This is a genomic window from Variovorax sp. E3, assembly GCF_016082275.1.
In the GTDB taxonomy this organism is placed as follows: domain Bacteria; phylum Pseudomonadota; class Gammaproteobacteria; order Burkholderiales; family Burkholderiaceae_C; genus Variovorax.
The window spans coordinates 1-55039 of the sequence record NZ_MOWM01000007.1 but is presented as its reverse complement, the minus strand read 5'-3'; the positions used below and the strand labels follow the sequence as shown (position 1 = coordinate 55039).

The 55039-nt window shown below is 67.9% G+C and carries 56 protein-coding genes and 3 pseudogenes (1 of these 59 cut by a window edge); 15 read left to right on the top strand and 44 right to left on the bottom strand.

Annotated elements, in window-relative coordinates:
- The 3 genes in view from BMG07_RS04410 to BMG07_RS04400 are tightly spaced (each overlapping or abutting the next) and all read left to right on the top strand, a layout consistent with a single transcriptional unit that may run on beyond the window.
- Nucleotides 1–751: the 3' portion of a branched-chain amino acid ABC transporter permease gene (locus BMG07_RS04410; protein WP_198083532.1), read on the top strand. It extends 239 nt beyond the left edge of the window; only the last 751 of its 990 coding nucleotides appear in the window; its start codon lies off the left edge, out of view; it ends in the stop codon at nucleotides 749–751.
- Nucleotides 748–1503, top strand: coding sequence for an ABC transporter ATP-binding protein (locus BMG07_RS04405; protein WP_198083531.1), 756 nt, complete (start codon nucleotides 748–750; stop codon nucleotides 1501–1503). Before BMG07_RS04410 ends, BMG07_RS04405 begins: the two co-directional genes overlap by 4 nt.
- On the top strand, nucleotides 1500–2222 hold the full coding sequence (locus tag BMG07_RS04400; protein ID WP_198083530.1) for an ABC transporter ATP-binding protein: 723 nt from the start codon (nucleotides 1500–1502) through the stop codon (nucleotides 2220–2222). The genes BMG07_RS04405 and BMG07_RS04400 overlap by 4 nt, the downstream gene beginning before the upstream one ends.
- A gap of 7 nt (nucleotides 2223–2229) precedes the next feature.
- Here the strand turns inward: BMG07_RS04400 and BMG07_RS04395 are convergent, their stop codons facing one another.
- Nucleotides 2230–3438: a multidrug effflux MFS transporter gene (locus tag BMG07_RS04395; protein ID WP_198083529.1), complete on the bottom strand. Its 1209-nt coding sequence runs from the start codon at nucleotides 3436–3438 to the stop codon at nucleotides 2230–2232.
- Between the two features lie 75 nt (nucleotides 3439–3513).
- On the opposite strand from BMG07_RS04395, the gene BMG07_RS04390 reads away from it, so the two are divergent.
- On the top strand, nucleotides 3514–4461 hold the full coding sequence (locus BMG07_RS04390) for an AraC family transcriptional regulator (protein WP_198083528.1): 948 nt from the start codon (nucleotides 3514–3516) through the stop codon (nucleotides 4459–4461).
- Between the two features lie 14 nt (nucleotides 4462–4475).
- Here BMG07_RS04390 and BMG07_RS04385 read toward each other — a convergent pair whose 3' ends face one another.
- From BMG07_RS04385 to BMG07_RS04290, 20 genes are all read right to left on the bottom strand, one after another.
- Nucleotides 4476–4820 carry a hypothetical protein gene (locus BMG07_RS04385; protein ID WP_198083527.1) on the bottom strand — a complete coding sequence of 115 codons (345 nt, stop codon included), beginning with the start codon at nucleotides 4818–4820 and terminating at the stop codon, nucleotides 4476–4478.
- A gap of 26 nt (nucleotides 4821–4846) precedes the next feature.
- On the bottom strand, nucleotides 4847–5323 hold the full coding sequence (locus BMG07_RS04380; protein ID WP_198083526.1) for a hypothetical protein: 477 nt from the start codon (nucleotides 5321–5323) through the stop codon (nucleotides 4847–4849).
- A gap of 11 nt (nucleotides 5324–5334) precedes the next feature.
- A complete protein-coding gene (locus BMG07_RS04375) occupies nucleotides 5335–5763 on the bottom strand; it encodes a hypothetical protein (RefSeq protein ID WP_198083525.1) in 429 nt (142 codons plus the stop codon).
- A complete protein-coding gene (locus tag BMG07_RS04370) occupies nucleotides 5733–8438 on the bottom strand; it encodes a filamentous hemagglutinin N-terminal domain-containing protein (RefSeq protein ID WP_198083524.1) in 2706 nt (901 codons plus the stop codon). Before BMG07_RS04370 ends, BMG07_RS04375 begins: the two co-directional genes overlap by 31 nt.
- 25 nt (nucleotides 8439–8463) lie before the next feature.
- Nucleotides 8464–10110: a ShlB/FhaC/HecB family hemolysin secretion/activation protein gene (locus tag BMG07_RS04365; RefSeq protein WP_269758638.1), complete on the bottom strand. Its 1647-nt coding sequence runs from the start codon at nucleotides 10108–10110 to the stop codon at nucleotides 8464–8466.
- Nucleotides 10111–10296: 186 nt separating this feature from the next.
- Nucleotides 10297–11754 (bottom strand): SulP family inorganic anion transporter, encoded by a 1458-nt coding sequence (locus tag BMG07_RS04360; protein ID WP_198083522.1) that lies wholly within the window; start codon nucleotides 11752–11754, stop codon nucleotides 10297–10299.
- A 284-nt stretch (nucleotides 11755–12038) separates the two neighbouring features.
- Nucleotides 12039–12752 carry an SDR family oxidoreductase gene (locus BMG07_RS04355; protein ID WP_198083521.1) on the bottom strand — a complete coding sequence of 238 codons (714 nt, stop codon included), beginning with the start codon at nucleotides 12750–12752 and terminating at the stop codon, nucleotides 12039–12041.
- Between the two features lie 98 nt (nucleotides 12753–12850).
- Nucleotides 12851–13336, bottom strand: coding sequence for a GFA family protein (locus BMG07_RS04350; protein ID WP_198083520.1), 486 nt, complete (start codon nucleotides 13334–13336; stop codon nucleotides 12851–12853).
- 45 nt (nucleotides 13337–13381) lie between these two features.
- Entirely contained in the window at nucleotides 13382–13963 is a 582-nt protein-coding gene (locus BMG07_RS04345) for a dihydrofolate reductase family protein (RefSeq protein WP_198083519.1), read from the bottom strand.
- Between the two features lie 86 nt (nucleotides 13964–14049).
- Entirely contained in the window at nucleotides 14050–14454 is a 405-nt protein-coding gene (locus BMG07_RS04340) for a nuclear transport factor 2 family protein (RefSeq protein ID WP_198083518.1), read from the bottom strand.
- A gap of 159 nt (nucleotides 14455–14613) precedes the next feature.
- Complete coding sequence (locus tag BMG07_RS04335; RefSeq protein WP_198083517.1) at nucleotides 14614–15222, bottom strand: glutathione S-transferase; 609 nt, start codon at nucleotides 15220–15222, stop codon at nucleotides 14614–14616.
- A gap of 34 nt (nucleotides 15223–15256) precedes the next feature.
- Nucleotides 15257–16993: an FAD-dependent oxidoreductase gene (locus tag BMG07_RS04330; RefSeq protein ID WP_198083516.1), complete on the bottom strand. Its 1737-nt coding sequence runs from the start codon at nucleotides 16991–16993 to the stop codon at nucleotides 15257–15259.
- Nucleotides 16993–17736, bottom strand: coding sequence for an SDR family NAD(P)-dependent oxidoreductase (locus tag BMG07_RS04325; protein ID WP_198083515.1), 744 nt, complete (start codon nucleotides 17734–17736; stop codon nucleotides 16993–16995). The genes BMG07_RS04330 and BMG07_RS04325 overlap by 1 nt, the downstream gene beginning before the upstream one ends.
- Nucleotides 17737–17760: 24 nt before the next feature.
- Nucleotides 17761–18510, bottom strand: coding sequence for an SDR family NAD(P)-dependent oxidoreductase (locus BMG07_RS04320; protein WP_198083514.1), 750 nt, complete (start codon nucleotides 18508–18510; stop codon nucleotides 17761–17763).
- Nucleotides 18511–18538: 28 nt separating this feature from the next.
- Nucleotides 18539–19261: an ABC transporter ATP-binding protein gene (locus BMG07_RS04315; RefSeq protein ID WP_198083513.1), complete on the bottom strand. Its 723-nt coding sequence runs from the start codon at nucleotides 19259–19261 to the stop codon at nucleotides 18539–18541.
- Entirely contained in the window at nucleotides 19251–20024 is a 774-nt protein-coding gene (locus BMG07_RS04310; RefSeq protein ID WP_198083512.1) for an ABC transporter ATP-binding protein, read from the bottom strand. Before BMG07_RS04310 ends, BMG07_RS04315 begins: the two co-directional genes overlap by 11 nt.
- Entirely contained in the window at nucleotides 20021–21022 is a 1002-nt protein-coding gene (locus BMG07_RS04305) for a branched-chain amino acid ABC transporter permease (protein ID WP_198083511.1), read from the bottom strand. Before BMG07_RS04305 ends, BMG07_RS04310 begins: the two co-directional genes overlap by 4 nt.
- A complete protein-coding gene (locus tag BMG07_RS04300; protein WP_198083510.1) occupies nucleotides 21019–21921 on the bottom strand; it encodes a branched-chain amino acid ABC transporter permease in 903 nt (300 codons plus the stop codon). Before BMG07_RS04300 ends, BMG07_RS04305 begins: the two co-directional genes overlap by 4 nt.
- 16 nt (nucleotides 21922–21937) lie before the next feature.
- A complete protein-coding gene (locus BMG07_RS04295) occupies nucleotides 21938–23155 on the bottom strand; it encodes an ABC transporter substrate-binding protein (RefSeq protein ID WP_198083509.1) in 1218 nt (405 codons plus the stop codon).
- A 47-nt stretch (nucleotides 23156–23202) separates the two neighbouring features.
- Nucleotides 23203–23982: an SDR family NAD(P)-dependent oxidoreductase gene (locus tag BMG07_RS04290; RefSeq protein WP_198083508.1), complete on the bottom strand. Its 780-nt coding sequence runs from the start codon at nucleotides 23980–23982 to the stop codon at nucleotides 23203–23205.
- A gap of 146 nt (nucleotides 23983–24128) precedes the next feature.
- On the opposite strand from BMG07_RS04290, the gene BMG07_RS41470 reads away from it, so the two are divergent.
- Both BMG07_RS41470 and BMG07_RS41465 read left to right on the top strand, forming a co-directional pair.
- Nucleotides 24129–24524 carry a GntR family transcriptional regulator gene (locus tag BMG07_RS41470; protein ID WP_269758636.1) on the top strand — a complete coding sequence of 132 codons (396 nt, stop codon included), beginning with the start codon at nucleotides 24129–24131 and terminating at the stop codon, nucleotides 24522–24524.
- Nucleotides 24521–24844 (top strand): FCD domain-containing protein, encoded by a 324-nt coding sequence (locus tag BMG07_RS41465; RefSeq protein WP_374221232.1) that lies wholly within the window; start codon nucleotides 24521–24523, stop codon nucleotides 24842–24844. Before BMG07_RS41470 ends, BMG07_RS41465 begins: the two co-directional genes overlap by 4 nt.
- A gap of 16 nt (nucleotides 24845–24860) precedes the next feature.
- Here BMG07_RS41465 and BMG07_RS04280 read toward each other — a convergent pair whose 3' ends face one another.
- The 4 genes from BMG07_RS04280 to BMG07_RS04270 form a co-directional block, all read right to left on the bottom strand.
- Complete coding sequence (locus BMG07_RS04280; RefSeq protein ID WP_198083507.1) at nucleotides 24861–25778, bottom strand: acyl-CoA thioesterase II; 918 nt, start codon at nucleotides 25776–25778, stop codon at nucleotides 24861–24863.
- A gap of 88 nt (nucleotides 25779–25866) precedes the next feature.
- Nucleotides 25867–26115 (bottom strand): hypothetical protein, encoded by a 249-nt coding sequence (locus tag BMG07_RS41460; RefSeq protein ID WP_269758635.1) that lies wholly within the window; start codon nucleotides 26113–26115, stop codon nucleotides 25867–25869.
- On the bottom strand, nucleotides 26082–26555 hold the full coding sequence (locus BMG07_RS41455; RefSeq protein WP_269758634.1) for a hypothetical protein: 474 nt from the start codon (nucleotides 26553–26555) through the stop codon (nucleotides 26082–26084). Before BMG07_RS41455 ends, BMG07_RS41460 begins: the two co-directional genes overlap by 34 nt.
- 69 nt (nucleotides 26556–26624) lie before the next feature.
- Nucleotides 26625–27086 carry an Lrp/AsnC family transcriptional regulator gene (locus BMG07_RS04270; RefSeq protein WP_198083574.1) on the bottom strand — a complete coding sequence of 154 codons (462 nt, stop codon included), beginning with the start codon at nucleotides 27084–27086 and terminating at the stop codon, nucleotides 26625–26627.
- A 101-nt stretch (nucleotides 27087–27187) separates the two neighbouring features.
- On the opposite strand from BMG07_RS04270, the gene BMG07_RS43975 reads away from it, so the two are divergent.
- Genes BMG07_RS43975 through BMG07_RS04260 form a run of 3 tightly spaced genes read left to right on the top strand, consistent with a single transcriptional unit; the run spans nucleotide 27188 to nucleotide 29996 of the window.
- On the top strand, nucleotides 27188–27679 hold the full coding sequence (locus tag BMG07_RS43975) for an aminotransferase class V-fold PLP-dependent enzyme (RefSeq protein WP_307866868.1): 492 nt from the start codon (nucleotides 27188–27190) through the stop codon (nucleotides 27677–27679).
- Entirely contained in the window at nucleotides 27649–29436 is a 1788-nt protein-coding gene (locus tag BMG07_RS04265; RefSeq protein WP_307866867.1) for an aminotransferase class V-fold PLP-dependent enzyme, read from the top strand. Before BMG07_RS43975 ends, BMG07_RS04265 begins: the two co-directional genes overlap by 31 nt.
- A gap of 8 nt (nucleotides 29437–29444) precedes the next feature.
- Entirely contained in the window at nucleotides 29445–29996 is a 552-nt protein-coding gene (locus tag BMG07_RS04260) for a DsbC family protein (protein WP_269758632.1), read from the top strand.
- Nucleotides 29997–30017: 21 nt separating this feature from the next.
- On the opposite strand, the gene BMG07_RS04255 is transcribed toward BMG07_RS04260, so the two are convergent.
- The 7 genes and pseudogenes from BMG07_RS04255 to gtdA all read right to left on the bottom strand — a co-directional run bounded on the left by BMG07_RS04255 (nucleotide 30018) and on the right by gtdA (nucleotide 38148).
- Entirely contained in the window at nucleotides 30018–31364 is a 1347-nt protein-coding gene (locus BMG07_RS04255; RefSeq protein ID WP_198083505.1) for an FAD-dependent oxidoreductase, read from the bottom strand.
- A 124-nt stretch (nucleotides 31365–31488) separates the two neighbouring features.
- Nucleotides 31489–32466, bottom strand: coding sequence for a tripartite tricarboxylate transporter substrate binding protein (locus BMG07_RS04250; protein WP_198083504.1), 978 nt, complete (start codon nucleotides 32464–32466; stop codon nucleotides 31489–31491).
- 80 nt (nucleotides 32467–32546) lie between these two features.
- Nucleotides 32547–33523, bottom strand: a pseudogene (locus tag BMG07_RS04245) (Bug family tripartite tricarboxylate transporter substrate binding protein).
- 74 nt (nucleotides 33524–33597) lie between these two features.
- The gene (locus BMG07_RS04240; protein WP_198083502.1) at nucleotides 33598–34863 is read right to left on the bottom strand and encodes a 3-hydroxybenzoate 6-monooxygenase; all 1266 of its coding nucleotides are present in this window, start codon (nucleotides 34861–34863) and stop codon (nucleotides 33598–33600) included.
- Nucleotides 34864–34896: 33 nt separating this feature from the next.
- Nucleotides 34897–36247, bottom strand: a pseudogene (locus tag BMG07_RS44670) (MFS transporter).
- 59 nt (nucleotides 36248–36306) lie between these two features.
- Entirely contained in the window at nucleotides 36307–37011 is a 705-nt protein-coding gene (locus tag BMG07_RS04230; RefSeq protein WP_198083501.1) for a fumarylacetoacetate hydrolase family protein, read from the bottom strand.
- Nucleotides 37012–37087: 76 nt separating this feature from the next.
- A pseudogene (gene gtdA / locus BMG07_RS04225) lies at nucleotides 37088–38148 on the bottom strand (gentisate 1,2-dioxygenase).
- 121 nt (nucleotides 38149–38269) lie between these two features.
- Between gtdA and BMG07_RS04220 the strand changes: the two are divergent.
- The 6 genes from BMG07_RS04220 to BMG07_RS04195 all read left to right on the top strand — a co-directional run bounded on the left by BMG07_RS04220 (nucleotide 38270) and on the right by BMG07_RS04195 (nucleotide 42333).
- A complete protein-coding gene (locus BMG07_RS04220) occupies nucleotides 38270–39166 on the top strand; it encodes a LysR family transcriptional regulator (protein WP_198083500.1) in 897 nt (298 codons plus the stop codon).
- A gap of 109 nt (nucleotides 39167–39275) precedes the next feature.
- Complete coding sequence (locus BMG07_RS04215; RefSeq protein WP_198083499.1) at nucleotides 39276–39725, top strand: acyl-CoA thioesterase; 450 nt, start codon at nucleotides 39276–39278, stop codon at nucleotides 39723–39725.
- 91 nt (nucleotides 39726–39816) lie between these two features.
- Nucleotides 39817–40296 carry a phasin family protein gene (locus BMG07_RS04210; RefSeq protein WP_198083498.1) on the top strand — a complete coding sequence of 160 codons (480 nt, stop codon included), beginning with the start codon at nucleotides 39817–39819 and terminating at the stop codon, nucleotides 40294–40296.
- Nucleotides 40297–40441: 145 nt separating this feature from the next.
- Nucleotides 40442–41152: a TetR/AcrR family transcriptional regulator gene (locus tag BMG07_RS04205; protein WP_198083497.1), complete on the top strand. Its 711-nt coding sequence runs from the start codon at nucleotides 40442–40444 to the stop codon at nucleotides 41150–41152.
- A gap of 6 nt (nucleotides 41153–41158) precedes the next feature.
- Nucleotides 41159–41998: a hypothetical protein gene (locus tag BMG07_RS04200; protein WP_198083496.1), complete on the top strand. Its 840-nt coding sequence runs from the start codon at nucleotides 41159–41161 to the stop codon at nucleotides 41996–41998.
- A 77-nt stretch (nucleotides 41999–42075) separates the two neighbouring features.
- The gene (locus BMG07_RS04195; protein WP_198083495.1) at nucleotides 42076–42333 is read left to right on the top strand and encodes an acyl-CoA-binding protein; all 258 of its coding nucleotides are present in this window, start codon (nucleotides 42076–42078) and stop codon (nucleotides 42331–42333) included.
- A gap of 78 nt (nucleotides 42334–42411) precedes the next feature.
- Here BMG07_RS04195 and icmH read toward each other — a convergent pair whose 3' ends face one another.
- The 12 genes from icmH to BMG07_RS04140 form a co-directional block, all read right to left on the bottom strand.
- Nucleotides 42412–43017 (bottom strand): type IVB secretion system protein IcmH/DotU, encoded by a 606-nt coding sequence (gene icmH / locus BMG07_RS04190; protein ID WP_198083494.1) that lies wholly within the window; start codon nucleotides 43015–43017, stop codon nucleotides 42412–42414.
- A gap of 215 nt (nucleotides 43018–43232) precedes the next feature.
- Complete coding sequence (locus BMG07_RS04185) at nucleotides 43233–43937, bottom strand: hypothetical protein (RefSeq protein ID WP_198083493.1); 705 nt, start codon at nucleotides 43935–43937, stop codon at nucleotides 43233–43235.
- Entirely contained in the window at nucleotides 43825–45480 is a 1656-nt protein-coding gene (locus BMG07_RS04180; protein WP_198083492.1) for a phospholipase effector Tle1 domain-containing protein, read from the bottom strand. Before BMG07_RS04180 ends, BMG07_RS04185 begins: the two co-directional genes overlap by 113 nt.
- Nucleotides 45481–45502: 22 nt before the next feature.
- Nucleotides 45503–46123 (bottom strand): DUF3304 domain-containing protein, encoded by a 621-nt coding sequence (locus tag BMG07_RS04175; protein ID WP_198083491.1) that lies wholly within the window; start codon nucleotides 46121–46123, stop codon nucleotides 45503–45505.
- Nucleotides 46120–47607: a hypothetical protein gene (locus tag BMG07_RS04170; protein WP_198083490.1), complete on the bottom strand. Its 1488-nt coding sequence runs from the start codon at nucleotides 47605–47607 to the stop codon at nucleotides 46120–46122. Before BMG07_RS04170 ends, BMG07_RS04175 begins: the two co-directional genes overlap by 4 nt.
- Complete coding sequence (locus BMG07_RS04165) at nucleotides 47604–48482, bottom strand: DUF4123 domain-containing protein (RefSeq protein WP_198083489.1); 879 nt, start codon at nucleotides 48480–48482, stop codon at nucleotides 47604–47606. Before BMG07_RS04165 ends, BMG07_RS04170 begins: the two co-directional genes overlap by 4 nt.
- 3 nt (nucleotides 48483–48485) lie before the next feature.
- A complete protein-coding gene (locus tag BMG07_RS41440) occupies nucleotides 48486–48992 on the bottom strand; it encodes a DUF2345 domain-containing protein (RefSeq protein ID WP_307866865.1) in 507 nt (168 codons plus the stop codon).
- Nucleotides 48914–51040: a type VI secretion system Vgr family protein gene (locus BMG07_RS04160; protein ID WP_269758630.1), complete on the bottom strand. Its 2127-nt coding sequence runs from the start codon at nucleotides 51038–51040 to the stop codon at nucleotides 48914–48916. The genes BMG07_RS41440 and BMG07_RS04160 overlap by 79 nt, the downstream gene beginning before the upstream one ends.
- A gap of 209 nt (nucleotides 51041–51249) precedes the next feature.
- On the bottom strand, nucleotides 51250–52494 hold the full coding sequence (locus BMG07_RS04155; RefSeq protein ID WP_198083488.1) for a CaiB/BaiF CoA-transferase family protein: 1245 nt from the start codon (nucleotides 52492–52494) through the stop codon (nucleotides 51250–51252).
- Between the two features lie 57 nt (nucleotides 52495–52551).
- Nucleotides 52552–52866, bottom strand: a complete 315-nt coding sequence (locus BMG07_RS04150) for a polyhydroxyalkanoic acid system family protein (RefSeq protein WP_198083487.1) — start codon at nucleotides 52864–52866, stop codon at nucleotides 52552–52554.
- Nucleotides 52859–53983: an aminopeptidase gene (locus BMG07_RS04145; RefSeq protein WP_198083486.1), complete on the bottom strand. Its 1125-nt coding sequence runs from the start codon at nucleotides 53981–53983 to the stop codon at nucleotides 52859–52861. Before BMG07_RS04145 ends, BMG07_RS04150 begins: the two co-directional genes overlap by 8 nt.
- A partial coding sequence (locus BMG07_RS04140; RefSeq protein ID WP_198083485.1) for a molybdopterin-dependent oxidoreductase occupies nucleotides 53980–55039 on the bottom strand: 1060 nt, incomplete at its 5' end. The genes BMG07_RS04140 and BMG07_RS04145, both read right to left, overlap by 4 nt.

The window sequence follows — 55039 nt, the reverse complement described above, 5'->3', positions numbered from 1 at the left end:
CAGCGACGCGGGCGTGGTGTCGGGCTGGCTCATGTGGCCGGCCGCGGCGCTGGTCGCGGGCCTGGTGGCCGCGCTGATCGGCACGGTGGCGCTGCGCACGCGCGGCGTGTACTTCATCATGACCACCCTGGCCTTCGCGCAGATGCTGTACTTCGTGGTGGTGTCGCTGCGCCGCTATGGCGGCGACGACGGCTACACGCTGATGTCGCGCCCCGTGCTGCTGCCGGGGCTGGACCTGGGCAACGAGGCCAACTTCTACTGGGTGGTGCTGGCCATCGTGGCGCTGGCGCTGTGGTGGCTGCAGCGCGCCACGCAATCGCGCTTCGGCCACGCGCTGATGGGCATCCACGACAACGAGACGCGCATGCGCGCGCTGGGCTACCCGGTGTTCCGGCTGCAGCTGGTGGCCTTTGCCATCGCGGGCGCTATCGCCGGGCTGGCGGGCGCACTGCTCGCGGGCGGCAACGGCTTCGTGAGCCCGGCGACGATGCACTGGACGCAGTCGGCCACGTTGCTGGTGATGGTGGTCATCGGCGGGCTCGGGCGCAGCTGGGGCGGGCCGGTGGGCGCCGCCGTGTGGCTGGTGCTCGAGGAAGCGTTGAAGCAACACACCGAGCATTGGCACATGCCGCTCGGGTTGCTGCTGATTGCCGTGGCGTTGTGGGCGCCGAAGGGACTCGCTGCCCTGTACAAGCGCCGCCGGTCCCTCACCCCAGCCCTCTCCCCCGAGGGGCGAGGGAGCAAATCATGAGTCTTTTCAGAATCGAAGGGTTGGTCAAGCGCTTCGGCGGCCTGCTGGCGACCGACCATGTGAACCTCACCGTGGAGCGCGGCGAAGTGCATGCGCTCATCGGGCCGAACGGCGCGGGCAAGACCACGCTGGTGAACCTCATCACCGGGCTGCTGAAGGCCGACGCCGGCCGGCTGCTGCTCGACGAGAAGGACATCACCTCGCTCAAGGACCACCAGCGCGTGGCCGCCGGCATGTCGCGCTGCTTCCAGGTGACGCGCGTGTTCCCCAAGGAAACCGTGCACGACAACCTCATGCTCGCGGCGCAGGCCCATGCGGGCAGCAGCCTGCGCTTCATGGCGCCGCGCTCGAAAGAACGCGACCTCGTCGACCGCGCGGTGGCGCTGGCCGACCGCGTGGGCCTGGGCGGCGAGCGCGAGCGCATCGCCGGCACGCTGCCGCACGGCGCGCAGCGCGCGCTCGACGTGGCGCTGGCGCTGGCGGCCGAACCCAAGCTGCTGCTGCTCGACGAGCCGATGGCCGGCATGGGCCCGGACGAATCGGCGCGCATGGTGGAGCTGATCGAATCGCTGCGCGCGTCGATGGCCATCCTGCTGATCGAGCACGACATGGACGCCGTGTTCCGCCTGGCCGACCGGCTCACCGTGCTGGTGCAGGGCAAGGTGCTGATGAGCGGCACCGCCGACGAAGTGCGGGGCCACCCCGATGTGCAGGCCGTGTACCTCGGCACCGAAGCAGAAGGCCATTCATGAGCGGCGCGACCTCCACATTGCTCGAAGCGAAATCCATCGAGGCCGGCTACGGCGCGAGCCAGGTGCTGTTCGGCATCGACATCGACATCCGCCCCGGCGAAGTGCTTGCGCTGCTCGGGCGCAACGGCATGGGCAAGAGCACGCTGCTGAAGGTGCTGACGGGCACGCTCTCGCCGATGCGCGGCAGCGTGCACTTTGGCGGCGACGCCATCGGCGGCCACAAGCCCGACGCCATTGCGCGGCGCGGCGTGGCCATCGTGCCCGAGGGCCGGCACGTGTTCCCGAACCTCAGCGTGGACGAGCACCTGCGCGCCTTCGCGCGGCCGCGTCCGGGCAGCGCGCCGCGCTGGACGGTCGAGGCGCTGTACGGCCTGTTCCCCCGCCTGTCGGAGCGCAAGGCCAATGCGGGCAACCAGCTCTCGGGCGGCGAGCAGCAGATGCTGGCGATTGCGCGCGCGCTGTCGACGCACCCGCGCCTGTTGATCCTGGACGAGGCCACCGAAGGGCTCGCACCGGTGATCCGCGAGGAGATCTGGAACTGCATCGCCACGCTCAAGGCCGAGGGCGAAGCGATCCTGGTGGTCGACAAGTACGTGCAGCGCTTGCTGCCGCTGGCCAACCGCCACGTGATCCTCGAACGCGGGCGCGTGGTGTGGCAGGGCGACTCGGCCGCGCTGGACGCCGACCGGTCGCTGTGGACGCGCTACCTGGGCGTCTAGCCCGGGCTCAGGCCGCCGCCACCGCCGGGCGCCGCACGCCCGGCGCGCGCATCGCCAGCACGAACACCACCGCCGCGCAGGCCGCGATGCCCGCCACCATCGGCAGCGGCTTGCCGTTGGCGAAGGGCGCGACCAGCGCCACCATCACCGCGCCGCCCGCGAAGTTCATCGTGCCGATCAGCGCCGACGCGGTGCCCGCGAGCGACGCGTGCCCTTCCATCGCCAGCACGAAGGTCGCGGGCACGATCAGGCCGTTGACGCCGTAGCCGACCATCAGCAGCGCCACCAGCACCGAGAGCCGGTCGACGCCCGCCAGCGTCAGCGCCAGCAGCAGGCCGATGCTGCCGACCTGCACCATGACCGCCGTGCGCAGCACGCGCCGCAGGCCGAAGCGCGCCACCAGCCAGCCGTTGGCCTGCGACAGCGCGAGCAGCGACACCGCGTTGAGCGCGAACAGCAGCGCGTACTGCCGGGGCGACACGCCATAGTGCGTGCTCATCACGAACGGCGAATTGGCCACGTAGACGAAGAAGGCCGACACCGTGAAAGACGCCATGAACGCCAGCGCCATGAAGTGGCGGTCGCGCAGCAGCACGCCGTAGCCGGCCATGGCGCTGCGCAAGTTGCTCGACAGGCGCGCCGCCGCGGGCCGCGTTTCGGGCAGCAAGGCCAGCAGCATGGCCAGGCCCGCGAGCCCCAGCGCCGCGACCACGCCGAACACCGCGCGCCAGCCCACCGACCCGGCCACGAAGCTGCCCACCAGCGGCGCAAGGATCGGCGACACGCTGTAGACCATGAGCAGCAGCGACATCATGCGTGCCGCCTCGGGCCCGGTGTACAGGTCGCGCACCACGGCGCGCGGCGTGACCATGCAGGCGCACGCGCCCAGGCCCTGCAGGAAGCGCAACGCGATCAGCACGCCGACGCTCGGCGCCAGCGCGCAGCCGATGCTTGCGAGCATGAACAGCACGAGGCCCGCGACCATCGGCCGCCGGCGCCCGAGCATGTCCGACAGCGGGCCGGCCACCAGCTGGCCCGCGCCGACCGCGATGAAGAAAGCCATCAGGCTGGCCTGCATCGCATGCGGGTCGGCGCCCAGCGCATGGCCGATGGCGGGCAGCGCGGGCAGGTACATGTCGATGGCGAAGGGGCCGATCGTGGTGAGCAGGCCCAGCACGATGGCGTAGCGGGAAACTTGAGCGTTCGGGGAGGACATACGTCGATGGTCGCGCGTTGCGCTGAATGATTGAATAATCAACAGGCCGCTTTTCTTCTTCATCCGTACAAAACCATGGACCCCTTGTCCGATGTGCTGTCGATGCTCACGGTGAGCAGCACGCTCTCGTCGCGCTTCGAGGCGCGCGGGCGCTGGGCCTTCCGCTATTCGCAGTACGCCTCGCACATCAAGCTGGGCTGCGTGCTGTCGGGGCGCTTCCAGTTGCACGTCGACGGTGCGGCACCCGTGGTGCTGGAGGCGGGCGACTTCTTCCTGCTGACCAACGGCCTGCCCTTCTCGGCCGCGAGCGATCCGCCGGGGCCGGTGCAGGACGGCACGCACCTGGCGCGCGACCATCGCGGGCCCGACGGCGTGCTGCGCTACGACGGCCAGGACGCGAGCGACGCCTCGCGGGTGGTGCTGGCCAGCGGCCGCTTCGCGCTCGACGGCGAGGCCGGCGAACTGCTGCTGCGCCACCTGCCGCCGCTGATCCACCTGCGCGCGAGCGACCCCGGCGCGCGGCCGCTGGTGGGCCTGCTCGACCTGCTGGGCTGGGAGACGGCCGAGCTGCGGCCGGGCGCGTCGATCGCGCGCACCAACCTCGCGGCGCTGGTGCTGGTGCAGGCGCTGCGCGTGCACCTGGCGAACGCGCCGCAACCCGAAGGCTGGCTCGGCGCGATGGCGGACGCGCGCATCGGCCAGGCGCTGTCGCGCATGCACGGCGACATCGCGCAGCCGTGGACCGTGGCGCGCCTCGCGCAGTCGGCGGGCATGTCGCGCACGGCCTTCGCGGTGCGCTTCAAGTCATTGACGGGGGCCACGCCGCTCGAGTACCTGGGCGGCTGGCGCATGACGGTGGCGCGCAATGCGCTGCGGCGCGGCGACGAGGCGATTGCGCGCATCGCCGAGCGCATCGGCTACCAGTCGGAGACGGCATTCAGCGCCGCGTTCAAGCGCGAGACCGGCGAGAGCCCCGGGCGCTTTCGCACGGCCAGCCGCGGTGAAGGCGCGTTCGGACTCTAGAGACTCGGGCGCCTTCAGCGAACCTCGCAGTCGACCGTGCCCGCCTTGCTGGCCGCGGTGGCGCCCTGGATCGCGCTCGACGGGCTGAAAGTCGGCGGCGGCGTGAACAGGATGGCCGGGTTCTTGGGCACGACGATCGGCGGCTGGGTCAGCGAGGCGGTGTAGCCGAACTGCCCCGCCGTGAAGTTGGTGGCGCCGCCCTTGTTGCTCACCACGATCTGGCCGTCCGTCACCGACACGTACAGGCCCGGCGGGATGGTGGCAGGACGCGGCGGCGACGGCGGGTTCTGCGCGAGCGCAGGCACGCACGACAGCGCCGCCAGCAGGGCACAGGCAGTGGCGAGGAAGATCTTGTTCATCGGGTTCTTTCTGCTTGCGTGCGTGTTCATGGCTGCGTGCCCGCCTCGGGCAGCGTCAGGGACACGGTCATGCTGGCGTTGCCCTTGAGCATGCCCGCCGGGGTGTTGATCACGGTGGCGTCCTTGCTGCGCTGGCCGACGACGCCGGCCGTGCTGCGAAAGCCCCCCTGCGCCAGGCCCAGCTCGATGCCGTCGCGCTGCGGCTGCGCGGCGTCGTAGCTGTAGCGCGTGACCACCAGCAGCGACTGCGGCTGCAGGATCAGCTCCGCGCCGTCGCTGAACTTCAGCTGCGCGTAGGCACGGCTCTCGGTGGTGAGCGTGTCGCCCTGGTGCACCGGCGAATCCACCGCCAGCAGCCGGGTCACGCCTTGCGCGCTGCGCGCGGCCAGGATGCCCGAGAGATTGGTCACGGTGCCCACCACCTGCGCGTGGGCCATGGGTGCCAGCGCCAGCCAGCCGATGAGGCCCAGCAGGCCCGCGATGCGTCGTGTCGTCGATGTCATGGGCGTGGTCCTCAGTTGCAGTACATCTTCTTGGAGGGCTGCTGGCTCTTGCCGGGGTCGGAGGCCGACGCGACCTTGGTCGCGTCGTCCTTCTTGTCGTCTTTCTTGTCCGCGGTCTTGTCGTTGGTCGAGGGGGGCGAGGCTGGCGCCGTCGAGTTCACGTTGGGCTCCGTCGGGGAGGACGGGCCGCCGCTCGGGGGCACCACGCTGGTCACGGTCTTGATGATTTCATTGGTCGCCGTCTGCACCGGCCTGGTCGGCTCCGACGCCGTGGGCGGGCTCAGCACCTGGCACAGCGCCGAGTTGGGCGCGATGGTGCAGATGTCGGCCGAAGGCGGCAAGGCGGGTGTGGGCGTGGGCGCGGGCGTCGCGGTCTGCACCGGCGCGGGGCAGCCCAGCAGCGTGGGGCTCACGGCGCACACGGCGGCGGTCGGCAGCACGGCCGCGCATCCGGCGAGCGCGCCGTTCGCCACGCATTGCGCCAGCGTCGCAGCACCGCCTCGCAACCGGGCAGCGCGGGGTTGGTGGTGCAGGCGCCCAGCGAAGGCGCAAGGGCCGCCGTGCTGCGCGCCACCGAGATGCCGCCGGCCGCGTAGCTCACGGTCAGCGTGGCCGTGGTGTCGGGCGAGCTCTGCACCGGCGCGTTGACGCGGTCGAAGGTGCCGGTGCTGTTCGGGCCCCGCGCCACGATGAAGTCGGCCGTCGCGCCCTTCGCGGGCAGCACGCCGCCGAGCCCGCCCAGGTTGAGCGTGCCGGCCAGTTGCGCCGAACCGTCGATGTCGAGCAGGTCGAAGCCGCCGCCGCCGACCTTGATGTTCAGGGTGCCGCCGGCGGTCTGCATGTAGTTGCCGCCCAGCGTGAGCGTGCCCGCCGTGCTGGCGGTGCCGGGCGACACGATGCCGTTGTTCACCAGCAGCCCGCCGCCCAGCGCGACCGTGCCGCTGCCGCTGATGCTGCCGTTGTTGTGGATGTCGGCGCCGCCGCTGCCCAGCGTGGCGCCGGCCTGCAGCACGATGGCGCCGCTGTTGGGGTTGTCGATGTCCATGCGCGCATCGAGCGTGCCCTGCTCGATGCGCACCGTGCCGCCCGCGCTGTTGGTCAGCGGCACGGCGACGAAGCCGGTGCCGGTCTTCACCACGAGCCCGCCGTTCACGAGGCGGCCGTCGCCGGGCACGAACGTGGCGTTGTTGCCCAGGTTGAGCGTGCCGAGGTTGTTCCACGTCGTGCCGCCCCCGAGCTGCAGTTCGGTGCTGGCCACGTTCACGACGTTGCGCGTGGTGAGCATGCTGCCCGGCCCCGACGCCAGCAACAGGGTCGAGCCGCCCATCGACAGCGCCGGGGCCGTCGCCTTGAGGTCCACCGCTCCGAGCAGGTTGATGCCGCTTTGCCAGGTCATGGCGCCGGCACCGGAGAAGTCGACGCCGCCGTCCAGGTTCGCGCCGTTCAGCGTGAGCCGTGCGCCGCCCGCCACCCGCACCTGCCCGCCGAGCCGGGCGCCCGTCAGCGTGAGCGCGCCGCCGTCGACGTTCACCGTGCCCGCGCTGTTGAGCGTGCCCGAGATCGGCGCGCCGTCGCGGTTGACCGACAGCGTGCCGCCCGCGCCCAGGTTGACGGTGCGCGCGACGATGGCCGAGCTGGCGTCGGTCAGCGAGGTGGTGCCGCCCGTGATGTCGAGTGTGCCCATGCCGGGCGTCTGGCTCTCGGTCACGGTCAGCACGCCGCCGCGCAGGTTCAGGTCGGCGTTGAGCGTGGCCGCGTGGCTGGCGCCCGAGTCGTCGTTCTGCCGGTTGCTGTTCAGGTTGAGATCGAGCTTGCTGTTGGCGCTGGTGATCGCCGCGTTGATGACGATGCGGTTGCTGGCGTTCAGCGTGAGCGCCGAGTCGATGGCGCCTGTCTTGGCGATGGCCGACGACACGGTGATGTCGCCGGGCTCGTTGCCGTCGGGGCCGGTCGTGATGGTCACGTCGGTGCCGTTGTCCAGCTGCGTCTTGATGACGTTCGCGCCGATCTTCGCGCCCGCCGAGGTGGACACGATCACGCCCACGCTGCCTTCGGTGCCGGTGCTGCCGTCGCCGGCCACGATCTCGATGTTGCCCGGGTCGATGTGCCACTCGCCGTCGCGTCCCACCACCGGCGCCTTGACCACGTCGAGCGAACGGCGGCCCGAGGTGTCGACATAGCCGCCGCGCCCCGCGCTGCCGGTGGCCGACACGCGGCCGTCGATGACGGCGGCGTTGTCGGCATACAGCACCACGTTGCCGCCGCTCGTGCCGTTGGCGCTGATGTCCGACGTGGCCGTGGTCTTCAGGTCGCTTGACGCGCGCAGGAACACGCGGCCGCCTTCGCGCACCACGCTGTCGGCGTTGATGCTGCCGCTGTTGGTGACCAGGCCCGCCGCGATGCCGATGCGCCCGGCCTCGGCCGCGATGCGCCCGAGGTTCTTCACCTCGCCCGGCGTGCTCGTGACGGCCACCGACACGCCCGGCGTGCCGGTGTCGACCAGCTGAACCGTCTGCCCGGCGGCCAGCAGCACTTCGCCGTGGGGCGCATTGAGCGTGCCGCTGTTGACCACGCTCGGGCCCACCAGGTAGATGCTGCCGCCGCTGGCGGCATTGATGGTGCCGGCATTGTGCACTTCGCCCGCCGTGGCCGCGCCGCGGAAGGTGAGCCGGCCCGCGAGGAAGTCGCTGTCGCTCACGTTCAGCGTGCTCGCGATGAAGCTGCCCACGTCGATGCGCGCGCCCGGCCCGACCATGATGCCGGCCGGATTGATGAGCCACAGCCCGCCGTTGGCCTTGATCTGCCCGTAGATCAGCGACGGGTCGCCGCCGGTGGTGCGCGCCAGCAGGGCCGACGTGCTGCCCGGCTGGCGAATGTCGACCAGCGCGTTCGCGCCCACGTTGAAAGTCGCGAAGTTGACCAGCGCCTGCGGCGTGCCCTGCAGGATGTTGAGCGTGCTGCCGTTCTGCTGGAACGACACGTTGCCGGAGGTCACGCTCCAGCCCGTGGGCAGCGCGCCCGGCAGCGGCTGGGCCCACGACGAGGCACCGCCGCCGGCCAGGCACAAGGCGGCCGCGGCCAGCGAGAGAAGACGGCGTCTGAAATTCGGGCGCATGGTGTGTTTGCCTTGTGTGGGTTTTTCAGAACGCCAGCATCGCGCTCAGGTGGGCGCGCCAGTCGCCGCGCTTCTCGGTGAACGAAGGGCCGGCGTCGTTGACGCGTGCCACGTCCAGCCGCAGGCTGAAGTCGCGGCCCCAGCCGTAGCGCGCGCCCACGCCCATGCTCGACACATGGACCCGGCGCGGCAGCGTGGTGCCGGCCGTGCGGTTGTTGCTGCCCTGCCCCGCGTCGAAGAAGACCAGCGCGCGCAGCTGGCCCGGCACACCGGCCATGGCGCCGAGCTCGGGCGTGTAGAGCTCGGCGTTGACGACCACGCCGCTGTCGGCCGTGACCGCGCGCTCCTCGAAGCCGCGCACCAGCGACTGGCCCGTGAGGCCGAACTGCTCGCTCGCGACCAGCGCCGTGTTGGCGTACTGCGCATTGCCCGCCACGCGCGCCTGCCAGCCGCCCGTGAAGCTCTTCGCATACGAGGCGCTGCCGCGCAGCACCACGAAGCCGTCTTGCGTGCGGCGGTTGCCGGGCGTGAGGTACGAGTAGCGGTCGATGCGGCCGTCGAGGTTGGTGTAGCGCGTGCCGCTCGCAATGTTGCGCGACACGCCCGCGCTGTAGGCCAGCGCTTCGTCGATGCTGTCGCGCTGGCCGATGTAGGTCAGGCTCAGCGGCATGGTGACGTAGGGCACGCACGAGGCGATGGGCGGCGTCGGCGGCGCGATGCTCACCTGCTCGCCGCCCACGTCGCAGCGCGAGTCGATGCGGCGGCGGTCCAGCCCGACCACCAGCTTCGACGTGCGCTCGCCGCTGCGGCCGAGAAAGTGGTTCCAGCGCAGGCCGTACACATCGCCCTTGCCGGTGAAGCCGAGCACGCCGCCCAGCGTGGGCGAGCTGGCCGGCGAGTTCACGCTCGAGCGGCCGTAGATGAAGTCCAGGCTGTCGCCCAAGCCGTACAGCGGAATGCGATAGCCCAGCGAGTACAGCCGCAGCCGCATGCCCGAGGGGCTGTCGGGCGAGGTGGTGTAGGCCAGCGTGCCGACCTGGTCGCGGTTGAACAGATTGGCGTGCTGCAGCGCCACGCCGGTGCGCCAGCGGCCGCTCGAAGGCGTGCCGGTGTTGTCGAGCGTGGTGATGACGCGCAGCGGGTCGTGGTCGACCACCGCCACCTTGGCGTCGATGGTGCCGGGCGTGGCGCCTTCGGCCAAGGTCACCCCGACCTGCTTGGCGGGACTGTCGTTGGCCAGCTGTATCGATTCGGAAATGGCGCGCAGGTCGGGCACGCGGCCGGTCTGCAGGCGCGCGAGGCTGGCGCGGATGTTGTCCGAATCGAAGTGCGTGTTGCCGCTGACCGTGACCGACGAAACGACGCTTGCGCTCACGCGCAGCTTCACGGTGCCGCCGGTCAGTTCCTGCTCGGGCACCGAGACCCGCACCGTGGTGTAGCCGGCCTGCGTGTAGGCCTGCTGCAGCGCATCGACCGCGCGCTGGATGTCGCCGTAGGCGCGCCCAGGGCCGGCCATGGGCGCGACCAGCCGGTCGACTTCCGTGCTGCCGAGCAGCGTGTCGCCCTCGACCTGGAAGCGCGCGATGTCGAAGCGCTCGCCCTGCGCGTGGGCGGCCCAGCCCGCGATTGCCAAGGCCGCGGCCACGCCGCACCGGGCCCAATGTCTCTTCAAGCTTCGACTCATTTCTTCGCCCATGGAAGTACCGATGGCTGAACAAACGACGCGCGAGTGCAGCCTTGTTCAGGTTGCTACATATGGTAACTTAACGTAAACGAAAGTGTGAGTGTGTTGCTGCGCTGTATTGGCAATGAGGGCGTGGTTTGTTTCAAACCGTCGCCCCACGGCAACGGCGCCCTCTCAATCCGGCGCCGCGTCGAGCTGCAGCACCAGGTCGCGGCTGGCCTGGTTCATGCCCGAGACCTCCACCGTGCTGCCGTGCTTGCGCAGCCGCTCGACCACCTTCCGGAGCGCCGCCACGGCGGTCACGTCCCAGAAATGCGCCTGTGACACGTCGATGCGCACCGGCACGCCGTCGATCTCGCGCACGTCGAAGGCGTCCACCAGCATGTCGGAAGAAGCGAAGAACACCTGGCCGGTGACGCGGTAGACGCGGGTGCCCTCCTCCTGCACCGCATGCACATGCAGCAGGCGCGCCACCTTGAAGGTGAAGAACACGCCGCTCAACATCACGCCCGTGGCCACGCCGGCGGCCAGGTTGTCGGTGGCGACCGTGACGGCCACCGTCGCGAGCATCACCGCGCTGGACATGCGCGGGTGCCGCACCATCGCGCGCAGCGAGCCCCAGTCGAAGGTCGAGGCCGACACCATCACCATGATCGCCACCAGCGCCGCCACCGGCACCTGCGACACCCAGGGCTTGAGCAGCACCATGAGGATCAGCAAAAACGCGCCCGCGAACAGCGTCGACAGCCGACCGCGCCCGCCGTAGCGCACGTTGCTCACGGTCTGGCCGATCATTCCGCAGCCCGCGATGCCGCCGAAGAAACTGGCCGCCACGTTGGCCACGCCCAGGCCGCCGCACTCGCGGTTCTTGGAGCTCGGCGTGTCGGTGAGCTCGTCGACCACGCTGGCCGTCATCATCGATTCGAGCAGGCCCACCATTGCGATGGCGAACGCGGGCAGCGCGATGATGCGCAGCGTCTCCAGCGTGAGCGGCACGTCGGGCAGCGCAAAGGCCGGCAGCGCGCCCGGCAGTTGCCCGAGGTCGGCCACCGTCTTGAGCGGCAGCCCGAGCCAGTGGCCCGCCAGCGTGACCACCACGATGCACACCAGCGGCGACGGCACCGCCGTGGTGATGCGCGGCAACAGGTAGATGACCGCCAGCCCGAGCCCGACCATGGCCCAGGTCGCCATGTTGGCGCCGATGAAGTGCGGCATCTGCGCCGCGAAGATCAATATCGCGAGCGCGTTGACGAAACCCGTACGCACCGACGACGACACGAAGCGCATCAGCACGCCCAGCCGCAGCAGGCCGAACACGATCTGCATCGCGCCGGCCAGCACGCCCGCCGCCAGCAGATACGGCAGGCCGTGCGCATGCACCAGCGGCGCGGCCACCAGCGCCACCGAGCCGGCCGCGGCCGACACCATGGCCGGGCGCCCGCCCGTGAAGGCGATGACGATGCCGATGACGAAAGAAGCGAACAACCCCACGGCCGGATCGACACCGGCCACGAAAGAAAAAGCGATGACTTCGGGAATGAGCGCGAAGGTGGCGACCGCGCCGGCCATCAGTTCGCGGGGAATGCTGGGGCACCACTCGGTGCGCCAGCGGCTGTGGGAAGAGGAAGACATGGAAAAAAAAGCAAGGCAGCCCGCAGGCCGCGCGCAAGGCGGCGGTGCGGAAACAGGAGCAGGACGGAAGAAAGGAAGCCGGCGCGCGGCTTCGCGGGTTCCGTGGATGTGGCGGCGGGCCAGGCCGCCGCGCGCGTCACCGCACCCGCGTCAAGGAGGCGTCGGCCGCGAGCAGCCCGACTGCCGGCGGCGAATGGGGAAGCGGGGCATCCTCGAACACATGGGCCGCGATTGTAGGCAGCCCGGCGGGTCCACTTCACCGAGCCACACCGAGCTACACCGAGCTACACCGAGCGGGTGATGCCGCCGTCCACGCGCAGGTTCTGCCCCGTGATGTAGCCCCCGCCCTCCGACGCGAGAAAGCCGATGACCGCCGCGATCTCGCTGCTCTTGCCGTAGCGGCCCATCGGAATGCGCGCGCGGAACTCGGCCTTCTCGGGCAGGCTGTCGATGAAGCCCGGCAGCACGTTGTTCATGCGCACGTTGTGCACGGCGTACTTGTCGGCAAAGAGCTTGGTGAATGCGGCCAGGCCCGCGCGGAACACGCCCGAGGTCGGGAACACCGGGTCGGGCTCGAAGGCCGCGAAGGTCGAGATGTTGATGATCGCGCCGCCGCCCTGCTTGACCATCAGCGGCGCCACAAGGCGCGCGGGGCGCACCGCGCTCAACAGGTACACGTCCATGCCGCGGTGCCAGTCTTCGTCGGTGATGTCCAGGATGGGCGCGCGCGGCCCGTGGCCCGCGCTGTTGACCAGCACGTCGACCCGGCCCCACTCATGGACCACCTTGTCGACGAGGCGCTGGATGTCGTCGTTCGACTGGTTGGAGCCCGTCACGCCGATGCCGCCGAGTTCGGCCGCCAGCGCCTCGCCCTTGCCCGACGAGGACAGGATGGCGACGCGAAAGCCGTCATCGGCCAGCTTGCGGGCCGCGGCCGCGCCCATGCCGCTGCCACCTGCGGTGACGATGGCTACTTTTTTCTGCGCTTCGGAAGACATGCGAGGATTCCTTGGTTGCTTGCGAAGGACGCATTTAGCCAAGGATTCGGGGAGCGTGCACGGGACACGGGGTGGTTTGCGCGCAAACCTCCACGGGCTCAGGCATCGCTCGCGCGCGCCATTCGCGGCGCATCGAAGCGCTCAGGGGCCTGAGGCGCGCCCGCCAGGTCCGCGCGGGCCGACTGGAAGCAGTCCGTGCCGGCAGGAAGCAGCACGCCCGTCTGCGCCGAGCCGGTCCAGATGTGCGCGCTGATCGACATGGAGTTCGGATCGTCGAAAGCCCCTCGAGAAATCGCGCGGTACTCGGGCCAGCGCTCGAACGTGAGACCGAGCGTGGTGCCGCATCGGGGGCAGAAGTGCACATGCACCTGCTTCGCGCTGCTTTCCGACCTGTGCGCGTAACGCGCCATCGGCTCGCCCGAGAATTGAACCGCGTCCATCGGGTACGTCGACTGCGCGTAGGACGTCGAGCCCGTCATGCGCTGGCAGGCCCTGCAGTGGCATTGCAGCGTGCGCACGGGCTCGCCCAGGGCGACAAAACGCACCGACCCGCACAGGCACCCGCCCTCACGCCTGGTGGTCACGCCGACCTCCCGTGGGGTGCTCCGAGCACAAGGCAATGCGACCCGTCATGCGGCCTGCTTCAAAGGCCCGGCGAACTTGTAGGCGCTGAGGACAAGGCCTGACGGCGTTGCCTTCGTGCTGACGAGTTCGAAGGAACGCGCCGGGGTTCCCTCTGCAAAGAAGCGCTTGCCCGCGCCCAGCAGCACCGGGTAGACGATCAGCATGGCTTCGTCCGCCAGCGCGTGTTCGAGCAGCGTCGACGTCAGCGTGGCGCTGCCCCAGACGACCAGGTCGGGGCCGGCCTGCGACTTGAGGCGGCGAACGCCCTCGACGACATCGGGCCCCAACGCTTCGAACGGACCCCACGCGAGGCTTTCCGGGCGGTGGGTCACCACATGCTTGGTCGCCGCATTCAGGCTGTCCGACATCGGACCGCTCGGTGCCTTCGGCCAGAAGGTCGACCACATGTCGTAGGTGCGACGTCCGAGCAGCAGGTCGAAGCGCGCACCATGCGCGGCCAGAACCGCATCCCGGCCCTCGGGCGTGCGATAGGGCGCGGTCCAGTCGGCGTAGGGAAAACCGTCTTCGTCGGAGGTCTGGATCACGCCGTCCAGCGAGACGTGCGCCATGATCTTGAGCTTTCTCATTCGGGTCTCCTTGGGCGTGGGTGGGCCAGTCGCGACTTGAAGGGGGTGTTGCGGATGGTAATGGCCCCGGGGGCCGGCGACCGCGCTCAGCCTTCTGGCGCAGGTGCAGGTGCAGGCGCAGGTGCGGGTGCGTCGCCCTCCAGGCGCGCCTCGACGACGAAGGCCTGCAGCTCGGCCATCCTGCCGTCGCGAAAGCGCCAGACATCGCAGTACGCGCTGCGGGTTGCCTTGCCGGCTTCGTCCTTCAGCGTGATCTCGCCGAGGGCCGCGAGAAAGTCGCCGTCGGCGATCAGGCGGTGCACCTCGAAGCGGGGCGGCTCCTTGTAGGTGGTCGCCATCCATTCGCGAACGGCCTGCTTGCCGCTGAGGGTTCTTTCGCCGACGAAGGTCCATTGCGTGTCGTCGGTGCAGCACGCAAGAAATCCTTCGTGGTCGCCTCGGGTGATGGCCGCATTGGCCTTGTGCAGCACGGCCTTGTGGGTTTCGGACATCCGGAATGCTCCTGTGTTCGCCCCCGCGTGCGAATGCAGGCGAACCGGCGAATGCTAGGTTCTAGCAATCCGGCTTGTGCGCCACTGCCGGTGTGCCCGCCACGACGCGTCGGACTTTGGCTCGTCGCCCCACCGGCAGCGCGCACCGGCGCGTCGAACTCAGACCGAAGGCATCGTTGCGCGCATCGACGCACGCTGGTTGAACGCCTCGAACCACTTCGCGCTGTTCGGCGCGCCGGCGCGCCAGTCGACCGCCGGGAAACGGAAGTCCATGTAGCCCAGCGCGCAACCGAAGGCGATGGTGCCGATGTCGACGCGCTCGCCGAAAGAAGGCGCCACCGTCTCGAGCCATTCGAGGCCCGTGCGCACCTTGGCCAGTTGGCCGTCGGTCCAGTCGGCCCAGCGCAGGGCTTCGGGGCGCAGCACGCTCTCGTAGCGCGCGAGCAAGGCGGCGCCCGTCATGCCGTCGGCCAGCGACAGCTCCGTCAGGCGCGCCCAGCGGTCTGCGCCTTCGGCCGGGAACAGCTTGCCCGACTGCGTGGCGTTCAGGTACTCGCAGATCACGCGGCTGTCGAACAGCACCTGGCCGTCGTCGCTGATGAAAGTCGGCACCTGGCCGAGCGGGTTCTTCGGAATGATGGTGGCGTCGCGCACCACCGGGCCGGCCGCGCTCGGCAGCTTCTCGATGCGGTCCGCAATGCCGAGTTCGTGCGCCACGACCATGCACTTGCGCACGAAGGGAGAAGCAGAAGAGAAGAAGATTTTCATGGGGGTGATGAAGAGGATGGCGAGGGGTTGTCTGTCAGTGGTGTTCCGCGGCGCCGCGGGCCATGTGCATGGCCGCGACCCAGCCGAAGGTTAGCGCGGGGCCGAGCGTGATGCCCGGCGCGGGGTACTCGCCGCCCATGACCGAGTGCATGTCGTTGCCCGCCACGTAGAGGCCGGCAATGGGCACGCCCTGCGCATCGAGCGCGCGGGCGCTGCCGTCGGCGCGAATGCCCAGCGCGGTGCCGATGTCGCCGGGGTACACCTTCACCGCGTAGAACGGCGCCTGCTTCACCGGCGCGAGGCAGGCGTTGGGCTGGTGCTCGGGGTCGCCGAGGTAGCGGTTGTAGGCGTCGCCGCCCTTGCCGAACACCGGATCCTGGCCCTGCGCGGCCAGCGGGTTGTATTTGGCGACGGTGCGCGCCAGGCCCGCCGGGTCCACGCCCGCCTGCTTGGCGAGGCCTTCGAGCGTGTCGGCGCGGTACAGGTAGCCGGCGCGCACCAGGTGCTCGCGCGGACGGCCGCCGGGCAGCGCGAGGCCCAGGCCCCACTTCTCCATGAACACGCTGTCGCACACCAGCAGCGCGGGAATGCTCGCGGCCTTGGCATTGGCATTCGCGCGGTACATGCCGCGCACGAACTCGTGGTACGAGGTCGACTCGTTGACGAAGCGCTCGCCCTTTGCATCAACCGCGATGAGGCCGGGCTTCGCGCGGTCCCACACCAGGTGCGGATAGCGCAGCACGCTGCCGTCGGGCCGCGTGAGCAGCGACACCGGCGCCCACAGCGCGGGCCCCGCATGACCGGTGCCGAGCACGCCGCCGGCCTGCTGCGCCATCGCGATGCCTTCGCCGACATTGTCTTGCGGCGACATCGAGTACGGGCCGGTCGGTGCCGGGTAGTGCTGGCCGCGCATGCCGGCGTTCCACGGAAAGCCGCCGGTGGCGACGACCACGCCGCGCCGCGCGCGCACGGTCATGTCCTTGCCGTTGCGGCGCAGTTGCACGCCTGTGACGGCGCCGGTCGCGTCCTTCTCGAGCCCCAGCGCGGGCGTGTCGAGCCAGAACGGAATGCCTTCCTTCAGCACGCTGTGAAAGAGCCGCGCCGCCAGCGCGTTGCCCAGCAGCAGGCGCGTGCCGCGGTGGTAGCCGCGCAGCCGGTCGCCAAAGTAGCGCAGCACCATCTTCACGCCGTGCTTCCACGACGCGAACGAACGCCACACACCGAGCAGGTGCTTCACGTCGGTCATGTTGACCATCATCCCGCCGAGCACGCAGAACTCGGGCAGCGGGTCGCGCAGGGTCTTGAAGTGCGTGCCCAGCCGCCGGCCGTCGAACTCGATGGGGTCGAGCGAGCGGCCGCCCATGGCCGCGCCTTCGCGGTCGGGGTAGTAGTCGGGCGAGTAGGTGCGCGCGGCCAGCTTCACGTCGGTGCGCTCGCGCAGGTAGCGCAGGGCGAGCGGGCCCGCGTCGAGAAAGGCATGGCGCAGCTCTTCGTCGCCGGCCGCGCCCACGGTGTTCTGCAGGTAGGTCCAGGCCTTGCCGCGCGTGTCGGGGTGGCCAGCCGCGGCGGCCTGGTCGTTGAGCGGGATCCACACCGCGCCGCCCGAGATGGCGGTCGAGCCGCCGATGCGGTCGGTCTTCTCGACCACGAGCACGTCGAGGCCTTCGAGCTTGGCGGTGAGCGCCGCGCTGAGGCCGCCCGCGCCGCTGCCGATGACGATGACGTCGTATTCGGCCTTGTCTTGCGGCTGCAGTTGTTGTTGCCGCGCCATCAGGACCCCGAGCCTCCGAGCGACTTCCCGCCGTCGACGAACAGCACCTGGCCGGTCACGAAGCAGGTGGCGGGCGATGCGAAGAAGGCCACCGCGTTGGCGATGTCCTCGGGCTTGCCCGCGGCGCCCGTGGGTTGCAGCGCGAGCTGCGCGGCCAGGCGCTCGGGCGACAGCGCGCGCAGCAGCGGCGTGTCGATCAGCCCCGGCGCGATGGCGTTCACCATGATGCCGCGCGCGGCCAGCTCCATGGCGCTGGCGCGCGTGTAGCCGACCAGCGCGGCCTTCGAGGCCACGTAGTGCGCGTGGTTCTTCGCGCCCAGGTACGCACGCGACGCGATGTTGACGATGCGCGCGCCGTCGGCCATCTTGCGCGCGGCCTCCTGCGTGAGCGTGGCCACGGCCAGCAGGTTCACTTCGTACATGCGGCGAAAGTCGGCCGAGCTCACGTCGAGGAACGCGCGCTCGTCGAAGATGCCGGCGTTGTTGACCAGCGCGGTGAGCGGCGGCAGGGCCTGCACCATCGCGCGCACGGCGGGCTCGTCGGTGAGGTCGATGGCGCGGCATTCGACGTCCAGGCCCGCGGCGCGCAGCACCTGCGTTTCGCGCGCGGCGAGCTCGCCGTTGTAGTCGGCCATGACCACGCGCCAGCCGTCGCGCGCCATGCGCTCGACGATGGCGCGGCCCATGCCGCTGGCGCCCCCCGTCACGAGGACGAGCGGCTTGTCTTCACTGCTGTTGTTCATGATTGTTCCGTTGAAGCGCGGCCGTCAGACCGCCAGGTAGCCCCCGTCGACCGGCAGCACCACGCCGTTGACGTAGCTGGCCATCGAGGACGCGAGAAAGACGACCGGGCCGGCAATTTCGTCGGCCTCGCCGTGGCGCTTGATGGGCACGCGGCTCATGTACCAGTCGGTGCCGTGCTCGGTCTCGCGCTGGCCGGCGGTCATGTCGGTGACCATGAGGCCGGGCGCGACCGCGTTCACGCGCACGTTGAAGGGCGCGAGGTCGCGCGCCAGCACCTGCGTGAGCGAGCGCACGCCGCCCTTGGCCACCACGTAGCCGGCCGACGAAATGCCCGCGCCGAAGGCCACGATGGACGACAGGTTCACGATGTTCCCCTGCGTGCGCTTGAGCGCCGGCACGAAGGCCTGCGTGACGTTGAACACGCCCTGCAGGTTGACCGACATCACGCGGTCCCAGGCTTCGCGCGCGCCGGGCTCGTCGAACTTCGAGCGCGCGGAAATGCCCGCGTTGTTGACCAGCACGTCGATGTCGCCGTGCGACGCCGCAACGCGCACCGCCAGCGCATCGACCGCGGCCGCGTCGCTCACGTCGACGCTTTCGGCGTCGGCACGGCCGCCCGCCGCGCGGATCGATGCGGCCACCTGCTCGGCCACCTCGAGGTCGCGGTCCACCACCAGCACGTGCGCGCCTTCGGCGGCCATGCGCCGGGCGATGGCCTCGCCCAGGCCGCGCGCGGCGCCGGTGACGAGCGAGAGTTTGTCTTTCAGAAGCATGGAACTTTCCTTCGGATGAAGCGGCGCGTCAGACGCCGAGGTAGGCGCGGCGTACGGCCTCGTCGTTGGCCAGCTGCGCGGCGGGGCCGTGCAGCGAGATCTCGCCGTTTTCCAGGATGTAGCCGTAGCTGGACACCGCCAGCGCGAGCTGCACGTTCTGCTCGACCAGCAGGATGGTGATCTTCTGTTCGCGGTTCAGCCGTTCGATGATCTCGAACATCTGCTCCACCAGCAGCGGCGACAGGCCCATCGACGGCTCGTCGAACAGCATCACGCGCGGACGCGCCATCACCGCGCGGCCGATGGCCAGCATCTGCTGCTCGCCGCCCGACAGCGTGGCCGCCATCTGGCCCTGCCGCTCCTTCAGGCGCGGGAACATCGCGTAGACCGCCTCGAGGTCGTTGCGGATGCCCGCGCGGTCGCGCCGCAGGTAGGCGCCCAGGTCGAGGTTCTCGCGCACGCTCATGTCGCGAAACACCTGGCGGCCTTCGGGCACCTGCACGATGCCGCGTTGCACCAGCGCGTCGGAGCCGAGCCGGTCGATGCGCTCGCCGCCCAGGCGCACCTCGCCCTCGGTGCAGTCCACCAGGTTCGACACGCAGTTCAGCGTGGTGGTCTTGCCCGCGCCGTTGCTGCCGAGCAGCGCCACGATCTGCCCCTCGGGCACGTCGACCGACACCTTCGACAGCGCCTGGATGCGGCCGTACGCGGCCGAGATGCCGCGCAGCGACAACAGTGCTTCATCCGCCATGCGCGGCTCCTTTTCCCTTGCCCAGATAGGCCTCGATCACGCGCGCATTGCTGCCGATTTCCGAAGGCGTGCCCTCGGCGATCTTCTCGCCGAAGGCCATGACGGTGATGCGGTCCGAGATCGACATCACCAGCTGCATCACGTGCTCCACCAGCAGCACGGTGATGCCGTCGCGCGCCACCAGCTCTTTCAGCAGGCGGTCGAGGCTTTCGATCTCGCGGTTGCGCAGGCCGGCCGCGGGCTCGTCGAGCAGCAGCAGCTTGGGCCTGATGGCCAGCGCGCGCGCCAGCTCCAGCAGCTTCTGGCGGCCGAAGTCGAGGTCGCGCGCGGGCTGGTGGCGCTCGTCGGCCAGGCCGACGCGCTCCAGCAGGTGCATGGCGAAGTCTTCGGTCTCGCGGTCGGGGCGGCGCAGCAGGCGGCCCAGCGTGTGGGCGCCGCGCGCGTGGGTGCCGAGCAGCACGTTCTCCAGCACCGACAGTTCGGCGAACAGCTCCAGGTTCTGGAAGGTGCGCGCAATGCCCAGCGAAGCCATGCGGTGCGGCGACACGCGCGTGAGCTCCTGGCCCTGGAAGGTGACGCTGCCGCTGCTCGGTGTGTAGAAACGCGAGATGCAGTTGAAGGTGGTCGACTTGCCCGCGCCGTTCGGCCCGATCAGCGCGTGGATGCGGCCCTGCTCCACCTGGAACGACAGGCCGTTCACCGCCTTGAGGCCGCCGAACACCACGCTGATGTCGCGCACGTCGAGGAATGCGGTCGCGCTCATGCGTGCTTCTCCGATGCGTTCGGCGACACGTTCACCGGGCTTGCGCGCTGTGCCTTGCGGCGCGACGCGAACAACGAGGCCATGCCCTTGGGCAGGAACATCATGAAGAGCATGAGGATGCCGCCGTAGATGATTTCCTGGTACGACGGGGCCTGGCGCAGCAGCTCCGACGCCAGGCCGAACACGATGGCGCCCGCCACCGCGCCGCGCACCGAACCCAGGCCGCCCACCACCACCATCGTGAGGATCAGGATGGTGGTCTGGAAGCCCAGGCTCTCGGGGTGGATGAACGAGGTGAACAGCGTGTACATGCCGCCCGCCACGCCCGCGAAGGCCGCCGACAGCACGAAGGCCGTGACCTTCACCGCGCGCGTGTTCACGCCCATGGCCACCGCGGCCACGTCGCTCTCGCGCACCGCGCGAAACGACGAGCCCAGCCGCGAGCGCGACAGCGCCAGCGTGAGCCACAGCATCAGCGCCGCGATGGCCACCACGAAGGGGTAGGCCTGCAGGTCGTTGAGCAGCTGGTAGCCGCCGAGCGAGGCCGGCTTCATCTGCAAGCCGTTGGAGCCGTTGGTGACGGATTCCCAGTTCAGGAACACCCACTGCATCGCCTCGCCGAAGGCGAAGGTGGCCAGCGCCAGGTAGATGTCGCGCATGCGCAGCGCCAGCAGGCCGATGACCCAGCCCAGCGCGGCCGACAGCACCGCGCCCGCGAGGATGGACACGAAGAACGGCGGCTGCCACTGGTTGTTGATGAGGCCGGCCGTATAGATGCCGATGCCGAAGAAGGCCGCGTGCGAGAGCGCGAACTGCCCCGTCTCGCCGATGACCAGGTGCATGCCCAGCGCGAGCACCGAGAACACCATCAGCAGGTTGACCACGTACAGCACGTAGCCGCTGGTGGTGAAGGGCAGCACCGCGAGCACCACGGCCATGCCGAGCAGCACCGCACGGTCCCACCACGGGGAGGAAACTGACGACGACGACGCGCTCATACCTTCTTCACCTGAGGCTTGCCGCCCAGCAGCCCTTGCGGACGCACCAGCAGCACCACCATGATCGCCACGAAGGGCGCCACCACGATGGCATTGGACGAAATGAAAAGCCCCACCAGGTTCTCGACGATGCCGATGATGAAGCCGCCGACCACCGCGCCCGGCAGGCTGGTGAAGCCGCCCACGATGGCGGCCGCGTAGGCCAGGATCGCGATGTGGCCGATGTCGGGCGTGATGAGGATCTTGGGCGTGATGAGCAGCGCCGAGATGGCCGAGATGACGCCCGTGAGCGCCCAGATCTTCATGCGGATGCTGCCCAGCTTCACGCCCACGATCTGCGCGCCGCGCGGGTTCATGCCCACCGCGCGCATGGCCTGGCCGGTGCGGGTGCGCGTGAACATCAGGTACAGCAGCACCATCACCACCACGGCCGAGCCGAAGATGGCCAGGTCGAGCAGCGTGAGCGAGGCCTGCCCGATCATGATGGGGTCCTGCGGCACCAGCGAGGGCAGCGAGCGCGGCGTGTCGCCCAGGCCGGTCTTGCGCACCAGGCCCTTGAGCAGGTACGCAAAGCCCAGCGTGGCGATGACCAGCTGCACGCCCACGCCGCGCGAGGCGGTCACGCGCTGCATCACCACGCGCTGGAAGGCGGCGGCGAGCAAGGCGGTGACCACGATGCTCGCGAGCACGGCGGCCCAGTAGGGCCAGCCCCACACCACCAGCGGAAAGAGCGCGGCATAACCGCCGGCCATGAAGATTTCGCCTTGCGAGAAGTTCGGCACGTCGGTGGTCTTGAAGACCATGACGATCGCCACCGCGAGCAGCGCGTACACGCTGCCCGTGACGATGCCGGACAGCACGCCCTGCTGAACGAAAAGCCAGATGTCGGAGAGGCTCATGAATTGCCCGCCGCCCTCAGGGCTTGTACTTCCACACGCTCTTGTAGCTGCCGGGCACCAGGGCCATGTTGCTGCCGTCGAACTTGATGTAGATGGCCGACTCCTGCGCGGCGCGGTCGTCGGGGCCGAACTCGATCGGGCCGGCCATCACGCCGGAGTCGAACTTCAGGGTCGACAGCGCCGTGAGCACCTTCTCGCGCGTGGGGTTCGGGCCGGCCGCCTTCAGCGCATTGACCACGGCCATGGCCGAGGGAATGCCGTAGGGCATGTACGCCTGCGGGTAGCCGGGCTTGGCGGCCAGCTCGGGGTAGGCGGCCTTGTACATGTCGTACACCCACTTCAGCTTGGGGCCGCCGGGCACGTCGGCCAGCACTTCCTGGATGTAGACGTTCTTGAAGGCGTCCTTGTTGCCGACGTTCTCCACCAGCTGCTTGAGGTCGGCGGTCGAGTTCACGGCCAGCACGATGGGCTTGTTGAAGCCCAGCTCGAAGGCGCGCTTGACGATCAGGCTCACGGGGCGTGCGTAGGTGGTGAGCAGCAGCACGTCGGGGTTGGCGGCCTTGATCTTGAGCATGGGCGCCGTGACGTCGGTGATGTTCGGGTTGACCGACTGCACCTGCAGCTCGACGCCGCCCAGCGTCTTGGCCTGCACCTGGGCGGCCTCGAGGTTCCAGCCGCCGTAGGCGTCGTCGTGGTTGATGTAGCCGATCTTCCTGGCCTTGAGCTGCTCGCTCGCGAACTGCACCATCGAGCCGCCCACGGCGTGCTGCGAGATGGAGAACGCGCCGTAGATGTACTTGGACGGCGGGTACAGCGCGCCGTCGCCCGAGGCGTTGAGCATGACCAGCGGGATCTTGGCGCGCTCGACGTATTCGCGCGCGCCGACCACGGCCGCCGAGCACGAGCCGCCGTTGAGCATGAACACCTGGTCCTGCTCGGTGAGCTTCTTCACCGCGGCCAGCAGGTCGTTGGCGTTGCAGCGGTCGTCTTCCACCACCAGCTCGATCTTGCGGCCGTTCACGCCGCCTTCCTTGTTGACCTTGTCGTAGTACATCTTCGCGGCGTTGATGACGTCGAAGCCGTAGTTCATCGACGCGCCCGACATCGGCGAGAACATGCCTATCTTGATGGTCTTGTCGGTCAGGCCGGGCTCGGCCTGCGCGAACGCCGCGGGGGCCGTGGCGCAAAGCGCGGCGCCCAGTGCCAGGGCAGAAATCAGGAAGTTCTTTTTCATGAGCTGTCTCCGTTGGAATGAAAGGGTGAAAGACCTGCGCAGCCGGGTCACTGCATGCGGTAGCCGCCGTTGACGTCGATCACGTTGCCCGTGATGTACGCCGCCTGCTCCGAGGCCAGGTAGTCGACCGCGCCGGCCACGTCGTCCACCGTGCCGATGCGCCCGAGCGGAATGTTGGCGGCCGCGGCCGTGAGCGCGCCGCTGCTCTGCACGGTGCCGCGCAGCATGTCGGTGTCGATGAGGCCGGGGGCCACCGAATTGACGGTGATGCCCATGTGCGCCGACTCGCGCGCCATGGCCTTGGTCAGGCCGAGCACCGCCGACTTGGCGCCGATGTAGGTGGCGCTGGAGCGGTAGCCGCCCAGCTGCGCCGCCACCGAGCCGAAGGTGACGATGCGCCCGTGCGCCACGGGTGCGGCCTCGCGGCGGCGCAGGTAGGCGCGACCGCACAGGAACACGCTGCGCGCGTTGACGGCGAAGGTGCGCTCCCAGTCGTCGAGCGAGGTGTCCTTGATGAGCGAGCGCTCGCCGCCCGGCATCAGCAGGATGCCGGCCACGCAGACCAGCGCGGCGACCGGGCCGATGCTGGCTTCGATGTCGTCGAACGCGGCCTCGACGGCGGCCTCCTGGCTCACGTCGAACTGGCGGAAGTGATGGCCCTCGCCCAGCGACTGCGCCACGTTGCGCGCGTTGTCGCCGTCGATGTCGGCCACCACGACGCGATAGCCGCTGGCCGCCAGGCGCCGGCACACGGCCTCGCCGATGCCCCGGCCGCCGCCGGTCACGAGGGCCAGGCGGCCGTGAGGTTGTGCATGATGTTCCGCCATGGGCTGCAAGGTCTCCGGGCCGCTTCGGTGCGGCGTGAAAGTTGATTGAGGGCCGCATTGTGTATACATGAATACTTTTTGCAGTCCTCGTTTACCCTGATATCACGCCATATTTCTGACTTTCACTGGCATCATGTATACCTGACATGGACACACTCTCCCAACAAGTCACAGAGACGCTGCGCGCGTGGATCCTTCACGGCCGCCTCACGCCGGGCATGCGCGTGGAGGAAGTGCCGGTGGCCGAAACGCTCAAGGTGTCGCGCACGCCGGTGCGCGCGGCGCTGGCCGCGCTGGCCATGGAAGGGCTGATCGACCACCAGCCCAAGAAGGGCTACCTGGTGCGTTCGTTCGCGCTCGAGGACATCCTGGCGGCCTACGAAGTGCGCTCGGTGCTCGAGGGCCTGGCGTGCCGGCGCTTCGCGGCGCTGGGCGTGGACGAGCCGACCGCCGCGCTGCTGCACGCGTGCCTGCGCGAAGGCGACGAAATACTGGCGAAGGGGCAGTTGCTGGTCGAAGACTCGCGCCCTACCAGCAGATGAACGTGCGGCTGCACAACGCGCTGATGCACGGCGCGGGCAACCAGTGGATCGTGCGCTTCGGCGCGCAGGCGCAGGCGGTGCCGTTCGCGTCGGACCGCATCATGCTGTGGCACGACCACGGCGTGATCTTGCGTTCGCACGACGACCACCACCGCATCGTGCAGGCCGTGATTTCAGGCGACGCGGCGCGCGCCGAGCAGCTGATGCGCGAGCATGTGTACTACGCCGGCATCTTGCTGCGCGACAACTACCAGCGGCTGCTCGACGAGCGCAGCCGCGACGGGGTGGCCGCCGCGCCCCTGGGCGAACTGGCGGGCTGACCGACCCGAGCGGGGGTTACGACGCCACGGCCGGCGAGCGCGGCGCGCCCGGCTTGCGGATGCGCAGCATGCCCTCTTGGGCGGCCGAGGCCACGAGGCGGCCATCGCGCGCATAGAGGCTGCCGCGGCACAGGCCGCGCGCACCGCCGGCGCTGGGCGAGTCGAGCACGTACAGCAGCCAGTCGTCCATGCGGAAATCGCGGTGGAACCACATCGCGTGGTCGAGGCTGGCGGGGCGCACCTGGCCGCTCATGAAGCTCAGGCCGTGCGGCAGCATCGCGGCGCGCAGCAGGCCGTGGTCGGAGGCGTAGGCCAGCAGCGCGCGGTGCACCATCGGGTCGTCGGGCAGCGGCGCGATGGCGCGCATCCAGATGGCGCTTTGCGAGGCCGCCGGGCGCGGCAGCGGCGCCATCAGGTCTTCGGGGTCGACGCGGCGGTACTCGATGCCGTGCGGCTGGATGGCCTTGGAGCGCCAGGGCTCGGGCAGCCGGTCGCCCAGGGCGATGCGCTGGTCGAGCTCGCTGATCAGGCCGTCGGGGCCGGCCACCGCGGGCATGTCGAACTGGTGCTCGACGCCCTCGTCCACGGTCTGGAACGAGGCCGACATTTCAAAGATGATGCGCTCCTGCTGGCGCGCCACCACGTGGCGGGTGGTGAAGCTGCGGCCGTCGCGCACGCGGTCGACGCTGTATTCGATGGGCGCATGCTCGCCCGGCAGCAGGAAGTAGGCATGCATCGAATGCACGGGCCGCTCGGCGCCGACCGTGAGGCTGGCCGCCATGAGCGACTGGCCCAGCACCTGGCCGCCGAAGACGGCGGGCGTGCCGATGTCCTCGCTCTGCGCCAGGAAGCGGTCGCCGCCCAGGGGCTCCAGCTGCATGAGCGAGACGAGTTCGTTGACGAGATGGGCGGCGGTGGCGGAATCGGTGGTCATCGGGGAAAGCGTTCAACGCGAAAAGGCAACCCTCGACCATAGCAAAGGCCGGGCCCGCGCGCTGTCGCGGGCCGGTCAGCGGCCCCTGCTACCGGTAGAAGCACATGCCCATGAGACGGGCACGGCAGCTGTAGTCCGTACCGCCCTGCACCACGCGCACGGGCACGCCGGCCAGCAGCATCGAGCCGTCGTCGGCGTAGATCAGCGGCGTGGGCGCGGCCTTGGTGAAGGCGCCGCTGAGCGTTTCCTGCTCGACGTAGTTCAGGTAGTAGCGCTTGGAGAAGTCGACCTTGTCGGCCGACTTCAGCGGCGCGGCCTCGTAGCGCTTGCCGTACACGGTGCCGAAGTAGCGCAGCGCCGGGCCGGTGCGGTCGCCGTACTTGCGTCGGCCTTCGCGAAGCCGGTCTGGATGAGGAAGGTGCGGTCTTCGGGCGTGAGGTCGGCGTCGAACGCCATCAGCACGTACTGGCCTTCGAAGCTCTGGTTGCGCGCGATCTTGAACTCGCCGATCAGCGCCGGCGTGACCTTGGTGCGGCCGTCCCAGCGCAGCAGCGCCGCCACCGACGGGTCGCCATCGAACACGTAGTGGTAGTTCTCGCCGGCGATGGCGACCTTGCGGCCGTCCTTGGCGGCCACGAAGCTCAGCAGCCGGTCCTTGCCGTGGACGGGCTCGCCCTCGGGCGTGCTCGCGCAGCCGACTTGCAACAGGCCGATGGCGGCGCAGGACAGCGCCAGGAAAGTGCGACGCGCGGGGGTCGACAACGAAGAAAAGTGCACGTTTCGTCCGGGGTTCGAGTTCATCAAGCCCCGGACTCTAGCGCGCCGCCGCGCCCGGCGGGCGGTCTTCTACTCGGCATAGGACAGCGGCAGCGCGGTGGTGAACTTGATCTCTTCCATCGCGAAGCTGGAGCTGACGTCGAACAGGTCGGTGTCGGCGATCAGGCGCTTGTAGACCTTGTCGTAGGCGGCGATGTCCGGCACGACCACGCGCAGCAGGTAGTCGATGTCCCCGCTCATGCGGTAGAACTCGACGACCTCGGGAATCACGTCCACCGCCGCCTTGAACCGCTCGAACCATGCCTGCGTGTGCGTGCTGGTGCGCACGGAGACAAACACCGTCACGCCCACGTTCACCTTCTGCGGGTCCAGCAGCGTCACGCTCCTGGTGATCACGCCGGCCTCCTTGAGGCGCTGGATGCGTCGCCAGCAGGGCGTTTGCGACAGGCCGACCTGCGTGGCGAGCTCGGCGATCTGCTGTTCGGAGTTCGCTTGCAGCAGGGCCAGGATCTTCCGGTCTATGGAATCAATTTTTATCTTCTTCATTGAAAATAGAACCTGGTTCTACTGATGCGTGGATTTCGAGTCTAGTACGCAAGCCTTTTCTACACGCGGCTGCGCAGAATTTGCGCATGGAAATCTATCTCGACGCCAACGCCACCACCCCCGTTCTTGCCCAGGCCCGCACCGCGGCACTGGAAGCCATGGCAGGCGACTTCGGCAACCCCAGCAGCACCCACAGCACCGGCCTGAAGGCGCGCGCGCTGATGGACGCCGTGCGCCTGCGCGCCCGGCGCGTGATGGGCGCGCCCACGGGGCAGTTGCTGTTCCTCAGCGGCGCGACCGAGGGAATCCAGACCGCCGTGCTTTCGGCCCTGAGCGCGCTGCGCACCCGGCGCCAGGCCGGCGATGCCGCGCCGGCACTCCTGCTCCATGGCGCCACCGAGCACAAGGCCGTGCCCGAGGCGCTGAAGCACTGGAACGCGCTGCTGGGGCTGGACTTCCAGGTGCTGGCCATTCCCGTGGATCGCGACGCCGCCACGACCTGGACTGGCTGCGCGCCCACGCGCCGCGCGCCGGACTGGTCTGCACGATGGCGGCCAACAATGAGACCGGCGTCGTGAGCGACCTCGACGGCATCGCCGCGGCGCTCGCCGGCAGCGCCGCGCTGTGGATGGTGGACAGCGTGCAGGCGCTCGGCAAGCTGCCTTTGCGGCTGAGCGAGCGGCCGATCGACTACGCCCCCTTCTCGGGCCACAAGCTCTATGCACCCAAGGGCATCGGCATGCTCTACGTGCGCCAGGGCGCGCCCTTCACGCCGTTGATGGCCGGCGGCGGCCAGGAGGACGCCCTGCGCTCCGGCACCGAGAACATGTCGGGCATCGCCGCCCTCGGTGCCGTGCTGGCCGCACTGGAAGAGGGCCGGACCTTCCAGGACCACGACACGCTGAGCGGCTTTCGCGCGCGTCTCTCGGCGGCGCTGCTGGACGCCTTCCCGGGCCTGGTCTTCAACGCGCCGCTGGCGCTGTCGCTGCCCACGACCCTCAATTTCTCGGTGCCGGGCCTGGGCTCGAAGCTGCTGCTGGACCTGTTCGATGCCGCGGACATGCGCGTCAGCGGCGGCTCCGCCTGCGGTGCCGCCAAGGCGCTGCCCAGCCATGTGCTGGAGGCCATGGGGCTGCCCGGATGGCAGGCGGCCTCGGCGGTGCGCCTGTCTTTCGGTCCGGCCGCCGACAGCGGCTTCATCGACGAGGCCTGCGCCCGCATCCGGGCTTGCGGCGCGTCGTTGCGCGCAAGCTGCCTGAGCCCCGTGCCGCAGGCCTTCGCGTTGCCGCCCGACCGGCTGACCCGCTTCGTGGTGGACGGTGCCTGCTGCTACCTGCTGGCCGATGCGGCCAGCAGGCGCTGCGTCGTCATCGACCCCCTGCCCGAGCTGACCGGGCAACTGACGCAATGGCTGCGCTGCCACGGCTACACGCTGGCCGCGGTGCTCGACACCCACAGCCACGGCGACCATGCGTCCTCGGGCCCCGAACTCCGCGCGGCCGCGCCCGCGCGGCAGGTCGAGCGGGGTGCCTTGGATGCGTTGGGCTGGCCGCTGGACGCGCGGCAGATCGCGCTCGGTGCGCTGCGCCTCACCCGGCTGGCGGTTCCCGGCCACACCGCGGACTCCACCGCCTACCTGCTGCATGACGCCGATGGCCTGTGCCTGGCCTTCGTCGGCGACACGGTGATGCCGGGCGCGCTGGGCCGCAGCGACTTCGCGCAGAGTGCGCCGTCGGCATTCGGGCCCTCGCTGCGTGCGCTGGCGCAGGCGCTGACGCCGGACACGCTGATGCTGCCCGGCCACGACTACGACGATCGCTTCGCCACCACGCTGGGCATCGAGAGCGCGGCCCAGCCGTTGCTGGGCGGTGTGCTGCGCGGCAGCCTGGATGCGGCCGGCTTCGCCAGCGCGAAGGAAACGCTGGAACGCGACCTCGGCCTTACCGAATACCAGACCATGGCCTGCGGCGCCCGGGTGGACCGCTGCACCGCCGAACCGACGCCGGAATTGACGCAGGAAGCCTTCGCGGCCCTGCGCCAGCAGCAGCCCGGGCTGCTGCTGGTCGATGTGCGTGAACCCTACGAGCAACGGCTCGGACAGCCGCCCGGCTCGCAAACCGCCGCCCGCGTGCAGGCCGTGCCGCTGTCGGGGCTGCTCAACGCGCTGCCCGACTGGCTGGCGCTGCCGGACCCGACACCGGTGCTGTTCTTCTGCCGCAGCGGCAATCGCAGCGCGCAGGCCGCGAGGGCGCTGCGCCGTCTGGGCCGCACGCAGGCCTGGAGCCTCGCCGGCGGCCTGGCGCTGTGGCCCCACGCCGCACAATCGGAGAAATGAATTCCTCCATGAGTCCGCGACGCGCCCTTCTGCTGGCCGGCTGCTCGCTCGGCGTGCTGCGCGCCGGCGCGGCCGAGCGCCGCAAGGACCCCGTCGAAGGACGCTTCGAGAAGCTCGGCGACTTCGCCGTCGACAAGCTGCCCTTGCAGGACGCGATCCGGATCGTGCATGGCAACGGCAAGCGAAGCATCGCGGTGTTCTCCGATCCGAATTGCGGCCACTGCAAGCGCATCGACCGCGACCTGAAGGCCATCGGCAACGTCACGGTCTACATCTTTCCCTACCCGGTGCTCGGCGACGATTCGGCGCGCAAGGCGCGCGACCTCTGGTGCGGCAAGGACAGCGCCAAGCGCTGGGAAGACTGGATGCAGGCCGACGTGGCGCCCGCGCCAGCCACGGGCGCCTGCGACACGGGCGCCCTGCAGCGCAATGCCGCGCTGGGCCGGAAACTGGAGATCAAGGGGACGCCCGCGCTGATCTTCAGCGACGGCACTTTCGTGCCGGGCGCGATTCCCGCCGCGTGGATCGAGCAGTTGCTCGCCGCCGCCGAGCGGCGATGAAGCCGGGCGCCTGACCGGCCTTCAGCGGTCGAGGTCGACGCCGTCGGCCAGCAGCTTCTTCTGCAGCGCCGGCACGTTCACCTCGGCAAAGGCGCTGCTGCCCAGCGTCGCCGCCGCCGTGCCCGCGGCCTGCCCCATGACGAAGCAGCCGCCGCTGGCGCGCGCGGCCGACTGGCCCTCGTGCGTCATCGACGCGCAGCGGCCGGCCACCAGCAGGTTGTCGACCTTCCGCGGCACCAGCATGCGCCACGGCAGGTGGTTGTAGGCGTTGTCTTCGTCGCGCGGGAAGGCCCACTCGATGCGGCCGTCGGCATGCATTTCCATCGGCCAGGCATTCAGGCCGATGTTGTCCTCGAACTTGGCCGAAGCCAGGATGTCCTCGCGCTCGAGCGCGTAGAGCCCCTGGATGCGCCGCGTCTCGCGAATGCCCACCTGCGGCGCGATCTCCACGATGGCCGATTGCGCGAAGCCCGGCACCTCGGCCTTCAGGAACTTGAAGTACTCGGTGATCTGGCGGCGGCCTTCGAGCTCGCCCTCGGTCAGCTCGCGCGCGTCCACGCCGTTCATCGCGCGGCCGTTGGCGTTGCGGATCTGCGTGACGTTGGCGCGCCATTCGCGCGGGTCCTTGTTGGGCCGCAGGATGGCGCCTTCGCGCGGGAACTTGTAGACGCCGGGCTTCTGCGCTTCGGCGCGGGCCATGAAGTCGTTGATGGCCTTGAACTCGCCCACTGCTTCGAGCGCGGCCGGCGCGTCGACCTGGCCGATGCGGAACATGGTGGTCGGGAACAGGCCGCTGCCATGGCCGTCGCCCACCTCGAAGGGCACGCCCGCGAAGGCGGCCACGTCGGCGTCGCCGCTGGCGTCGATGAAGGCGTTGGCGCGAATGGCCTGGCGGCCCGACTTGGTCTCCACCACCAGCGCCGCGATGCGGTTGCCGTCATGGATGACCGACGCGGCCAGCGCATGGAACAGCAGCTTCACGCCGGCCGTGCCGAGCAGTTGGTCGGCCGCCAGCTTGTAGGCCGAGGTGTCGTACGAGCGCACGCAGATGCGCCCGCCCATGCCGTTCTGCGGCGCGTTCATGCCGTTGAGCGCGGCGATGCGCTCGATCAGCTCGTCGACCACGCCGCGCACCAGCTGCGTCATCTCGCCCTTGCGCTTGCCGTACAGGCCCGCGAAGTTGGTGACGCCGCCCGCGGTGCCCATGCCGCCGAGAAAGCCGTAGCGCTCGACCAGCAGCGTGCTGGCGCCGTGGCGCGCGGCGCTCACGGCCGCGGCAATGCCGGCCGGGCCGCCGCCGACCACCACCACGTCGTACGCGCCGAACACCGGCAGCTCGCGCGCCGGTTCATGCAGGGTTGACGTCATTTGAAAATTTCCATGAATGTCTGTTCGTGGAACACCACGGATCCGGCTTTGCCGGTCCGTTGGTGTTGCCCCCTGCAAGGGGGTTGGCGAAGCGACACGAAGTGCGCGAAGACTGGGGGTTTGCTCATTGCAACTTGATGCCGCGAGCGGAGATGATCTTGCTCATGATCGCGGCCTCTTCGTTCACGCGCGTGCGCATGCCGTCCGGCGAGGTGCCCACGGCCTGCCAGCCTTGCTCGAAGAGCTTGCGGCGCACGTCCGGGTCTTTCATGACCACTTCGAGTTCGCGGCTGATGCGCGCCTGTGCGGCCTTCGACAGGTTGGCCGGGCCGAGCAGCGCCACCCACACCTCGAGGTTGAAGTCCTTCACGCCGGCGTCGGCCAGCGGCGGGATCTCGGGCACCAGTGCGCTGCGCCCGCCCGTCAGGCCGATGGCCTTGAGCTTGCCGGCCCGGATCTGCGGCATGGCCACGCCCGGCGGGATCAGGCCCATCTGCACCTGGTCGCCCAGCATGGCGGTGATGACCTGCGGGTTGCCCTGGTAGGGCACGTGCTCGGGCTTGAAGCCGGGCACGCGGGTCTTGAGCAGCTCCATGCCCAGGTGGCCGACCGAGCCGATGCCCACCGAGCCGTAGTTCCACTTGTCGCCGGCCTTGCGGCCCGCGTCGAAGAAGGCGGTGCCCGAGGGCAGGTTGTTCTGCGCCACCAGCACCAGCGGCGCGGTCGCGATCAGCGACAGGTAGGTGAAGTCCTTGACCGGGTCGTACGGCAGCTTGGCGTACAGCATCTTCGACGACGTGAGGTTGCCGTTGATGACGATGCCCAGCGTGTGGTCGTCGGTGGCCTTGGCCACCTGGTCGGCCGCGATGTTGCCCGACGCGCCGGCCTTGTTGTCGACCACGATCGGCTGGCCCAGCGCCTTGCCCAGCGGCTCGGCGATGGTGCGCGCCGCGATGTCGGGCGTGGAGCCACCGGGGAAGCCCACGAGCAGCCGGATCGGCTTGGTCGGCCAGGCGGCGTTCTGCGCGCTGGCGGTCACGGGCAACACGGCGGCGGCGGCCAGGCCGCAGGCAATCAGGAGGGCTCTCTTGGTGGCGTGCATGAAAAGTGTGAAAAAGTTGTCAAAAACGAAGAGGGCCAGCTTAACTGCCGGGCAAGACACTGGGCAAGGCGCGGGCCCGGCTAATCGAGGCTGATGTTGCCCCTGCGCACCAGCTCGCCGTACACCTTCGACTTGGCCTCGGCGTTGCGCTCGATCTCCTCGGGCGACCAGGCCAGCGGCTCGAAGGCGAAGGTGTCGAAGCGGGCGCGGATCTCGGGGTCGGCGATGACCTTGGCCACGTCGGCATTGATCTTCGCCTTGACGGCCGCCGACACGCCCTTGGGTGCGAGCAGCGACACGAACGAGTTGACCTCCAGCCCGGCCGGGCCGCCGGCCTCGGCCATGGTGGGCACGTCGGGCATCTGAGGAATGCGCTTGGGCGCGGCCACCGCGATGTAGCGCAGCTTGCCGGCCTTGTAGATGCCCTGGCTCGAGGGAATGCTCGCGAAGGCCCACGGCACGTCGCCGGCGCCCACGTTGGAATACAGCTGCGACACCTCGCGGTACGGCGCGTGGCGCATGCGGATGCCGGTCAGCGCCTCGAGCTGCTGCGCGCCCAGGTGGCCCGGGCTGCCGACGCCCCACGAGCCGTAGACCACCGCGTCGGGCTCGGCCTTGGCGGTGGCGATCAGGTCGGTCATGGTCTTCCACTTCGAGTCGGTGCCCACGGCCACGAAGAAGGGCGTGCGAAACAGCGAGGCCACCGGGTCGAAGTGCTGCAGCGTCACGAAGTTCTTCGACTTGTACAGGTGCGGCAGCGCGGCGATGTGCTCGCTGTCCAGTTGCAGCAGCGTGTAGCCGTCGGGCGCGGCGCGGCGCGCCTGGTCGATGGCGATGAAGCCGCCGCCGCCGGGCTTGTTGTCGATCAGCACGCGCTGGCCCCACAGGCGCGAGAGCTTGTCGGACACCAGGCGCAGCACGGCGTCGGGGCCGCTGCCGGCGGCGAAGGGCGTGACCAGGGTCACGGGCTTGTTGGGGTAGTCGCCGCTTGCGCCAGCGCGCCCGTGGTGGCCGTCAGGGCGAGAACGCCCGTGAGCAATGCGCGCGAAAAATTCATGTCTTTTGTCTCCTGGGCATGACCTTGATGGTCGCCTCGTGGTTTTACGAACGATGAAAAAGAAACGGTGCCGGTCAGTGCGGCGAAAGCGCGGCCGCGATTTTTGTCGCCGGCGCGCTCGAAGGTCGCAGCGCCTCGGGCGCATCGCCCAGGCAATGCTCGGGACGCCACGCATAGAGCCACTCGACCGCATCGTAGAAGCGTTCGGGCGTGCGGCCGGTCCAGAGGCTGTTGCGCACCAGGCGCTCCACGCCCTTGGCGTGGTACAGGCGCCCCATCTCGCGCACCGACAGCACCACGCGCGCCGTGCGGGCCACGCGCGCGGCCTCGTAGAGCTTGAAGGCGGCGGTCATGTCGAAGTCACAGGTTTTCACGGCTTCGCCGAGCGTCACCGCGTCTTCGAGCGCCATGCAGGCGCCCTGCGCCAGGTACTGCATCATGGGATGCGCCGCATCGCCCAGCAGCGTGGCGGGGCCGTCGCTCCAGCGCCCGACCGGGTCGCGGTCGGCGGTGCTCCAGCGGCGCCACGAGGTCGGGCGGTCGAGCAGCTGGCGCGGGCGAGCGTGCACGCCCTCGAAGTAGGACAGCACTTCTTCCTTGCTGCCGTCGGTCACGCCCCACTCTTCCTTTTCGCGGCTGTGGAAGGTGACGACCAGGTTGTATTGCTCGCCGTGGCGCAGCGGGTAGTGCACCAGGTGGCAGTCGGGCCCGGCCCAGACCACGGGTGCGTTCAAGCGCAGGTCGGCCGGCATGTCGGCGGCGGGCACCACCGCGCGATACACCACGTGGCCCGACACGCGCGGCGCGTCGCCGATGAGCTTGCCGCGCACCACCGACTTCACGCCGTCGCAGCCGACGATGGCGTCGGCCTTGAACGTGCGGCCGTCACTGGTGACGGCGGTCACGCCATGCGCGCCGGTGTCCAGCGACGCAACCTGCGCCGAGGTGTGGAAGCGGATCAGCGGATGCTGCTTCACCGCCTCGTGGATCGCGCCGTGCAGGTCGGCGCGGTGGCTCACGGCGTAAGGATTTTTGAAGCGTGCGCGAAAGGCTTCGCCGACCGGCACCGAGGCCACCTCGCCGCAATCGACCGCGTCCATCATCACGAGCCGGTCGGTGAATACCGAGCCCCGGCGCACCGCCTCGCCCACGCCCAGCGCGTCGAGCGCGGCAAAAGCGTTGGGGCCGAGCTGCAGGCCCGCGCCGATTTCGCCGATGGCGGCGCTCTGCTCCAGCAGGTCGATGGACACGCCCAGGCGCGCGAGCGCCAGCGCCGCGGCCATGCCGCCGATGCCGCCGCCGACCAGCAGCACCGTGGGGTTGATTCGGGTCGACGTCATCTTGAAGAACTCCTTGCGTTTCTCATCCGGTTCCTAGGCGCGTGCGGCTTGGGCAACCGGCCGCTGCGTTCTCGCCCGGTGCACACCCAGCATGGCCAGGGTCAGCCCCGCGACGATCGCCGGAATGCCGACCACCGCGAACAAGGCCGGCAGCGTCAGGCCCATGGCCAGCATCGCGCCGCCGCCCATCGATCCGATCACCGAGCCGATGCGCCCGATGCCGTTGGCCCAGCTGACGCCGGTCGCGCGGCAATCGGTCGGGTAGAACGCCGCCGACAGCGCGTTGGCGCCCACCTGGCCGCCCGAGACGCAGAAGCCGGCCAGGAACACCATCGTGCCCACGAGCCACGGCGTGGCGGTGAAACTGCCGATGGCGGCAATGAAGAGCGCCGCGAGCCCGTAGGCAACGGCCAGCACGTAGTGCGGATTGGCGCGGTCCATGAGCCAGCCCAGGGCGATCGCGCCCAGGGTGCCGCCCACCTGGAACATCATGGTGATCAGCGCCGCGGCCTGGAGGCTGGCGCCGGTGGTCTTGAGCAGCGTCGGCAACCAGCTCGACAGCAGGTAGATGATCAGCATGCTCATGAAGAAGGCCAGCCACATCAGCAGGGTGCCGCGCAGCAGCTCGGGCCTGAAGAGGTGCGACACCGGCGAGCCCGCGGGCGGGCGCGGCGGCAGCCTGTAGGTGGCGCCTTGCAGGGCCGCCTCGGGCGCGATGCGCCGCAGCGTGCGCGTGACTTCGTCCAGGCGCTTGCCGGCCGTGACGAGATAGCGGGCCGACTCGGGCAGCAGCACCCACAGCACCGGCAGCAGCAACAGCGGCAGCACGCCCCCCAGCACGAGCACCACGTGCCAGCCGTAGGCTCGACCAGGCCGGCCGAGGCCAGGCGCCCAGCGCGGAGCCGACGGTGAAGCCGCAGAACATGGTCATGACCAGCAGCGAGCGCCGCTTCTCGGGGCAGTATTCGGCCGTGAGCGTGATCGCGTTGGGCATGGCGCCGCCGAGCCCCAGGCCGGTAAGGAAGCGCAGCACGATCAGCATGTCCAGCGATGTCGACCAGGCCGACACCAGGCTCATGAGGCCGAAGAAGAAAACGCTGAGCAGCAGCACGGTCCGGCGGCCGAAGCGGTCGGCGAAGGGCCCGATGGTCAGCGCCCCCACCATGAGGCCGAACAGCCCGGCGCCGAAGACGGGCGCGAGCTGGGCCGGCGAGAGCTGCCACTGCGCCCGGATGGCCGGCGCGATGAAGCCGATCGCGGCCGTGTCGAAGCCGTCGATGGCCACGATCAGGAAGCACAGGACCACGATCATGACCTGGTAGGGCGAGACCTTGCGCTGATCGATGAAGCTGGCGACGTCGATGGGAGAAGAGGCGGCTGGCATGGGGTGTCTCGTTGTCGTTGTGTTCCCGGGCGCGCCGCGGCGAGCGCCGGCCTGCCGTGTCAGTCGATGCGAACGGTCAGCGAAGGCAGGCGCTCGATGCTCACCTTGATGGTCTGGCCCGGCTTCACCGCGCCCACGCCTTCGGGCGTGCCCGTGAAGATCAGGTCGCCGGGCTGCAGCGTGAACAGCGTCGACAGGTTCGCGATGACCTCGTTCACCGACCAGATCAGGTGCGTGATGTCGCTGTTCTGGCGCACCTGGCCGTCGACCTCCAGGGTGATGGCGCCGCCGTTGATTTCGCCCACGTCGGCCAGCGTGCGCAGCGGCGCGATGGGCGCCGAAAAGTCGAAGGCCTTGCCGATTTCCCACGGGCGGCCCTGCTCGCGCATCTTCATCTGCAGGTCGCGGCGGGTCATGTCCAGGCCCACGGCGTAGCTGTGGATGTGGCTGGCGGCCTGATCGACCGGAATGTCCTTGCCGCCCTTGCCGATGGCCACGACCAGCTCGGCCTCGTAGTGGTAGTTGCTGGTGAGCGGCGGGTACGGCACGGCGCCGGTCTGGCCTTCGGCCACGGGCACCACGGAGGCGTCGTCGTTGGGCTTGCAGAAGAAGAACGGCGGCTCGCGGTCGGGATCGAAGCCCATCTCGCGCGCATGCGCCGCGTAGTTGCGGCCCACGCAGTAGACGCGGCGCACGGGGAACAGCTTGTCGGAATCCACGATGGGCAGGCCGACGATCGAAGGGGGCGTGAAGACGAAGGACATGAGGGCTCCTGCCGCGCGGGGCGGCACACGGATGAACGGAAAAAACGAAAAGAAAAAAGTCGCGTGAAGACGCTGCTCAGGCGTCTTCGAGAAAGGCTTCGCGCAGGATGCCCATGGCCTGCTGCACGGGGCGGTCGGAGAAGCTGAAGAGCACGGCGTCTTCGTTCGGCGAAGACAGGCGCAGCGGCGCCCACGAGGGCACCACGAAGGTGTCGCGCGGACCGAAGTCGAAGCGCTGGCCGGCAATCTCGGCCGTGCCGCGGCCTTCGACCACGCTGTACACCGTGCCATCGGTGGCGCGGTGCGTCTTGCCCGCGAAGCCCTTGGGCAGCAGTTGCAGTTGGGTCGAGATGGTCGGCATCGGCGAGCCGCCCGTCAGCGGGTTGATGTAGCGCAGCTTGTGGCCGAGCCAGGCGTCGGGCGTCTCCTGCTTCTGCAACTGGGCCAGCGCCTCGCGGCTGCGAAGGTAGGGGTAGTTGAAGATCGGCGAGGTGGCCGACACGTGGTCGTGCCGCACCGGCACCATGTTATGGCCGAAGCGCGCCAGGCTGTGGCCTTCGGGGCGCGACACGTGCTGCACCTTGGCGTCGTCGTTCTCGGCAAAGCGGCGTCGAAGAAGCGCAGCATCGGAATGTCGAGGCCGTCGAGCCACACCACGGGCTCGACCGTGCCGCCGATGCCTTCGTTGCCATGGTCGTGCCAGGCCCACGAGGGCGTGATGATGAAGTCGCCGGGGTACATGGTGGTGCGTTCGCCGCCGACGGTGGTGTAGGCCCCCTTGCCGTCGACGATGAAGCGCAGCGCCGACTGCACGTGGCGGTGCGAAGGCGCCACCTCGCCCGGCATGATGAGTTGCAGGCCGGCGTAGATCGACTGCGTGATCGACGAGTTGCCGGGCAGCGCCGGGTTCTCGAGCACCAGCACGCGGCGCACGGCCTCCTCGGCGGTGATGAGGTCGGCCGACTCCATCAGCAGCGGGCGGATCTCGTCGTAGCGCCAGAGCGCGGGCACGCAGGGCGTCTGCGGTTCGCGCGGCACGAGGGCGTGCAGCGATTCCCACAGCGGCGTGAGGTGCAGCGGGCCGATGCGGGCGTAGTAGTCGCGGCGTTCGGCCGCATTGGAAGGCGCGGAATTCATGGGCGTTGTGTCTCCGTGGCGGCATTGTTGAGCCGCACCACTATTTCCTCAAGACCGTCAGCCAATACACGGAATTCGAAATTTCGATAATGGTGCCTTTCGCGCTAGAAGAAGGCCCCCCATGTCCAAGCTCGATCTCGAATGGCTCGCCGTGTTCGACGAGGTCTACAAGACCGGCAACGTGTCGAAGGCGGCCGAGCGGCTGGGCATGGCGCAGGCCGCGGCGAGCACCGCGCTCAACAAGCTGCGCGCGCACTTCGACGACCGGCTGTTCACCCGCACCGCGCAGGGCATGCAGCCCACGCCGCATGCCGAGCGCATCTACCCGAACCTGCGCGAGGCGCTGGCGCAACTGGCGCAGGCCCAGGGCAACCGCAGCAGCTTCGACCCCGCGCAGGCGCAGCGGCGCTTTCGCATCTGCATGACCGACATCAGCGAGGTGGTGCTGCTGCCCGGCCTGCTCGACCACCTGCGGCACGCGGCGCCGGGCGTTCACATCGAGACCGAGATCATCTCGACGATCAGCGGGCGCCGCCTGCAGGACGGCGAGGTCGACCTGGCCGTGGGCTTCATGCCGCAGCTGGACGCGGGCTTCTACCAGCAGACGCTGTTCATGCAGAACTTCGTGTGCCTGGCGGCGCGCAACCACCCGCGCATCGGCGCGCGGCTCACGCGCAAGCGCTTCGAGGCGGAGGCGCATGCGGTGGTGTCGACGTCGGGCACGGGGCACGCCATCGTCGACACCACCATCGCGCGGCTGGGGCTCAAGCGCAACGTGGTGGTGCGGCTATCGAGCTTTCTGAGCGTGGCGCGCATCGTGGCGCACACCGAGCTGATCGTGGTGGTGCCGCGCATCCTGGGCAAGGTGCTGGTCACGCAGGAGCCGGTGAAGCTGCTGGAGCCGCCCTTCTCCCTGGCCGACTACGCGGTGAAGCAGCACTGGCACGAGCGCTTCCATGCCGACCCCGGCAACGCGTGGCTGCGGCGCACGCTGGCCCAGCTGTTCAGCGGCAGCTGAGCCACGAGTCGCCGGGCGTTTGCGCCGGCACGACAGGCGGCCTTCGGAAGCGGGCGCCCGCTCGCATAATCGCGGCTCCCCACCACAGCCATTCCTACAAAGGCGAACCATGTCCTCGATCACCCTGCGATTCCTCGCAGAACCCAGCACCGTCAACTTCGGCGGCAAGGTCCACGGCGGCACGGTCATGAAGTGGATCGACGAGGCCGGCTACGCCTGCGCGACCAGCTGGGCCAAGCGCTACTGCGTCACCGCCTTCATCGGCAGCATCCGCTTCCACCGGCCGATCATGATCGGCGACCTCGTCGAGGTCGAGGCCCGCCTGGCCTACACCGGCACCACCAGCATGAACATCTCGGTCGAGGTGCGCAGCGGCGACATGAAGGGCGGCGTGATGGAAAAGACCACCGAGTGCCTGATCGTGTTCGTGTCGGTCGACTCGCACGGCCGGCCGCTGCCGGTCGAGAGCTTCGTGCCCGGCACGCCCGGCGAAATGGCGCTGGCCGAGCGCGCCAAGGCGCACCTGGACGCCAGCCGCGCCGCCGGGGCCACGCCCTGAGCCCGCGGAACTAGGCGGAAAGCTCTAACGGCGAGGGCCGCGGGCGGCTAGAGTCGTGCGATTCGACTCTCTCTTCCCAGGAACATTTCGCATGGCCACCTCCGACGACGACAACAACAACAAAGCCGCCGACCGCATCAAGGACTCCGCCCAGCAGATCTGGCTGGCCGGCCTCGGCGCCTTTGCCAAGATGCAGCAGGAAGGCAGCAAGGCCTTCGAGGCGCTGGTCAAGGACGGCGCCGGCATGCAGAAGAAAACCCAGCAGGCCGCCGAGGAAACCCTGGCGCAGGCCCAGACCCGCATGGCCGGCTTCGCCAGCGAGTTCGGCACCAAGGCCGCCGGCCAGTGGGGCAAGCTCGAGAACATCTTCGAAGACCGCGTGGCGCGCGCGCTCGAAAAGCTCGGCGCCCCCACGGCCGCCGACATGGCCGCGCTGCAGGCGCGCGTCGATGCGCTCGAGGCGCAACTGAAGAAGCAGTCGGTCGCGGCCGCGCCCCGCAAGACCACGGCGCGCAAGGCGGCCGCGCCCGCCGCCAAGAAAACCACCTTGCGCCGCAGCAAGGCCGGCTGACCCGGCGCCGGCCCCCACGCGGCCGGCCGATATTGCGGCACTGCACAAAAATCAGCACCGCGAAACATGCCCCGCGCCGTCCATGGTGCGGTGCACATGCGCTAGAGTGCCCCCAAGAGACCACGAGACACACGGGGGCACCGACATGGCAAAGAAGGCGCCACGCCGCACAGCGCAACGCATCCTCGAAGCCGCATTGGATCTGTTCAACCGCTTCGGGGAACCGAACGTCTCGACCACCCTGGTGGCGGGCGAGCTCAACATCAGTCCGGGCAACCTGTACTACCACTACCCGGCCAAGGAAGAGCTGATCAACAAGCTCTACGAAGCCTACGAGGCCGAGCTCAACGAGCTGCTGCACGCCAGCGAAGGCGTGCACGACGTGGAGGACGCGTGGTTCTTCATGCACAGCCTGTTCGAGCTGATCTGGCGCTACCGCTTCCTGTACCGCGACCTCAACGACCTGCTGAGCAAGAACCGCCACCTGGAAACCCAGTTCCAGCTGGTGCTCAAGAACAAGGCACGCGCCATCCGCCAGCTGATCGCCGGGCTGAGCCGCGCCGGCCACCTCGAGATCGATGCGCACGAGGTCGACACCCTCGCCCAGAGCATGGTCGTGGTGCTGACCTACTGGCTCAGCTACGAGTACGTGCGCAACCCGCGCGAAGCGCTGGAGCCGGCCCATGCCCAGGGCGCGCTGCTGCGCGGCGGCCACCACACGCTGCACCTGCTGGCGCCGTACCTGGGCCGCGAGCAACGGCGGCATTTGCTGACACTGAGCAATGCCTACAACGGAGAAGATGCCGCATCGAGCAACGGCAACAACGCGGATTCCCCTGTCGATATGGCGGCCTAGACAACCATGCCCCACCCCGATTTCAAACCGCTCTCGCTGATGTCCGCCGGCACGGTTTCCGCCACCGCGGAACCGTGGACGCCCCTGCCCTACCCCGACGTGCCGCGCTACGACGCGCACAGCGTGCTGTCGCACTGGCCGCGCCTGCACGCGGGCCACGACGACATGCCGCCGCCCGCGGCCGGCGCCCCTCTGGCCGAAGGCTGGGCGCTGTACCACAGCGGTGAATTCGAACGCGCCGCCGCGTTCGGCCTGCTGCACGGCCCCGAAGGCCTGGCGCTCGCCAACCAGGCGACCGCCATCTACGCCAACTACCTGGAGCCGCGCGAGGCCGTGCGGCTCGCGATGTTCCGCCAGGTGATCGAGCGTGCCGGCGCGCAGGCGGCCGACGACCCCGCGAACTGCCAGGCGCTGTACTGGCAGGCCTATGCGCTGGGCCGCTACAGCCAGGGCATCAGCGTCGCGCGCGCGCTGGCGCAAGGGCTGGGCAGCAAGCTGAAGGGCGCGCTCGAAAGAGTGATCGCGTTGCAGCCGCGCCATGCCGACGCGCACGTCGCGCTGGCGTCGTTCCACGCCGAGGTGATCGACAAGGTGGGCGCGCTGGTCGGGCGCATGACCTACGGCGTGCGCGCCGAGACCTCGATCGAGCTGTTCGAGCGCGGCCTGCAACTGAACCCCGATTCGGCCGCCGGCCTGATGGAATACGCCCGCGCGCTGGCGATGCTGCACGGCGAATCGCGCCTGGGCGAGGCGACGCAACTTTTCGAGAAGGCGGCGGCGCTGAAGCCGGCCGATGCCCGCGAACGGCTGGACGTGGAACTGGCGCGCGTGGGGTTGCGCGACTGAGCCCGACAGCAAGTGGTACCAAGGGGTACCGCGCGATTTAAGATGTGCGTTTTCCGCTTTTCAATTTGACGACGCCCATGTCCGACCTCCACGCCCAATTCGAAGCCGCCCAGGCCAACTCCAAGCTGCTGGCCGAGCGCCCCGACAACCCGACGCTGCTGAAGATCTACGGTTTGTTCAAGCAAGCTACCGAAGGCGACAACACCGCCAAGAAGCCCAGCTTCAGCGACATCGTCGCGCGCGCCAAGTGGGATGCGTGGACGGCGCAGAAGGGTGCGAGCGCGGATGAGGCGAAGCAGAAGTACATCGACCTGATCGAGTCGCTGCGCGGTTGATACAGAACCAGTGGGTGCGCACAAGCCACCGTCAATTGATTCGCGCATTGGCGAATTCCGCGACGATCTCTTGTGCGCTCATGAGAATAGGTCTGGTGTGATCTCCGCCAACACGTCGGCAAGACCATCTCCCCTGAGAAGGCGCTCGATGGCCACCCAGCGTGGTGCGGGATCTGCCCCGCGGCCAAGGTACACCAGGGAATAGATCTGCCGGCGAATGCTGTCCAACACGCGCCGACCATTGCGTGCGTCGCGATAGATGCCCTGGAACCCCAAGGCAAGGACGAGGAGCACCAGTTCCAGCAGGTCGAGATGCTTTTGCGGCTGGCTGCTCAGGAATCCGACGATCCGAAAAACGCCCAAGCCGCCTTTGTTGTCGCTATGGAATCTCACCGCCAAGCGGCCTGCCCAAATTTGCGCGGCCGATTCGCTGGCCTTGCCCCAGATCGAATTGCCGGCAGCCTCGTCAAGCGCCGTGCAAAGCATGTAGCTGGCCGCCACGATGTAGTCGGACGGAATGCGAGCGTCTTGGCACACCGATTGAAATGAAATGACCTCGTGCACCAGAGCGCGATAGAAGGCATCAAGTTGAGTCTCGTCGAGTTCGCGAGGCATCCTGGCGAAAGCATCCAGCAACGGCCGGGCCGCTTCGAGCAACGGGACACGAGCAACCTCGACAGCCACTTGGCGGTCGGGTTGCGGTGAGACGCGCTCAAGCTTTTTTCCATCTGTAAGGATGGGCCTTGGCTTGGGTTTTGGCGCGGGTGCTGCTGTAGCTGCACCGGCGCCTCGGACTGCGTCTGCCGAGGCAGGGGTCGTATCCGTCAGCGGGAATACGTCGTCGTCGCTATCGACAGGCGTGGACATCAATCAATTGATTGCAGCGAATCCCAAGAGTATCAGCGCGGCATCGTGCCCCTGAACATTTCAGCTTCACGGTCCCACTTCGCTCTTTGCACACGGTCCTTTTCATTTTGGTAGTCGATTTCGGCGCGCTGCTTTGCCAGTGCCGCCTGCTTCTCCTTGTTGCTGTGCTCGACCTTTTTTCGAAGCATGTCGTCGCCATCGTTGCCAAAGAAGATGCGCCGATGTTTGGCGAGGCCATATCCGTTGAGCTGAAACTCCGGCATCCCGAACCCGATGAAGCCCGCCATCGAGTCGTGCACAAGTTCTTCAAACATGACCGCAACGGCCTTGGGCACCGGATTGGCCTGAATGGCTTCGAGCAGATGCACGGCATCGAGCTGGACGGCGGTGTTGCGCACATCCGCCACCGCGCTTTTCTGCAGCATCCCTTGCCACTGCTTCAGGTAAAGATGCGCTTGCTGCGCGACGAGCGTCAAGGATTTGCGCTCATCGTTGGCGTAGCGCTGCATCATGTCCATTCGTTCGCGCAGACCGTTGGCCACCGTGCCAACGGTCAAGGCAAGGGAGCCCGCCGACCCCAGCAGCGCACTGAAAACAGAACGATCGGCAGCCTGGACCAGCGGGTCATAGCGCTGTTTCAAGACCGCATCCTTGGGCACGCCCTGTTCCTGGCAGCGCTTGATTTCCTGGCACAGCCCGGCAATCACAAACAACAGTGCGAGCTGTGTCTGCTTCATCCAGATCGGCTCCTTGATGGAGTCCGCGTCCAGTGCTAGATTGGGGTGCCGGTCTGCCAACTGCATGGCCGGCGCACTCCACCAGTCGGCGTTGTTGCGCAATCGGTAGGTTAGGTACAGGCTCAGGTGCTGACGCGCCATGTCCTCGACCGGTCCGGGCTGAATGTTGGCCTGCTGGTAGTAGGCATCGAACGCGGCCGCCGTAGCCGGTGAGGGCTTGAGGGCCTTGGCAATCTCCGGATCCAACGGATCGAATGCCCCAACCCAACGCTCCTTCCCGCGATTTTTTTGTGTCGGCAGAGGTCTGAAACGGTACCCCGCAAGCCAGTGCTGCACAGTACATCTCGTAGCCAGGTATGCGCGCCACTTGCCGGTCTTCTCCGTCTTTCCAGTCATTGCGGCCCAACGCCATCGGAAAGTAGCCGCCGCCCACATCCGAGTGCGCGCCGGGGTACACGTATTCGGTCACGTTGACCGGGTACCTGCCATTGATACGCACCGAGTCCAAGGGAAAGCAGGCCCGCGCCTCCGTGCTGGCGACCATGTGCACGCATTGCTCCACACGGGGATGAACCTGCATGGTGCCGTCGGCCCAACCGGCGCGGCCTTCCACATATTGGTAGAGCCCAGCCATGCCCACCGAAGCAACGGTGTCGAACAAACCCAGAAATTGCAGGCGCAATGGGATGCCGGCAAAGAGATATTGGCCGTCCTTCTGTTCACACAGTTCGAACAACCAATGCACGAAGGTGCGTGCTTCTGCCGCTCCGCGAGAGAATCCGAATACATTGACAGTAAGTGCATCTATCGGCGTTTCGTGGGCTATTTTTTTCTTGAGATTTTTCTGCCAATCATTTTTTAGTTCATCTTTCCATCGCCCCCATTCGATAACTTTTCTTGGGTCTCGACGCATTAGTAAGCCGGCACTTTGCGCCAATTCTTTAGCGATTTTCTTGTCAATCACATCCTGACCATAGGCATGCTGACTGACGGCGTTGAACACGCAGGTCAACCCCCAGACGATGCGGGGTGCCCCATTGAGTGCTGCTGCGGAGCCCGCGCCCAAGGTGATCTTGTTCGCAATATCAACCCCATCTTGAATGAGTTCCCCGGCCTTCTCCAGCGCGGTCCTCTCCGGGGCCTTTGCTTTCTCTTCAGCAGTGAGCTTCTTGGAGGGGCCGTCGTCCCCGATCTCGCGAAAGGCCGTGCCCAGGCCGGGCATGTAGTAGCGGTAATAACCGTTGGTGGCGACCTTGAGGGGGCCGGGATGCGCGTGGTACAACCGAACTACGTTCGTGTGCTTTTGTTTGCGGGGCTCGCTCTCGTATTTCTTGAAGTCCACGTCTTCGTTGTTGCCGGTGCCATCGAAGAACATGCCGACAAAGAGTTGGCCGCTACATTTGGGCTTGCCTCCGTCCGAGTTGATGGCGCAAAGCGCCGCGGCACGCTTCAAGTACTCCCTGGGACTGAGCGGGCGTTCGCCCACACGAGTTTGGCCACGCACGGGGTTGAGGGCAGAGTCGATTTGTTCAGTAACGCTCATTGCACAATTTCCCTTCTAAGGTTTATTTCTCGTCGTCCTTGTCTTTGCTCCAATCCTTGCGGCTGACCCAAGGCTTCTTGTCTTCTTCGCTCATGGGATAGAGCATGTGCTCTATCCCAAACTTGCTCACCACCACCTTGACACGGTGATTGGGATAGAAGTGCACTTGCATGGCGCCCGAATTCTTGACTGTGTATTCAGGAACTTCGACCATTGCCATTTGCGGTGGAGGAGGCGTTGTGTCGGGATCGTGTGCTCGGTGGTTGTAAGACCACTCCACCTTGACCGTCATGCCGGGATGCCAGCGTCTTGGGAGTGACATACAGCATGAATTCCCCGCTCCGCCAGCAAGCGAAGCATTGGCACCACCATGTCCATCGACAGAAAACCCACCGATGCTCCAACCATCGGGCTTGGTCATGTGGTTGTAGCCCGTGATTTCGGTAGGCAGCATGTCCTCGCCGCAAGCCGTCAGCGAGATGGCGAGGCCTGAAATGCAGAAGAATTGCCAGAGCCGCCCTGCAATGCGAGAGAAACTCCGGACGGTGTTGAGCAGGCGTTCACCCACGCGGACAGTGCCGCGCATGTGAGCAAGATCGCCAACTACTCCGCGCGGACTTCTTGGATCTTCGAACCAGTTCATGGTTTTCCTTGCGATGGCAATTTCGCAGTCTCATGCGCCTGATCACGCGTCCATTGGTCATCCGGCCCGCGGTGCCATTGCGCCAAGTCCTTGATCCATTTCGGGTCGGCTTGCGATGGCGGTTTGGCGGTTTCATGCGTTTGATCATTGGTCCATTGACCGCTCGGCTCACGATGCCATCGCGCAAAATCCTTGACCCAACGAGCGGCCAAGCGGTCGCTTTCTTCAATGGGTTTCGAGGAGCCTCTGAAATACCACAGCCCGTCATCGCCCTTGCGGACCAGCGTGTCCATCCAGTCGAGCCAGGCGGCTGACACAGGATCATCGACCACCGGCTGTGCTGTGCGCTTCACCACAGTCATGGTGATGCTCGGTTTTTCCAGCGTGCGATGCCATGCGCCGTCGGCACCGAACGTCCATAGTTTCGGGTTCAGAAAAACGTCGGCCCAGATTGCATTACCGGAATCCAATGGCGAATCTGTATTTCCCTTGAGGAACAGATTTCCGTTCGGGCTGCGAATCAAGTTTTTTTCCAGCGACTCACCCGCTCGGAATCTTCGCTTCGTCTTCACGCCCTTCAAAGCCAACGCTGTTGGCGTGTACGACTGTGCAATCTGAGCGAGTTTCTCTTGAGTTACCTTGGGCAGAGAATCTTCGGCCTTCAGTTCGATCGTCCAACGCCCCTCAGGTTGGCGATGCCAATTTGTCAGACTGCCGAACCATGGAGCCCACTCATCTCTTTCAGAGGGTGCATCAAACCAGGCTCCGCTCATTTCGACCACGGGCATCGTGGGCCCGTTCTTGTCGGCAACCATGAAGCGCACAACATCGCTCCTGTACACCCAAACTACCGTGCTGTTGTCAGGCGACACCGATACCACTTCGTCGAATCGTCGAAACGACTCATCGGGCGGTGGCTCGGGTGGAAGCCATTCCTGTTGAAGCGTTCTTCCGTTGAAAACCCTGCCGGCTGCGCTTTGCTGCATCGCTATTCCGTCCGGAGTCTGAATGTCGACAAATTTCTTGTTCGGTATGTACCAGCGATCGGCATCGATCTGCTGGATATAGGCACTTTGCGGCGCGCCCTGCTCGCTTGTCCAAAGCCGGGTGAGAAGTTTTTCTGTTGTTTCGCTGAGCAAATAAAAGTAGCCGTTGGCTTGGACGATCCAGCTCGAACCAGGGCTCGGCAGCTGCGCCACAACCCTAGAGAACGAGCCATTGCTGTCGGGTACAGCTACCATTTCTCCCTTGTGGCTGATAGACAAGTAGCTATGGTCGTAGATCAGCTTTCCAGAGACTTTGCAATTTCGAAAACTGAAGTTGCCCGAGCGCTCGACGTTCTTGACGGTACTGTCACAAGTGACTTCACTGCCGTCGCAAGCGCTCAGCAAGATTGCAAAAAAAAAGGCACAAGCAATACAAAAAGGAGAACCAGACAAGCGAGAGCGATGTGAGGCGATCTCAAAGGTTTTCGTTATCGTCACACCAAGTCCTTGTCCACCAACGCCCTGCGCAAGTTACCCGGTTGCCACGCCTTGGTGAGCAGCAGTTCTTCGAGTTTTGGGTTCTCATGCATCTTCCCGTTGGTCAGCAGTTCGGCGGTAACCAAAGAGACCTTGTCGGTCCAGTTATCAATGCCGTGTCTGTCGATCAGTCCGAAAGTTTTTTTCTTGATGTAGCCGTGCAATTTCCCATGCGCCACGTTGGGTGCAAACACCTCGGGCAATTGGTCCGCCAGCAAGTCCAGCGCTGCGTCGGGTTCGCTGGCTTTCACCATGGCATCGATCTGCGTTTGGCTCAGGTGCAGCGCCGTCAGAGAGGCCTCTTCTTTTGGCTCGGGTAATGCGCAGGTCGCCATGGTGCCTTCGCGGTTCACGTAGAACCAATGCACGAGGGGTGCCGCAACGGCTCCCCACTGTGCGGGCTCCAGGATGTCGGGCAGCAAGGGCAGCGTGCGTGTATCGGCAAAGCGCAGAAGCATGCGCTGCTTGTCGCTGGTGTGCACATGATGAAGGGGGAACCAGCGCTTGCCCAGATTCCAGGCCGGGATGCGGCTTGCCATCACGCTGAACATCGGGCGCCCGCTGCAATGAGCCAGCAGTTGCGCCATCCGTTCGTGGATTTTTTCTTCGAAGGGGTCCAGTTCGATCAGCCATGGCGCCGCGCCCACCAGATCATTGAGCGGGTATTCCGCAGCGTAGCAATTCAGCCCTTTGTAGATCGTGCCAGCGGCGTTGCTGCCGTGGTCAAAAGCTCCGTCAATCAGTGCGATCCAATAGAGGTCGGGCTCGACGGCGAATGCATCCGTCAGGAATTTTTCGGCCGCTTTCAGCTCGGTCGGGTCTTGCGCAAAGTACATGACTCACCCTCCCACCGCTGCAACGGGGCTGCCGGACTTGAGGGCCTTGAGCACACAGTCTTCGCATAGCGTTGTAGGGAATTTGATCTCCGGCAACGGTAATTCCTTTTGCGGCTGAAGACTGTGATTGCCGGCGTATTCGCGCCATAGGCCGCTGGTGCCGTGCTCGATGCTGGCTCTCTTCCAGATGCTGTAGCTGGTGCCACCGTTGATGGCCACAACCTCATCGGCGTCCAGCGTGATCTTGCTGGCCCGCAAGGTGATGTCCTTCTTGGCCAGCATATGGATGCTTTTCTTCAGTGCCGTGATATCGATGTCTTCCTGGGCCGCAACGATCTTGATGAGCCCCTTGAAGGCAAACATGCGGATGGCTTGCGCGGCGCTGACCAGGAAGCTCTTGTTGGAAGAGATGCTGGTGTGGCTACCGCTGGTCAGTGCGATGTGCTCGCCGCTGGCAATGTGCGTCGAGTTCGGCGTGGTGGTTTCGATGCCGGCGGGGCTGGCCAGCACCAGATGGGGGGCCAGAAACTCGGGGAATTCACCGTCGGCACGATTGCCGCCACCGCCTTTGATGTCTTCGTTTTGCTTCTTGAGGCTTGGACAACTTCGTCCTGATCGCCTGTTTCGTGGGCCTCCGCCTTGATTGCCGCGGCGGCGAGGCTGTCGTGCTGATCCTGGCCCTGCGCCAAGCGGGACACAGTTTCGATGCTGTCGAGAACGTGTGATTGCGCATTGGCACGGGGTTCGGTGGTGACGAGCAAGCCGTTCTTGGCGCGCACGGCACCGTGCCCGTCGGTGCGCAACTCGAACCCTTCGCCGCGCGGGTCCTTGCGCCCGGCGTTGTCTTCAATGCGCGTGATGTGGCCCAGCGAGAGCTGGCTGTGCTGGTGGTCGGACTTGACCTGGACCTGAATCTTGCCGTCGGTGTCGTCGAACACCAAGTGATTGGAGCGGCCTGAAGCACTGTTGCCGCCTTCCTTGGTGAGTTCCCGGCTGCGCAGGCCACTCAGGGCCGATTGGCTGGGCAATGCCCACAGCGGCAGGTTCGCCTGGTTGTACGAGCCCCCGATGCAAATAGGCAGATCCGGGTCGCCGCCGTAGAAATCGACCGTCACTTCCTGCCCGATGCGGGGAATATGGATGGCGCCCAACTGGTTGCCGGCCCAAGGCGAGATGACACGAATCCAGCAACTGCTGTGCTGGTTCTTCCGGCCGATGCGATCCCAGTGGAACTGAACCTTGCTGCGCCCAAGCTCGTCGGTCCAGATGTTCTGCCCTTCGGGGCCCACCACCAACGCGGACTGCGGGCCGCCAGTGCGTGGTTTGGCGCGCGTCGGCACCGGGCGCAAAGGCTCAATGACCGGATGGGCCGTGAAGTCCACATGAACCCGCCATTGCTGTTGCCGGTCGCGCGCGGCATCCTTGTTCTGGCTGTCTTGCGCGACGTCTTCAATGATGAAGTGCGTGTCGAGGATCAGGTATTCGGCATTGGCCTTCTGGCGCGGATGCTTCTGCAGCTTGAAAGTACGGCCCGGGACCATGCCGCGCAGATTGCCGCTGGCCTGGGCGCGCTCGCCATGTGTGCGCAGTGCCTGCATGCGCAGCAGCGCCAACTGCCGACCTTCGTCTTGGGGGTCGTTGGCCTCGGCGGTGCCGGCGCGCGGCTGCACATAGTGACTGCCCGCATGGGCGGCATGCCATTGGTAGACCTCGCCATCGGCCAGGCCCGTGGGGCGCGGGTCCTTGCGGCTCACGCTCAGGTCGGCCCTGGGGCGGGTGTAGTCGAAGTCGCGAGTGAAATACTGGCCGCTCGTGAGGTGGCTGTGGGGAACGAAACTGCTGACGTACTCGGCATCGACCTTCCAGCCGGGCGCGTGGTATTCGACCTCGCGATAGGCTGCGCTGTCGGCCTCCTTGTAGGCGCCCATGGCATCCGAGAGAACCAGTCGGTGCTTGCCCTCGGCGGACTCGAAGTGGTAGCTGATCCCCCATTCCTCGCACAGGCGGCTGAAGAAGTCGAAATCGCTCTCGTTGAATTGAACCTGCAGTTCGCGCAGGGGGTATGTCTCGAACAGACGCTTGTCGATCGGGTAGGCGTAGTCAGCCAGCAGTTCATCGAGGATCTGCACGACGTTCTTGTTCTGGAAGATCTTGCAGTCGGTCGTCTGGGTGGCAAGGTGCAGCCAGGGGCGCAGTGTCAGCTTGTACTGGACATGGCGGCCTTCCTCGCCCCACATGGCGGCGTCGGTGATCAGGGCGTTGATCTGACGCACGCCAGCACCCGCATGGTCGGTGCTCGAACCCGTGGCGCCAGGAAGAAAGGCGCCGGAGCCGTCGAGCTCGATCAGGCAACTGATCTCGCGGCCGATGAAGGCGTTGAGATCGAAGTCGGCCGCACCGCTCGCGCCGATGTTCAGCGCGTCCGGGGTCTTCAGAAGCAGTTCGTACTCGAACAGGCTGTTCATGCCCTCCCGGCCCGACAAGCGCACGGGCTCCAGCGCCGGGCGACCTTGAACCGAAGGAATGGCCGCGCTGACGATGGAGAGGGTTTGGGGCATGCGGCGGCGACCTGATGGATGGGGGTCCAAAAAGTCTGGGGCACGCGAGCACCGCACCTTTGCAAACAATAGTCACGCCCGCGACGCCCGGAATAAGCACTGAAGAGCGCGAAAAATTCACGGGACAGGCACGCGGCACGACCGCGAAAGCCCACATCGAGTGGGCCAGTGGTTGGCGCATGCCTTGGAGCGAACTCGGCTCTGCTTGCCTAACCCACGATCCCCCGCGCACGCAGCGCGGCGATCTGTTCCTCGCTCAACCCGACTTCCCTCAGCACCGCATCCGTGTCCGCCCCCACCGCCGGCGCGTTGTACCGGTGGCTGGCCGGCGTGAGCGACAGCTTGGGCACGAAGCCCGGCACCGGCAGCGCGCTGCCGTCGGTCATCTGCACCTGCTGCAGCATGCCGCGCGCTGCGTAGTGCGGGTCGGCCGCGATGTCGGCGATGGTGTAGATGCGTCCCGCCGGCACGTTCGCCGCCTCGAGCGCGGCCAGCACCTCGGCCACGGTGCGCTGCGCGGCCCAGTCGCCGATGGCGGCGTCCAGCATTTCGACCTGCGCCACGCGGCCCGTGTTGCCGGCCAGCGCCGGATCGGCCGCCAGGTCGGGCCGGCCGATGCATGCCATCAGGCGGCGAAAGATGCTGTCGCCGTTGCCCGCCACGATGGCGTAGCCGCCGTCCGCGCAGCGGTACGCGTTGGTCGGCGCAATGCCCGGCAGCGCGCTGCCGGCCGCCTCGCGCACCGCGCCGAACGCGCCGTATTCGGGCAGCAGGCTTTCCATGCAGTTGAACACCGCCTCGTAGAGCGCCACGTCGATCACCTGCCCCCGGCCCTTCGGATACTCCGCGCTCACCGTGGCGTGCCGGTGCTGCATGGCCATCAGCACGCCGATCACGCCGTGCAGCGATGCCAGCGTGTCGCCGATCGACACGCCCACGCGCACCGGCACGCGGCCCGGCTCGCCCGTGAGGTGGCGCAGCCCGCCCATGGCCTCGGCCACCACGCCGAAGCCGGGCCGGTCGCGGTAGGGCCCGGTCTGGCCGTAGCCGCTGATGCGCAGCATGACGAGCCCGGGGTTGGCGGCCAGCAGTTCGTCGGGGCCCAGGCCCCAGCCTTCCATCGCGCCGGGGCGGAAGTTCTCGATCAGCACGTCGGCCTCGGCCGCGAGCTTGCGCACCACGGCCTGCGCCTCGGGTTCGCGCAGGTCGAGCGCCAGCGAGCGCTTGTTGCGCGACTGCACCTGCCACCAGACCGAGGTGCCGTCCTTCATCAGCCGCCAGTTGCGCAGCGGATCGCCCGCGCCGGGCGGCTCGATCTTGATGACTTCGGCGCCGAAGTCGGCCAGCGTGCGCGCGGCAAAAGGCCCGGCGATCAGTTGCCCGAGCTCGATGACCTTGAGGCCGGCCAGCGGCCCGGCGGCCGCTGCGGCGCTGGAGGTGGAGCTTGTCGTCATGGCTTCGAAAGAAGTGGGTGCGCGAAGGCGGCAGCCGCCCGATCGCGGGCGGGCGCCTCAGGCCAGGCGCGTGCCGCCGCCCGGCGCGTTGAGCAGCGCGTCGAGGTTGCGCGTGATCTTCTGTTCGATCACTTCGCTGAAGCTGCTGAACAGAAAGCCCAGCGTGGCGTCGAGCGTGAAGGTGCTGGCCGTGACCTCGACCGTGCCGTCGATGCCGGCGCGGGTGAACTGCGCCACGTCGCGGTCCTTGCCTTCGGTGTAGGCGCATTCGAGGCCGAACTCCTGCTCGGCCTGCTGCACCCATTGGCGCGCGACTTCGCGTGCGCCGGCAATGCCGAGCGTGTGGTTGCGTTCGATGTGGATGTCAGGCACCGTGATCTTCCTTGTTGTCTTTGGGGCTGGAACGGGTTTGCAGGATGCCGGTGGCGGCCTGCAGCGCGCTGCGGCGTTCGTCGGTGGTCGACAGCGCAGCGATGCGCTTGACCTCAGTGTAGAAGCGCGGCCAGTCGCGGCCCTCGCGTTCGAAGAGTTGCTCGAAGCTGGGCACCAGGTCGTCGTAGGCGCCCTGCGCGCCGAAGGCCGCGTTGTTGGCGCGCGCCACCCAACCGTCGTAGGCGTTCTGGCGCGGGCCGGTCCAGCCGGCCTTCAGCTTCGCATAGCGCTCGCGGAAGTCGGCCATGGCGGCCTGCTTCATGACGTCGACCTTGGCCCAGTCCTTGGCCTTGGCTTCGGGCGACTCGTAGACCTGCGTCAGCGCGCGGCGGGTGTCCAGCGCGAGCGCACGAAAGCCCTGGCGCTGCGCGTCGAACTGCGCGTATTCGCGGCGCGCCGGCTCGCCCGCTTCGCGCTGCAGCCACATCGCGCCGCCGATGCGCTCGACCGCCGTGGCGTACGACTCGTTGAACACCGTGTCGCCGGGCACATAGAGCACCTGGTGCGCGAGTTCGTGGAACACGATGCGCGCAAGCTCGCCCTCCGGGTAGCCGATGAAGGTCGACAGCAGCGGATCGCCGCCGGCCCAGTTCATCCAGCCGAGCGTGGAGTACGCGGGCACGGGGTAGACGGCCACCTCCATGCCCTCTTTCTTCTGTGCCTCGGCTTCGGCCTTGGCCGCGGCTTCGTCGTAGTAGCCGCGATAGCCCACGCAGCCCGCCACCGGGAAGCACCAGCTCTTGAGCGTGAGCGAGTACGGCGGCGCGGCCACCACGTTCCACACGGCGGCGGCGCGGTGCAGGTCGGCGTACGACTTGTAGCTGGGGTTGTCGGGCAGGCCCAGTTCGGCCGATGCGAAGCGGCGGATGCGCTGCGTGAGTTCGAGCTTGGTCTTCAGCGCCGCCGACACGGCGGGGTCGGCCAGCCACTCGGGCACGGGCTTGGCGGCCCGCATGATGCCGATGTGGCCGCTGGCCGACTGCCAGTAGTAGCCCAGGTCGGCGCAGCCGGTGAGCAGCACCGAGCCGGCCAATGCGAGCGCCGCAAGTGCCCTCACGCGCGCTCGACTTCCACCAGGCAGTCGTAGAAGGTCGGGCCGCGGCCGATGTCGGTCAGCCGCTGGCTGGTGAGCTCGTTGACGTTGGTGCCGTCCATGCCGAGCTTGCGCCACCAGATGCCCATGCCGTGCACCACGCCCTGGCGCGCGCGGCGCGAGACCTCGGCGCGGCAGCGGTGCTCGCCGCGCTGGTTGAACACGCGCACCGTGGCGCCGTCCTCGATGCCGCGCGCGGCGGCGTCGGCTTCGTGGATCTCGAGCAGCGGCTCGACCTCGATGGCGCGCAGGCTCGTCACGTTCACGAAGGTCGAGTTGAGGAAGTTGCGCGCCGGCGGCGAGATCATGGCCAGCGGGAATTCGGTCGAGCTGCCGGCCGGCTCCCAGTTGGGCACGTGGTCGGGCAGGCCGTTCAGGCCCATGGCTTCGAGCCGCGCGCTGAAGAACTCGCAGCGGCCCGACGGCGTGGGGAACCTGCCTTCGGCAAAGGGCGCCTCGGGCAGCTTCACGGTGGTGAAGCCCTGCGACAGCAGTTGCGAAAAGTCGATGGCGTTTTCAGCGAAGGCGGTGCGGCACAGCGTCTCGTCGGAATCCGAGAAGCAGGGCTCGGTGAAGCCCATGCGGCGCGCCAGCTCGCGGAACACCCAGGCGTTGCTGCGGGCCTGGCCACGCGGCGCCACGGCCGGGCGGTTCAGCAGCACGTCGGTGTGGCCGTAGCTGCAGTGGATGTCCCAGTGCTCCAGCTGCGTGGTGGCGGGCAGCAGGTAGTCGGCGTAGTCGGCGGTGTCGGTGCGGAACTGCTCCAGCACCACGGTGAACAGGTCTTCGCGCGCGAAGCCCGCCGCCACCTTGGCCGACTCGGGCGCCACGGCCACCGGGTTGCTGTTGTAGACCACGATGGCCTTCACCGGGTTGGCGGTGTCCAGCAGCGCGTCGCCGATGGTGCTCATGTTGATGGTGCGCGGCGTGCGCCCGGCCAGCAGGTCGGGGCGCTGCAGCGCGGCGCGGTCGACCGGGTAGTGGCCCGAGCTGCTCAGCAGCACGCCGCCCGCGCGGTCG

What these genes read in the sequence shown, in the direction of transcription:
- BMG07_RS04395 (WP_198083529.1), bottom strand. Translation starts at nt 3,438, where the DNA reads ATGTCCTCCCCGAACGCTCAAGTTTCCCGCTACGCCATCGTGCTGGGC.
- BMG07_RS04250 (WP_198083504.1), bottom strand. Translation starts at nt 32,466, where the DNA reads ATGCACGCCACCAAGAGAGCCCTCCTGATTGCCTGCGGCCTGGCCGCC.
- BMG07_RS04160 (WP_269758630.1), bottom strand. Translation starts at nt 51,040, where the DNA reads ATGCCCCAAACCCTCTCCATCGTCAGCGCGGCCATTCCTTCGGTTCAA.
- BMG07_RS04230 (WP_198083501.1), bottom strand. Translation starts at nt 37,011, where the DNA reads ATGTCCTTCGTCTTCACGCCCCCTTCGATCGTCGGCCTGCCCATCGTG.
- BMG07_RS43975 (WP_307866868.1), top strand. Translation starts at nt 27,188, where the DNA reads ATGGAAATCTATCTCGACGCCAACGCCACCACCCCCGTTCTTGCCCAG.
- BMG07_RS04370 (WP_198083524.1), bottom strand. Translation starts at nt 8,438, where the DNA reads ATGCGCCCGAATTTCAGACGCCGTCTTCTCTCGCTGGCCGCGGCCGCC.
- BMG07_RS04280 (WP_198083507.1), bottom strand. Translation starts at nt 25,778, where the DNA reads ATGACCACCGATTCCGCCACCGCCGCCCATCTCGTCAACGAACTCGTC.
- BMG07_RS04330 (WP_198083516.1), bottom strand. Translation starts at nt 16,993, where the DNA reads ATGGCGCGGCAACAACAACTGCAGCCGCAAGACAAGGCCGAATACGAC.
- BMG07_RS04320 (WP_198083514.1), bottom strand. Translation starts at nt 18,510, where the DNA reads ATGCTTCTGAAAGACAAACTCTCGCTCGTCACCGGCGCCGCGCGCGGC.
- BMG07_RS04335 (WP_198083517.1), bottom strand. Translation starts at nt 15,222, where the DNA reads ATGAAAATCTTCTTCTCTTCTGCTTCTCCCTTCGTGCGCAAGTGCATG.
- BMG07_RS04315 (WP_198083513.1), bottom strand. Translation starts at nt 19,261, where the DNA reads ATGGCGGATGAAGCACTGTTGTCGCTGCGCGGCATCTCGGCCGCGTAC.
- BMG07_RS04255 (WP_198083505.1), bottom strand. Translation starts at nt 31,364, where the DNA reads ATGACGTCAACCCTGCATGAACCGGCGCGCGAGCTGCCGGTGTTCGGC.
- BMG07_RS04310 (WP_198083512.1), bottom strand. Translation starts at nt 20,024, where the DNA reads ATGAGCGCGACCGCATTCCTCGACGTGCGCGACATCAGCGTGGTGTTC.
- BMG07_RS04380 (WP_198083526.1), bottom strand. Translation starts at nt 5,323, where the DNA reads ATGACATCGACGACACGACGCATCGCGGGCCTGCTGGGCCTCATCGGC.
- BMG07_RS04265 (WP_307866867.1), top strand. Translation starts at nt 27,649, where the DNA reads ATGGCGGCCAACAATGAGACCGGCGTCGTGAGCGACCTCGACGGCATC.
- BMG07_RS04390 (WP_198083528.1), top strand. Translation starts at nt 3,514, where the DNA reads ATGGACCCCTTGTCCGATGTGCTGTCGATGCTCACGGTGAGCAGCACG.
- BMG07_RS04400 (WP_198083530.1), top strand. Translation starts at nt 1,500, where the DNA reads ATGAGCGGCGCGACCTCCACATTGCTCGAAGCGAAATCCATCGAGGCC.
- BMG07_RS04195 (WP_198083495.1), top strand. Translation starts at nt 42,076, where the DNA reads ATGTCCGACCTCCACGCCCAATTCGAAGCCGCCCAGGCCAACTCCAAG.
- BMG07_RS04205 (WP_198083497.1), top strand. Translation starts at nt 40,442, where the DNA reads ATGGCAAAGAAGGCGCCACGCCGCACAGCGCAACGCATCCTCGAAGCC.
- BMG07_RS41465 (WP_374221232.1), top strand. Translation starts at nt 24,521, where the DNA reads ATGAACGTGCGGCTGCACAACGCGCTGATGCACGGCGCGGGCAACCAG.
- BMG07_RS04165 (WP_198083489.1), bottom strand. Translation starts at nt 48,482, where the DNA reads ATGTACTTTGCGCAAGACCCGACCGAGCTGAAAGCGGCCGAAAAATTC.
- BMG07_RS04340 (WP_198083518.1), bottom strand. Translation starts at nt 14,454, where the DNA reads ATGTCCGAAACCCACAAGGCCGTGCTGCACAAGGCCAATGCGGCCATC.
- BMG07_RS04345 (WP_198083519.1), bottom strand. Translation starts at nt 13,963, where the DNA reads ATGAGAAAGCTCAAGATCATGGCGCACGTCTCGCTGGACGGCGTGATC.
- BMG07_RS04215 (WP_198083499.1), top strand. Translation starts at nt 39,276, where the DNA reads ATGTCCTCGATCACCCTGCGATTCCTCGCAGAACCCAGCACCGTCAAC.
- BMG07_RS04300 (WP_198083510.1), bottom strand. Translation starts at nt 21,921, where the DNA reads ATGAGCCTCTCCGACATCTGGCTTTTCGTTCAGCAGGGCGTGCTGTCC.
- BMG07_RS41470 (WP_269758636.1), top strand. Translation starts at nt 24,129, where the DNA reads ATGGACACACTCTCCCAACAAGTCACAGAGACGCTGCGCGCGTGGATC.
- BMG07_RS04405 (WP_198083531.1), top strand. Translation starts at nt 748, where the DNA reads ATGAGTCTTTTCAGAATCGAAGGGTTGGTCAAGCGCTTCGGCGGCCTG.
- BMG07_RS04325 (WP_198083515.1), bottom strand. Translation starts at nt 17,736, where the DNA reads ATGAACAACAGCAGTGAAGACAAGCCGCTCGTCCTCGTGACGGGGGGC.
- BMG07_RS04305 (WP_198083511.1), bottom strand. Translation starts at nt 21,022, where the DNA reads ATGAGCGCGTCGTCGTCGTCAGTTTCCTCCCCGTGGTGGGACCGTGCG.
- BMG07_RS04295 (WP_198083509.1), bottom strand. Translation starts at nt 23,155, where the DNA reads ATGAAAAAGAACTTCCTGATTTCTGCCCTGGCACTGGGCGCCGCGCTT.
- BMG07_RS04180 (WP_198083492.1), bottom strand. Translation starts at nt 45,480, where the DNA reads ATGAGCGTTACTGAACAAATCGACTCTGCCCTCAACCCCGTGCGTGGC.
- BMG07_RS04185 (WP_198083493.1), bottom strand. Translation starts at nt 43,937, where the DNA reads ATGAAGCAGACACAGCTCGCACTGTTGTTTGTGATTGCCGGGCTGTGC.
- BMG07_RS04355 (WP_198083521.1), bottom strand. Translation starts at nt 12,752, where the DNA reads ATGTCTTCCGAAGCGCAGAAAAAAGTAGCCATCGTCACCGCAGGTGGC.
- BMG07_RS04260 (WP_269758632.1), top strand. Translation starts at nt 29,445, where the DNA reads ATGAGTCCGCGACGCGCCCTTCTGCTGGCCGGCTGCTCGCTCGGCGTG.
- BMG07_RS04290 (WP_198083508.1), bottom strand. Translation starts at nt 23,982, where the DNA reads ATGGCGGAACATCATGCACAACCTCACGGCCGCCTGGCCCTCGTGACC.
- BMG07_RS04385 (WP_198083527.1), bottom strand. Translation starts at nt 4,820, where the DNA reads ATGAACAAGATCTTCCTCGCCACTGCCTGTGCCCTGCTGGCGGCGCTG.
- BMG07_RS04220 (WP_198083500.1), top strand. Translation starts at nt 38,270, where the DNA reads ATGTCCAAGCTCGATCTCGAATGGCTCGCCGTGTTCGACGAGGTCTAC.
- BMG07_RS04240 (WP_198083502.1), bottom strand. Translation starts at nt 34,863, where the DNA reads ATGACGTCGACCCGAATCAACCCCACGGTGCTGCTGGTCGGCGGCGGC.
- BMG07_RS04360 (WP_198083522.1), bottom strand. Translation starts at nt 11,754, where the DNA reads ATGTCTTCCTCTTCCCACAGCCGCTGGCGCACCGAGTGGTGCCCCAGC.
- BMG07_RS04210 (WP_198083498.1), top strand. Translation starts at nt 39,817, where the DNA reads ATGGCCACCTCCGACGACGACAACAACAACAAAGCCGCCGACCGCATC.
- BMG07_RS04155 (WP_198083488.1), bottom strand. Translation starts at nt 52,494, where the DNA reads ATGACGACAAGCTCCACCTCCAGCGCCGCAGCGGCCGCCGGGCCGCTG.
- BMG07_RS04175 (WP_198083491.1), bottom strand. Translation starts at nt 46,123, where the DNA reads ATGAACTGGTTCGAAGATCCAAGAAGTCCGCGCGGAGTAGTTGGCGAT.
- BMG07_RS04200 (WP_198083496.1), top strand. Translation starts at nt 41,159, where the DNA reads ATGCCCCACCCCGATTTCAAACCGCTCTCGCTGATGTCCGCCGGCACG.